At 72.5% G+C, this 56174-nt stretch carries 54 protein-coding genes, 1 tRNA gene, 1 rRNA gene and 1 other RNA gene (1 of these 57 running past the window's edge); 29 read left to right on the top strand and 28 right to left on the bottom strand.

Annotated elements, in window-relative coordinates; genetic code table 11:
• The 3 genes in view from cobT to cobU are tightly spaced (at most 37 nt apart) and all read left to right on the top strand, a layout consistent with a single transcriptional unit that may run on beyond the window.
• A protein-coding gene (gene cobT, locus EUA93_RS21010; RefSeq protein WP_129402304.1) for a nicotinate-nucleotide--dimethylbenzimidazole phosphoribosyltransferase crosses the window boundary here: on the top strand, positions 1-511 show its end. 542 nt of this gene lie to the left of the window's left edge; only the last 511 of its 1053 coding nucleotides appear in the window; its start codon lies beyond the left edge, outside the window; its stop codon occupies positions 509-511.
• Positions 511-1275: an adenosylcobinamide-GDP ribazoletransferase gene (locus EUA93_RS21005; RefSeq protein ID WP_129402303.1), complete on the top strand. Its 765-nt coding sequence runs from the start codon at positions 511-513 to the stop codon at positions 1273-1275. The genes cobT and EUA93_RS21005 overlap by 1 nt, the downstream gene beginning before the upstream one ends.
• Positions 1276-1312: 37 nt before the next feature.
• The gene (gene cobU / locus EUA93_RS21000; RefSeq protein WP_129402302.1) at positions 1313-1840 is read left to right on the top strand and encodes a bifunctional adenosylcobinamide kinase/adenosylcobinamide-phosphate guanylyltransferase; all 528 of its coding nucleotides are present in this window, start codon (positions 1313-1315) and stop codon (positions 1838-1840) included.
• A 3-nt stretch (positions 1841-1843) separates the two neighbouring features.
• On the opposite strand, the gene EUA93_RS20995 is transcribed toward cobU, so the two are convergent.
• The 5 genes from EUA93_RS20995 to EUA93_RS20975 are packed head-to-tail and all read right to left on the bottom strand — an operon-like array spanning position 1844 to position 8336.
• Positions 1844-2578 (bottom strand): hypothetical protein, encoded by a 735-nt coding sequence (locus EUA93_RS20995; RefSeq protein ID WP_129402301.1) that lies wholly within the window; start codon positions 2576-2578, stop codon positions 1844-1846.
• Positions 2575-3228, bottom strand: coding sequence for a SatD family protein (locus EUA93_RS20990; protein WP_242497563.1), 654 nt, complete (start codon positions 3226-3228; stop codon positions 2575-2577). Before EUA93_RS20990 ends, EUA93_RS20995 begins: the two co-directional genes overlap by 4 nt.
• A 43-nt stretch (positions 3229-3271) precedes the next feature.
• Positions 3272-6250 carry a bifunctional [glutamine synthetase] adenylyltransferase/[glutamine synthetase]-adenylyl-L-tyrosine phosphorylase gene (locus tag EUA93_RS20985; protein ID WP_129402300.1) on the bottom strand — a complete coding sequence of 993 codons (2979 nt, stop codon included), beginning with the start codon at positions 6248-6250 and terminating at the stop codon, positions 3272-3274.
• A complete protein-coding gene (locus EUA93_RS20980; RefSeq protein ID WP_165355256.1) occupies positions 6247-6993 on the bottom strand; it encodes a type 1 glutamine amidotransferase in 747 nt (248 codons plus the stop codon). Before EUA93_RS20980 ends, EUA93_RS20985 begins: the two co-directional genes overlap by 4 nt.
• Entirely contained in the window at positions 6990-8336 is a 1347-nt protein-coding gene (locus tag EUA93_RS20975) for a glutamine synthetase family protein (protein WP_129402298.1), read from the bottom strand. Before EUA93_RS20975 ends, EUA93_RS20980 begins: the two co-directional genes overlap by 4 nt.
• A gap of 155 nt (positions 8337-8491) precedes the next feature.
• Between EUA93_RS20975 and EUA93_RS20970 the strand changes: the two genes are divergently transcribed.
• Together EUA93_RS20970 and EUA93_RS20965 are read left to right on the top strand one after the other, a co-directional pair.
• On the top strand, positions 8492-9868 hold the full coding sequence (locus EUA93_RS20970; protein WP_242497562.1) for a M20 family metallopeptidase: 1377 nt from the start codon (positions 8492-8494) through the stop codon (positions 9866-9868).
• Positions 9869-9871: 3 nt separating this feature from the next.
• Positions 9872-11482 carry an AbgT family transporter gene (locus EUA93_RS20965; RefSeq protein WP_129402297.1) on the top strand — a complete coding sequence of 537 codons (1611 nt, stop codon included), beginning with the start codon at positions 9872-9874 and terminating at the stop codon, positions 11480-11482.
• Positions 11483-11545: 63 nt separating this feature from the next.
• On the opposite strand, the gene EUA93_RS20960 is transcribed toward EUA93_RS20965, so the two are convergent.
• The 3 genes from EUA93_RS20960 to EUA93_RS20950 all read right to left on the bottom strand — a co-directional run bounded on the left by EUA93_RS20960 (position 11546) and on the right by EUA93_RS20950 (position 13390).
• Positions 11546-12163: a hypothetical protein gene (locus EUA93_RS20960; protein WP_129402296.1), complete on the bottom strand. Its 618-nt coding sequence runs from the start codon at positions 12161-12163 to the stop codon at positions 11546-11548.
• 79 nt (positions 12164-12242) lie between these two features.
• Positions 12243-12848 carry a hypothetical protein gene (locus tag EUA93_RS20955; RefSeq protein WP_129402295.1) on the bottom strand — a complete coding sequence of 202 codons (606 nt, stop codon included), beginning with the start codon at positions 12846-12848 and terminating at the stop codon, positions 12243-12245.
• A 107-nt stretch (positions 12849-12955) separates the two neighbouring features.
• Positions 12956-13390: a hypothetical protein gene (locus EUA93_RS20950; protein ID WP_129402294.1), complete on the bottom strand. Its 435-nt coding sequence runs from the start codon at positions 13388-13390 to the stop codon at positions 12956-12958.
• Between the two features lie 101 nt (positions 13391-13491).
• On the opposite strand from EUA93_RS20950, the gene EUA93_RS20945 reads away from it, so the two are divergent.
• Both EUA93_RS20945 and EUA93_RS20940 read left to right on the top strand, forming a co-directional pair.
• Positions 13492-14199: a response regulator transcription factor gene (locus EUA93_RS20945; RefSeq protein WP_129402293.1), complete on the top strand. Its 708-nt coding sequence runs from the start codon at positions 13492-13494 to the stop codon at positions 14197-14199.
• 1 nt (position 14200) lies between these two features.
• Entirely contained in the window at positions 14201-15502 is a 1302-nt protein-coding gene (locus EUA93_RS20940) for a sensor histidine kinase (RefSeq protein WP_129402292.1), read from the top strand.
• A gap of 30 nt (positions 15503-15532) precedes the next feature.
• Here the strand turns inward: EUA93_RS20940 and EUA93_RS20935 are convergent, their stop codons facing one another.
• The 3 genes from EUA93_RS20935 to EUA93_RS20925 form a co-directional block, all read right to left on the bottom strand.
• Positions 15533-15910, bottom strand: coding sequence for a hypothetical protein (locus EUA93_RS20935; protein ID WP_129402291.1), 378 nt, complete (start codon positions 15908-15910; stop codon positions 15533-15535).
• Positions 15911-15977: 67 nt separating this feature from the next.
• A complete protein-coding gene (locus tag EUA93_RS20930) occupies positions 15978-16358 on the bottom strand; it encodes a hypothetical protein (RefSeq protein WP_129402290.1) in 381 nt (126 codons plus the stop codon).
• A 104-nt stretch (positions 16359-16462) separates the two neighbouring features.
• The gene (locus EUA93_RS20925; protein WP_129402289.1) at positions 16463-18505 is read right to left on the bottom strand and encodes an NAD(+) synthase; all 2043 of its coding nucleotides are present in this window, start codon (positions 18503-18505) and stop codon (positions 16463-16465) included.
• Between the two features lie 124 nt (positions 18506-18629).
• On the opposite strand from EUA93_RS20925, the gene EUA93_RS20920 reads away from it, so the two are divergent.
• From EUA93_RS20920 to panB, 3 genes are all read left to right on the top strand, one after another.
• The gene (locus EUA93_RS20920) at positions 18630-19532 is read left to right on the top strand and encodes a GNAT family N-acetyltransferase (RefSeq protein WP_129402288.1); all 903 of its coding nucleotides are present in this window, start codon (positions 18630-18632) and stop codon (positions 19530-19532) included.
• A gap of 10 nt (positions 19533-19542) precedes the next feature.
• A complete protein-coding gene (locus tag EUA93_RS20915; RefSeq protein ID WP_207208886.1) occupies positions 19543-20709 on the top strand; it encodes a PQQ-dependent sugar dehydrogenase in 1167 nt (388 codons plus the stop codon).
• A 101-nt stretch (positions 20710-20810) separates the two neighbouring features.
• Positions 20811-21680 carry a 3-methyl-2-oxobutanoate hydroxymethyltransferase gene (panB, locus tag EUA93_RS20910; protein ID WP_129402287.1) on the top strand — a complete coding sequence of 290 codons (870 nt, stop codon included), beginning with the start codon at positions 20811-20813 and terminating at the stop codon, positions 21678-21680.
• 8 nt (positions 21681-21688) lie between these two features.
• Here the strand turns inward: panB and EUA93_RS20905 are convergent, their stop codons facing one another.
• Positions 21689-21889, bottom strand: coding sequence for a hypothetical protein (locus EUA93_RS20905; protein ID WP_129402286.1), 201 nt, complete (start codon positions 21887-21889; stop codon positions 21689-21691).
• A 23-nt stretch (positions 21890-21912) separates the two neighbouring features.
• On the opposite strand from EUA93_RS20905, the gene map reads away from it, so the two are divergent.
• From map to rnpB, 7 genes are all read left to right on the top strand, one after another.
• Entirely contained in the window at positions 21913-22761 is an 849-nt protein-coding gene (gene map, locus EUA93_RS20900; protein WP_129402285.1) for a type I methionyl aminopeptidase, read from the top strand.
• Positions 22762-22839: 78 nt separating this feature from the next.
• A complete protein-coding gene (locus EUA93_RS20895; RefSeq protein WP_129402284.1) occupies positions 22840-24459 on the top strand; it encodes a circularly permuted type 2 ATP-grasp protein in 1620 nt (539 codons plus the stop codon).
• Complete coding sequence (locus EUA93_RS20890; RefSeq protein ID WP_129402283.1) at positions 24453-25379, top strand: alpha-E domain-containing protein; 927 nt, start codon at positions 24453-24455, stop codon at positions 25377-25379. The genes EUA93_RS20895 and EUA93_RS20890 overlap by 7 nt, the downstream gene beginning before the upstream one ends.
• Positions 25379-26218, top strand: coding sequence for a transglutaminase family protein (locus EUA93_RS20885; RefSeq protein ID WP_207208885.1), 840 nt, complete (start codon positions 25379-25381; stop codon positions 26216-26218). The genes EUA93_RS20890 and EUA93_RS20885 overlap by 1 nt, the downstream gene beginning before the upstream one ends.
• Before the next feature lie 74 nt (positions 26219-26292).
• Complete coding sequence (locus tag EUA93_RS20880) at positions 26293-26712, top strand: hypothetical protein (protein ID WP_129402282.1); 420 nt, start codon at positions 26293-26295, stop codon at positions 26710-26712.
• Positions 26709-27776 carry a hypothetical protein gene (locus tag EUA93_RS20875; RefSeq protein WP_129402281.1) on the top strand — a complete coding sequence of 356 codons (1068 nt, stop codon included), beginning with the start codon at positions 26709-26711 and terminating at the stop codon, positions 27774-27776. Before EUA93_RS20880 ends, EUA93_RS20875 begins: the two co-directional genes overlap by 4 nt.
• Before the next feature lie 30 nt (positions 27777-27806).
• Positions 27807-28199: RNase P RNA component class A (gene rnpB / locus EUA93_RS20870), an RNA gene on the top strand.
• 2 nt (positions 28200-28201) lie between these two features.
• Here rnpB and EUA93_RS20865 read toward each other — a convergent pair.
• Complete coding sequence (locus EUA93_RS20865; protein WP_129402280.1) at positions 28202-29068, bottom strand: serine/threonine-protein kinase; 867 nt, start codon at positions 29066-29068, stop codon at positions 28202-28204.
• Between the two features lie 166 nt (positions 29069-29234).
• Entirely contained in the window at positions 29235-30686 is a 1452-nt protein-coding gene (locus EUA93_RS20860) for an RNB domain-containing ribonuclease (RefSeq protein ID WP_129402279.1), read from the bottom strand.
• 52 nt (positions 30687-30738) lie between these two features.
• Here EUA93_RS20860 and yaaA point away from each other — a divergent pair, with 52 nt between their 5' ends.
• Positions 30739-31527 (top strand): peroxide stress protein YaaA, encoded by a 789-nt coding sequence (gene yaaA, locus EUA93_RS20855; RefSeq protein WP_129402278.1) that lies wholly within the window; start codon positions 30739-30741, stop codon positions 31525-31527.
• On the opposite strand, the gene EUA93_RS20850 is transcribed toward yaaA, so the two are convergent.
• The 4 genes from EUA93_RS20850 to EUA93_RS20835 are packed head-to-tail and all read right to left on the bottom strand — an operon-like array spanning position 31524 to position 36129.
• Positions 31524-32624 carry an FUSC family protein gene (locus EUA93_RS20850; protein ID WP_242497561.1) on the bottom strand — a complete coding sequence of 367 codons (1101 nt, stop codon included), beginning with the start codon at positions 32622-32624 and terminating at the stop codon, positions 31524-31526. The two genes, yaaA and EUA93_RS20850, sit on opposite strands and share 4 nt — an antisense overlap.
• 16 nt (positions 32625-32640) lie before the next feature.
• Positions 32641-33381, bottom strand: a complete 741-nt coding sequence (locus EUA93_RS20845; protein WP_129402277.1) for a zinc ribbon domain-containing protein — start codon at positions 33379-33381, stop codon at positions 32641-32643.
• Between the two features lie 40 nt (positions 33382-33421).
• Complete coding sequence (locus EUA93_RS20840; RefSeq protein WP_129402276.1) at positions 33422-34540, bottom strand: Nif3-like dinuclear metal center hexameric protein; 1119 nt, start codon at positions 34538-34540, stop codon at positions 33422-33424.
• A gap of 38 nt (positions 34541-34578) precedes the next feature.
• Positions 34579-36129 (bottom strand): AMP-binding protein, encoded by a 1551-nt coding sequence (locus tag EUA93_RS20835; RefSeq protein WP_129402275.1) that lies wholly within the window; start codon positions 36127-36129, stop codon positions 34579-34581.
• A 116-nt stretch (positions 36130-36245) separates the two neighbouring features.
• Between EUA93_RS20835 and EUA93_RS20830 the strand changes: the two genes are divergently transcribed.
• Genes EUA93_RS20830 through EUA93_RS20820 form a run of 3 tightly spaced genes read left to right on the top strand, consistent with a single transcriptional unit; the run spans position 36246 to position 38639 of the window.
• On the top strand, positions 36246-36560 hold the full coding sequence (locus EUA93_RS20830; RefSeq protein ID WP_129402274.1) for a hypothetical protein: 315 nt from the start codon (positions 36246-36248) through the stop codon (positions 36558-36560).
• A complete protein-coding gene (locus EUA93_RS20825; protein ID WP_165355255.1) occupies positions 36529-37986 on the top strand; it encodes a sensor histidine kinase in 1458 nt (485 codons plus the stop codon). Before EUA93_RS20830 ends, EUA93_RS20825 begins: the two co-directional genes overlap by 32 nt.
• Positions 37971-38639 carry a response regulator transcription factor gene (locus EUA93_RS20820; RefSeq protein WP_129402272.1) on the top strand — a complete coding sequence of 223 codons (669 nt, stop codon included), beginning with the start codon at positions 37971-37973 and terminating at the stop codon, positions 38637-38639. Before EUA93_RS20825 ends, EUA93_RS20820 begins: the two co-directional genes overlap by 16 nt.
• Before the next feature lie 6 nt (positions 38640-38645).
• On the opposite strand, the gene EUA93_RS20815 is transcribed toward EUA93_RS20820, so the two are convergent.
• The 6 genes from EUA93_RS20815 to EUA93_RS20790 form a co-directional block, all read right to left on the bottom strand.
• Positions 38646-39527: a serine/threonine-protein kinase gene (locus EUA93_RS20815; protein WP_129402271.1), complete on the bottom strand. Its 882-nt coding sequence runs from the start codon at positions 39525-39527 to the stop codon at positions 38646-38648.
• A 31-nt stretch (positions 39528-39558) separates the two neighbouring features.
• A complete protein-coding gene (locus EUA93_RS20810; RefSeq protein WP_129402270.1) occupies positions 39559-39960 on the bottom strand; it encodes a hypothetical protein in 402 nt (133 codons plus the stop codon).
• A 114-nt stretch (positions 39961-40074) separates the two neighbouring features.
• A tRNA-Val gene (locus EUA93_RS20805) sits at positions 40075-40149 on the bottom strand.
• A 191-nt stretch (positions 40150-40340) separates the two neighbouring features.
• Entirely contained in the window at positions 40341-40826 is a 486-nt protein-coding gene (locus EUA93_RS20800; protein WP_129402269.1) for a peroxiredoxin, read from the bottom strand.
• Positions 40823-42463, bottom strand: a complete 1641-nt coding sequence (locus EUA93_RS20795) for an AMP-binding protein (RefSeq protein WP_129402268.1) — start codon at positions 42461-42463, stop codon at positions 40823-40825. Before EUA93_RS20795 ends, EUA93_RS20800 begins: the two co-directional genes overlap by 4 nt.
• Positions 42460-42888, bottom strand: a complete 429-nt coding sequence (locus EUA93_RS20790; RefSeq protein ID WP_129402267.1) for a DUF3052 domain-containing protein — start codon at positions 42886-42888, stop codon at positions 42460-42462. The genes EUA93_RS20795 and EUA93_RS20790 overlap by 4 nt, the downstream gene beginning before the upstream one ends.
• Positions 42889-43093: 205 nt before the next feature.
• Here EUA93_RS20790 and aceE point away from each other — a divergent pair, with 205 nt between their 5' ends.
• Positions 43094-45874, top strand: a complete 2781-nt coding sequence (gene aceE / locus EUA93_RS20785) for a pyruvate dehydrogenase (acetyl-transferring), homodimeric type (RefSeq protein ID WP_207208884.1) — start codon at positions 43094-43096, stop codon at positions 45872-45874.
• A 63-nt stretch (positions 45875-45937) separates the two neighbouring features.
• Here aceE and EUA93_RS20780 read toward each other — a convergent pair whose 3' ends face one another.
• The gene (locus tag EUA93_RS20780) at positions 45938-46885 is read right to left on the bottom strand and encodes an alpha/beta fold hydrolase (protein WP_129402266.1); all 948 of its coding nucleotides are present in this window, start codon (positions 46883-46885) and stop codon (positions 45938-45940) included.
• A 250-nt stretch (positions 46886-47135) separates the two neighbouring features.
• On the opposite strand from EUA93_RS20780, the gene EUA93_RS20775 reads away from it, so the two are divergent.
• The 7 genes from EUA93_RS20775 (at position 47136) to EUA93_RS20745 (ending at position 54264) form a co-directional block, all read left to right on the top strand.
• Positions 47136-48308, top strand: a complete 1173-nt coding sequence (locus tag EUA93_RS20775; RefSeq protein WP_129402265.1) for a PucR family transcriptional regulator — start codon at positions 47136-47138, stop codon at positions 48306-48308.
• Positions 48309-48410: 102 nt separating this feature from the next.
• Positions 48411-49595 carry an acyltransferase domain-containing protein gene (locus EUA93_RS20770; protein WP_129402264.1) on the top strand — a complete coding sequence of 395 codons (1185 nt, stop codon included), beginning with the start codon at positions 48411-48413 and terminating at the stop codon, positions 49593-49595.
• Positions 49595-50608, top strand: coding sequence for a beta-ketoacyl-ACP synthase III (locus tag EUA93_RS20765; protein ID WP_090970052.1), 1014 nt, complete (start codon positions 49595-49597; stop codon positions 50606-50608). The genes EUA93_RS20770 and EUA93_RS20765 overlap by 1 nt, the downstream gene beginning before the upstream one ends.
• Before the next feature lie 75 nt (positions 50609-50683).
• Positions 50684-50929 carry an acyl carrier protein gene (locus EUA93_RS20760; protein ID WP_056599877.1) on the top strand — a complete coding sequence of 82 codons (246 nt, stop codon included), beginning with the start codon at positions 50684-50686 and terminating at the stop codon, positions 50927-50929.
• Positions 50930-51024: 95 nt separating this feature from the next.
• Positions 51025-52275, top strand: coding sequence for a beta-ketoacyl-ACP synthase II (fabF, locus tag EUA93_RS20755; protein ID WP_129402263.1), 1251 nt, complete (start codon positions 51025-51027; stop codon positions 52273-52275).
• Positions 52275-53705 (top strand): acyl-CoA carboxylase subunit beta, encoded by a 1431-nt coding sequence (locus EUA93_RS20750; protein WP_129402262.1) that lies wholly within the window; start codon positions 52275-52277, stop codon positions 53703-53705. The genes fabF and EUA93_RS20750 overlap by 1 nt, the downstream gene beginning before the upstream one ends.
• Before the next feature lie 94 nt (positions 53706-53799).
• Complete coding sequence (locus EUA93_RS20745; RefSeq protein WP_129402261.1) at positions 53800-54264, top strand: hypothetical protein; 465 nt, start codon at positions 53800-53802, stop codon at positions 54262-54264.
• A gap of 3 nt (positions 54265-54267) precedes the next feature.
• Here the strand turns inward: EUA93_RS20745 and EUA93_RS20740 are convergent, their stop codons facing one another.
• The 3 genes from EUA93_RS20740 to rrf all read right to left on the bottom strand — a co-directional run.
• Positions 54268-54795, bottom strand: coding sequence for a DUF3145 domain-containing protein (locus tag EUA93_RS20740; RefSeq protein WP_476703587.1), 528 nt, complete (start codon positions 54793-54795; stop codon positions 54268-54270).
• Between the two features lie 171 nt (positions 54796-54966).
• Complete coding sequence (locus tag EUA93_RS20735) at positions 54967-55968, bottom strand: tetratricopeptide repeat protein (RefSeq protein WP_129402260.1); 1002 nt, start codon at positions 55966-55968, stop codon at positions 54967-54969.
• 136 nt (positions 55969-56104) lie between these two features.
• A 5S ribosomal RNA gene (gene rrf, locus EUA93_RS22360) occupies positions 56105-56174 on the bottom strand; the annotation flags it as partial.

The following is a 56174-nucleotide window of genomic DNA, read 5'->3' as shown; positions in this document are numbered from 1 at the left end:
CAACACCACCCCCGCCGCCGCGCTGGTCGCGGCCGTGCTCGGCCTCCCGGCCGACGAGGTGACCGGCCGTGGCACCGGCATCGACGACGACGGGTGGAACCGCAAGCGCGACGTCATCGCCACCGCGCTCCAGCGCGTCGAGGGCCGCACCGACGACCCGGTCGACGTGCTGGCCGCGCTCGGCAGCGCCGACCTCGCGGCGGCAGTCGGCTTCCTCGTCGAGTCGTCGCGCCGTGGCGTGCCCGTCGTCCTCGACGGCCTCATGTCGCTCGCGTGCGCCGTCGTCGCGCAGGCCATCGCCCCGGGCGCGGCCGCCTGGTGGGTGGCCGGCCACCGGTCGACCGAGCCCGCCCAGGCCCATGCGCTGAAGTCGCTCGACCTCGAGCCGCTGCTCGACCTGGGCATGCGCCTCGGTGAGGGCTCCGGTGCCGTCGCGGCGCTCCCGGTGCTGCGCTCCGGCGTCGCCGTGCTCCGCGACGTGGCCCTGCTGTCGGAGATCATGCCGTCCTGATGCTCGTCCGCGACGCGTGGCTCCTGGCCACCGGCACCCTGACCGCGTTCCGGGTCCCGATGCCGTCGCGCGTCGACCGGTCGGTCGCCGGGCTGGCGATGGCGCTGGCACCGGTCGCCGCGCTGCCGCTCGGGGTGGTCGCGGCGCTGGTCGTGCTGGTCGGCGATCGGGTCGACCTTCCACCCCTCGCGACGGCGTACGTCGTGGTGCTCGCTCTCGCGCTCGGCACCCGTGCCTTCCACTGGGACGGCCTCGCCGACACCGCCGACGGGCTCACCGCGTCGTACACCCGCGAGCGCTCGCTCGAGGTGATGCGCACCGGGCCGGTCGGCCCCGCCGGGGTCGTCGCGGTCGTGCTCGTCGCGAGCCTGCAGGCAGCCGGGCTCACCGCTGTCGTCCGGCACGAGCACGCGTGGCTCGCCGTCGGGCTCCTGGCCTGCGCCTCGCGCGCCTGCCTCGCCGTCGCCTGTGTCCGGGGCGTGCCCGCGGCCCGGGCCGACGGGCTGGGCGCGACGCACATCGGCGCCGTGCCCGTCGCCGCGGCCCTCGCCTCCCTCCTCGTCGCCACCCTCGCCGCGGCGTTCGCCGGCGACGCGCTGGGCTCGGCCTGGTCGACGGTCGCGGGCCTCGTGCTGATGGTGGCTGCGGTCGTCGCGCTGCTCCTGCGGTGCGTGCGTCGACTCGGCGGGATCACCGGCGACGTGCTGGGCGCGGCGGTCGAGGTGTCGTTCGCCGTGCTCGTCCTGGCCGCGTCGACGGTCTGAGGCGTCAGGGAATCCCTGCTCTGGAAGGATGCCCGCCATGCGGATCCTGGTCACGGGCGGCGTTCGGTCCGGCAAGTCGAGCCATGCCGAGGCACTCCTCGGCGACGAGCCCGCGACCTACGTCGCGGCCGGACCGTCGCCCGACGTGGAGACCGATCCCGACTGGGCCGCCCGGATCGACGCGCACCGCTCGCGCCGGCCCGGCTCGTGGACGACGCTGGAGTCGCGCGACCTCGCCGGCGCGATCCGCTCGTCCGAGGTGCCCGTGCTGATCGACTGCCTCGGCACCTGGCTCACCGCCGTCGTCGACGAGGCCGGCGCCTGGGAGGCCGAGAACGACGCCGCGCTCGGACTCGTCGTCGCGCGCGCGGACGAGGTCGTCGACGCCCTGCAGGCCTGCGAGCAGGACGTCGTGCTGGTGACCAACGAGGTCGGTCTCGGCGTGGTGCCCGAGCACCGCTCCGGCCGGCTCTTCCGCGACCTCCTCGGCACCGTCAACCAGCGCGTCGCCGCAGCCTGCGACGAGGTGCACCTCGTGGTCGCCGGCCGCGTGCTCCGCCTCTGAGGCTCACACCAGCAGCACGAACGACCCGAGCGCGACGAGCCAGGAGACGAACGAGCCGAGCAGGAAGTACTCCGTCATCTCGTGGACCTGCTGCTGCTCGTGGCGCGAGGACAGCTCGGGGAAGCGCAGCAGGCCCTTGGCCGCGACGACCACGCTGGCCGCGGTGACCTGCCCGCCGAGGGCGAGCGCGAGGATGAAGACGCGCTCGAGCGGGCCGAGCAGGCGACCGCCCTTGAGCTGGGTGGGCGGGAGCGCGCCGTTGGCGAGCGGGTGGATCGTGCCGGTGGACTTGAGCACCAGCCGGACCAGGACGTTGCCGGTGGAGAGCTGGACGGCGAAGGCGCCCAGGAGCAGCAGGAACCGGTCGGGGTCCGTCCCGGCGAGCGCCGGCAGCGACACCGACCCCAACCAGCGTCCGAGGGGGCCGGACGCCTGACCGGCGAGCCCGGAGCACCCGACCGCGGCGACCAGCGAGACGACGAGGACGACCAGGGGCAGCCAGGCAGCCTTCTGGCCGGGGTGGCCGAAGCCCCAGGTCACTGTCCGGCCCCAGAGCAGGACCAGCGCGGCGATCACCAGCAGGGCCACGACGTCGCGACCGGACCCCAGCCCCGCCAGCAGGCCGACCAGGAGCACGACGAGGGCACCCACGCACTCGGGCAGGTACCGGGTGCGGCGCACCGAGTGGGTCAGGTCGGCGACCGCGAACCCGATCAGCAGGATCCCGATCCAGCTCATGCCACGCCTCCTCTCAGCAGCTCGTCGGCAGCCAGCAGCACCCCGAGCCCGTCGGCCCGGATCCGCTGCGACACCGCCGACGGGCTGATGCCCAGCTCGTCGGCGACCTCCTGCTGCTGGCGTCCCCCCAGCAGACCACCCAGCACCGACAGCGACCGCTCCGACAGGCCGCTGACGACCTGGTCCCGCGTCATCAGGGCCGCGTTGATCGTCGCGGCGTCCGGCCCCGGCTCGTCGTCGGCGGCGACGTACGCCGTGCGCACCGCCCGCAGCGCCGCCTTGCGCTCGTAGCCCTCGACCGCCTCGATCGCGGAGCGGGCCGCCCACCACCCGGGGCCGTCCTCGACGCGCGGCTCCTCGGCCAGCACCTGCACCTGCCCCCACCCGATGCCCTGGCGCACGTCGACCTCCGGCAGCAGCGCCAGCCGCAGCCGCAGGGTCGCCGCGATCGCCGAGCCCAGGCTCGCGAAGATGCCCTGGAACTCGTCGCCGACCCCGATGCGCAGCGGCACCAGCGGCGCGAACTCGGCGTTCACGTCGGCGACGGCCCGCGCGAAGCGGGCGTGGACCGCCGCGCGGTCCGCGCTGCGCCGTGAGCCGACCAGGTCGCCGATGACCGTCACTGAAGCGTCGGACTTCATGTCACTCATCTGAAGATGATAACTTCTTCTGACTCAGATGAATACATGATCTTCACTCCCAGAACACGCGCTCCACGATCGCATGGGCCCGCCGGGTGGTGCGCAGGTAGTCGTTGACCATCTGGTCCGAGGAGCCCTGCGGGTAGCCGAGCACCCCCGCCACCGCCGCGCGCTCCGTCGCGTCGCGGGGCAGCTGGTCGGACGGCTTGCCCCGCACCAGCGTGACCGCGTTGCGCACCCGGCTCACCAGGCGCCAGGCCTCGGCGAGCGTCGCGGCGTCGTCCGCGGCGATCAGGCCGGCCTCCGCCGCGGCGGACAGCGCGGGGAGCGTCTGCGGCGTGCGCAACTCCTCGACGGTGCCCGCGTGCCGCATCTGCAGCAGCTGGACGGTCCACTCCACGTCGGCCAGGCCGCCGCGCCCGAGCTTCAGGTGGGTGTGCCGGTCGGCGCCCCGCGGCAGCCGCTCGTCGTCGACGCGCGCCTTGATCCGGCGCACCTCGACCACGTCGGCCTCGGAGATGCCGTGCGTGGGGAACCGCAACGGGTCGATGAGCTCGGTGAAGCGTCGCCGGACCTGCTCGTCGCCGGCGACCGCGTCCGCACGCAGCAGCGCCTGGAACTCCCACACGTGCGACCACTTGGCGTAGTAGGCGGCGTAGGACTCGACGGTGCGCACCATCGGGCCGTTCCTGCCCTCGGGCCGCAGGTCCGCGTCGACCTCGAGCGGCGGATCACTGGCCGGCAGCGACAGCAGCCGCCGCAGCTCGGAGACGACGGCCTGCGCGAAGGACCCGGCCACCTGCGCCTCGGCGCCCTCGACCGGGTCGTGCACGAACATCACGTCGGCGTCGCTGCCGTAGGACAGCTCGAAGCCGCCGTAGCGACCCATCGCGATCACCGCGATCCGGGTGGGTACGACGTCGAGGTCCCGCTGGCGGCGCACGGCCTCCGTCGCGATGTCCAAGGTGGCCTGCAGCGTCGCGTCGGTGAGCCGGCTCAGGCCCTGCCCGACCACCGCGACGTCGGTGCCCGCCACCAGGTCGCCGCACGCGATCCGCAGCAGCTCGCGCCGGCGTACGGCACGCACGGCGACCACCGCAGCCTCCGCGCTCCCGGCGCGCTCGGCGAGCGCCTGCATCTCGGCGAGGGCGGCCTCGGCGCTGAGCGGCACCAGGGACTCCCCCAGCATCTTCACGCCCTGCGGCTCGCGCTCGAGGAGGTCGGTGGCGTAGCGCGAGGTGCCGAGCACGTGGGCCAGGCGCTGGGCGACCTCACCCTCGTCGCGGAGCATCGTGAGGTACCACGGTGAGCGGCCCAGGCTCTCGCTGATCCTCCGGAAGCCGAACAGCCCGGCGTCCGGGTCGGGCGAGTCGGCGAACCACTCGAGCAGCACCGGCAGCAGGGTCCGCTGGATGTCGGAGGTGCGCGACACCCCGCTCGTCAGCGCCTCGAGGTGGCGCAGCGCCGCCTTCGGGTCGGCGTACCCGAGGGCGGAGAGCCGCGCCTCGGCGGCCTTCAGCGAGAGGCGCGCCTCGGTGCCGGGCAGCCGCGCGACGGCGCCCAGGAGCGGGCGGTAGAACAGCTTCTCGTGCAGCCGGCGCACCTCGCGCCGGTGGTAGCGCCACTCCTTGTCGAGGGTGACCGCCGGCTCGGAGAGGTGGCCGATCGACCGACCCAGCCGTCGCAGCGACGCCTCGTCGTCGGGCAGCACGTGGGTCCGGCGGAGCTGGTAGAGCTGGATCCGGTGCTCGAGGGTGCGGAGGAAGGCGTAGGCCTCGTGCAGCCGCTCGCCGTCGTCGCGACCGACGTAGCCGCCGTCGGTGAGCCGGGCGAGGGCGCTCAGCGTGGCGCCGTCGCGCAGCGACGGGTCGGCCCGCCCGTGCACCAGCTGGAGCAGCTGGACGGCGAACTCGACGTCGCGCAGCCCGCCCGACCCGAGCTTGAGCTGGCGCTCGGCCTCGTGCGCGGGGATGTGCTCGACGACCCGACGACGCATCGCCTGGACCTCGGTGACGAACCCGTCGCGCTCCGCGGCGCTCCACACCATCGGCGCGATCATCTCGACGTAGTCGCGGCCCAGGGCCAGGTCGCCGGCGACCGGGCGCGCCTTGAGCAGCGCCTGGAACTCCCAGGTCTTGGCCCACTTCTCGTAGTAGCCCCGGTGGCTCGCGAGCGTGCGCACCAGTGGCCCCTGGCTGCCCTCGGGCCGCAGGTTGGCGTCGACCGGCCAGATCGTGCCCTCGCGCGTGTGGTCGGAGCAGATCCGCATCAGGTGCGAGGCGAGCTGGGTGGCGGCGCGCATCGCGACGCCGTCGTCCGCGCCGGGGGCGGTCTCGTAGACGTAGACGACGTCGACGTCGGAGATGTAGTTGAGCTCGTGCCCGCCGCACTTGCCCATCGCGATCACGGAGAGGCGTACGGCGTGCGCGTCCGCCCCGACGCGGGCGCGGGCGATCGCCAGCGCGCCCTCCAGGGTGGCGGCGGCGAGGTCGGAGATCTCCGCGGCCGCGTCGTCGAGACCGACGTGGTGGGCGAGGTCGCGCGCAGCCAGGCGCAGCAGGATGCGGCGGTACTCCACGCGCAGCGCGTCGACGGCCCCCGCGTCGGGCAACCCGGCGACCGGCTCGGCGGCGTGGGGGTCGGCACCCACGGCGGTCAGCACCGACTCGCGCACGGCGTAGGCCGCGGCCCGGGTGCTGCCCAGCGTCGGGTCGGTCAGCTCGCGCCAGTGGTCGGGGTGCCGGACCAGGTGGTGGGTCAGCGCGGCGCTCGCCCCCAGGACGCTGCACAGCCGCATCGCGGTGCCCTCGTCGTCGGCCACCTCGGCGAACATCGCCGCGCCGGATCCCGGGGCGCCCTCGTCGAGCGCCTCGCCCAGCCGGAGCAGTCCGTCGAGGGCCGCGTCGGGGTCAGCCGTCACGGCGAGCTTGTCGGTCAGCGGCCTGCCGGCCGTGCCGAGGCGCTCGATCCCGCGGGCGGCCGCCGCGCCGTCGACGAAGCCGAGACGCACGAAGGAGCCCGCCGAGGTCATGCGTGCGCCCCCTCGCGCGTGCCGGCCGCCACCACGGCGGCGAAGCGCACGGCCACCGGCTGCCACCACGACGTCAGGGCCGGCGCCGCCGCCCGGATCGCGGCGAGCACGGCGTCGGGGTCGTGGCCACGCCCACCCCCGGCCTCGGTGTCGCCCTCGGAGGAGAGCCAGCGCTCGATGATCGCGGTGTCGGCCTCGGGATGCGCCTGGATGCCCCACGCACGCGGACCGAAGCGGGCCGCCTGCACCTGGCCGTCGGGCGTGCGCGCCAGCACGACGGCGCCGTCGGGGAGCCGCACCGCGACGTCGTTGTTCCAGTGGATGGCCTGCTCGCCGCCCACGTGCTCGCCGACCAGGTCGTCTGTGGCGGCCGCTGCGGTCCAGCCGACCGGCTGCAGCCCGACCGTCTGCCCGCGCGGGTTGCGCGCGACCGCGCCGCCGAGGGCGACCGCGATCAGCTGGTGGCCCAGGCAGATCCCGAGGAGCGGGGTGCCGGCGGCGACCGCGTCGCGGATGCCCGAGCGGAGCGGGGGCAGCCAGGCGTGGGCGTCGTCGTCGTTCGCACCCATCTCACCGCCGAGGACCACCACGCCGTCGTACGACGTCAGGGCGGGCAGCGCGTCGCCGGCGTAGGGGCGGCACACCTCGATCGTGCAGCCGGCCCGGGTCAGCCACTCCCCGACCAGCGCCGGCGGGCACGAGTCCTCGTGCTCGACCGCGAGGAGGTGCGGGGCCGGCCTCACAGGACCGGCAGCATCCGGTCCCGCTCGAAGGCGGAGACCTGCCCGCGGTACTCCTCCCACTCGGCGCGCTTGTTGCGCAGGAAGAAGTCGAAGACGTGCTCGCCGAGCGTCTCGGCGAGGAGCTCGGAGTCCTCGGCGATGCCGATCGCGTCCCAGAGGCTCCTCGGGAGCGGGGTGATGCCCAGCGCCCGGCGCTCGCGCTCGGTGAGGGACCAGACGTCGTCCTCGGCCTCGCGCGGCAGCTCGTAGCCCTCCTCGATGCCCTTCATGCCGGCCGCGAGGACCACCGCGAAGGCGAGGTAGGGGTTGCAGGCGGCGTCGATCGTGCGCAGCTCGACGCGGGTGGACTGGCCCTTGTTGGGCTTGTACATCGGCACCCGGACCATCGCCGAGCGGTTGTTGTGGCCCCAGCACACGCCCGACGGGGCCTCGCCGCCGCCGAGGAGGCGCTTGTAGGAGTTGACCCACTGGTTGGTCACCACGCTGATCTCGCTGGCGTGGCGCAGGATGCCGGCGATGAACTGGCGTCCGGTCCTCGACAGCTGGTACTCGGCACCGGCCTCGAAGAAGGCGTTGCGATCACCCTCGAAGAGCGAGACGTGCGTGTGCATGCCGGAGCCCGGGTGGGTGGTGAACGGCTTCGGCATGAACGAGGCCCAGATGTCCTGGCCCAGCGCGACCTCGCGGATGACCGTGCGGAAGGTCATGATGTTGTCGGCGGTGGTGAGGGCGTCGGCGTAGCGGAGGTCGATCTCCTGCTGGCCGGGACCGCCCTCGTGGTGGCTGAACTCGACCGAGATGCCCATCGCCTCGAGCATCGTGATCGCCTCGCGCCGGAAGTCGGCGCCACGCGACTGGGCGGTGTGGTCGAAGAAGCCGCTGCGGTCGACCGGCTGCGGCTCGTCACCCTTCCCGGGCATGTCCTTGAAGAGGTAGAACTCGATCTCGGGGTGGGTGTAGAAGGTGAAGCCCTTGTCGGCGGCCGCACCCAGCGTGCGCTTGAGGACGTGGCGCGGGTCGGCGTAGGACGGGCTGCCGTCGGGCATCCCGATGTCGCAGAACATGCGCGCCGTCGCCGGTCCCCCGTCGTCGCCACCGCGCCACGGCAGGATCTGGAACGTCGAGGCGTCGGGGTGGGCGAGCATGTCGGCCTCGTAGACACGGGCGAAGCCCTCGATCGCCGAGCCGTCGAAGCCGATGCCCTCGTCGAAGGCGTTCTCCAGCTCCGCCGGCGCGACACTCACGCTCTTGAGGAAGCCGAGCACGTCGGTGAACCACAGCCGCACGAATCGGACGTCGCGCTCCTCGAGCGCCCGGATCACGAAGTCCTCTTGCTTGCCCATGGCACCAGCCTAGGGGTCGCTCCCGGCCGACCGCCGCCGCCTCCGCTGGTTGAGCAGCGAGCGCAGCGAGCGTGTCGAAACCCCGGGCGCTGCTAGCGTCGAACGACCAGCCGCCCGACTCGGGCCCGCCACAACGGGAAGAGGGAAGCTGCACGATGAACCACCCCCGGCACGACCACCAGCACGAGCACGAGCACGACCACCGGGACCTGTCCGCACCCGTCCCACCGGACGGGTTCCTGCTCGGCCACCTGGCCGAGGAGACCCGGCGCCTCGCCCGCACGGCTCGCGCGCCGGAGGCCACCACCGCCGGCGCCGACCCCGACGTCCTCGACGCGCTCCGTGCGGCCGTCGACGAGCTCGCACCGACGCTCCTCGCCGCCAGCCACGACCTGTCCGAGCACCCCGAGGTCTCCTTCGAGGAGCACCGCTCCGCGGCCGCGCTCGCCGACCTCGTCGAGGCGCGCGGGATCGACGTGGTCCGCGGTGCCCACGGGCTCGCGACCGGGCTGCGCGCCGAGGTCGGCGACCCCGACGGACCGACCATCGCCGTGCTCTCGGAGTACGACGCGCTGCCCGGCATCGGGCACGGCTGCGGCCACAACGTCATCGCCACCGCAGGGCTGGGCGCGTTCCTCGCGCTGGCCTCGCTCGGGGAGCGGCTGCCGGGTCGCGTCGTGTGGCTCGGTACGCCGGCGGAGGAGGGCGGTGGCGGCAAGGAACTGATGGCCGCGGAGGGCGCCTTCGACGGCGTCGACGCCGCCCTGATGGTCCACCCCTTCACCTACGACATCGCCGACCCGCTCTTCCTCGGCCGCCGCCAGCTGCGCGCGACCTTCACCGGGGTCACCTCCCACGCCTCGGCGCAGCCGTTCATGGGCCGCAACGCGCTTGACGCGGTCAACCTGATGTACACCGGCGTCGGGCTGCACCGCCAGCAGATGCCGTCCACCGACCGGGTGCACGGCGTCGTGACCGCCGGTGGCGAGCGGCCCAACGTCATCCCCGAGCACGCCGAGATGCTCTTCTACCTGCGCAGCGAGCTCCCCGAGAGCCTCGCCGTGCTCAGCACGCGGCTCGCCGACATCGCCCGGGGCGCCGCCCTGATGACCGGCTGCGGCGTGGAGCTCACCTGGGACGAGGCCCCGCCCTACCTGCCCGTGCGCGGCAACGGCCCGCTGGCGGCGGCCTGGACCTCCCGCTACGGCGAGCGCGGCCGCACGGTCCTGCCGCCCGACGTGGTGCCGCGGATGTTCGCCGGCTCCACCGACTTCGGCAACGTGTCCTACCGGATGCCCGGGGTGCACGCGATGGTCAAGATCACCGAGGACGACCTGTCGCTGCACACCCGGGAGTTCGCCGACGCCGCGGTCACCGAGGAGGCCGACCGGGTCGTCGTGGACTCGGCGTGGGCTCTCGCCGCGGTCAGCGCCGACTGGCTCAGCGACCCCGGGCTGCGCGAGGCCGCCGCGGCGGACTTCGAGGACGCCGGCGGTGCCGTCGACGTGCCGTCCTACTTCGGGGAGGGCTGAGGCATGGCCACCGACAACCCGACCCTCACCCGCACCGACCGCGTCCTCGCCACGGTCGAGCGGCTCGGCAACCGCCTGCCGGACCCGTTCCTGCTCTTCCTCGGGCTCTTCCTGCTCGTCGGGCTGGTCTCGACCGGTCTCCAGCTCCTCGGCACGTCCGTGACCATCCCCGGCTCCGACGAGGAGACCGCCGTGCGCGGGCTCTTCACCGGCGAGGGCCTGGCCTGGCTGACGGTCAATCTCGGGCCCAACTTCATCGGCTTCCCGCCGCTGGTCACCGTCGTGACGATCCTGCTGGCGGTCACGGTGGCCGAGCGCACCGGGCTGCTGGCCGCCGCCATCCGGGCGAGCCTCGGCGCGGCGCCGCGCTGGCTGCTGCCGTACGCCGTCGGGTTCGTCGGGGTGAACGCCTCGGTGATGGCCGACGCCGCCTTCATCGTCGTACCCCCGCTGGCGGCGATGGTGTTCAAGGCAGCCGGTCGGCACCCGCTCGCCGGTCTCGTCGGCGGGTTCGCCGCGGTCGGCGCCGGCTACTCGACCTCGATGCTGGTGACCAGCCTCGACGCGCTCTTCTCCGGCATCACCAACTCGGTCACCGGCGGCCTCCCCGACCCGGGCGCGACCGTGACCCCGGTGTCGAACCTGTGGTTCAACATCGCGTCCTCGATCGTGCTCGCACTGGTCGCCGGGCTGGTGATCGACAAGCTCGTCGAGCCGCGCCTGGTGCGCGAGGGCGCACCGGTCGACATGGTCGAGGCCGCCGACGACGTCTCGGCCGACGCCCCGGCCGGTGCCGACGAGGACGTCGCCCCCGCCCTGCGGGCCGCACCGACCGACCTCTCGCCGGAGCTCGAACCTGCCGAGCGTCGCGGGCTGCGGACGGCCGGCATCGTGTTCGTCGTGATGGCGGCCGTCATCCTCGCCGCCGTCCTGCCCGGCGGGTCACCGTGGCGCAACGAGGACGGCAACTTCCTGCCGGAGTCGGCGCTGCTCGACTCCACGGTGTTCATCGTCTTCGCGCTGTTCCTCGGCCCGGCGCTGGCCTACGGGTTCGTCAGCGGGTCGCTGCGCCAGGCCGCCGACGTACCCAAGGTGATGGGGCTCGGCATCAAGGACATGGCCGCCTTCATCGTGCTGGCGTTCATGCTCGGCCAGTTCATCGCGCTCTTCAACTGGAGCAACGTGGGCTCGGCGCTGGCCGTGGCCGGTGCCGACGGGCTGGAGTCGATCGGGCTGACCGGCTATCCCGCGATCATCGGCTTCATCCTGCTGGCGTCGGTGCTCAACCTGTTCATCGTGAGCGGGTCGTCGATGTGGACGCTGATGGGCGCGGTGTTCGTGCCGCTGTTCGCCCTGCTGGGCTACGAGCCCGGGTTCGTCCAGGCGGCCTTCCGGGTGGGCGACTCCGCGACCCAGGTCATCACGCCGATGAATCCCTACATCTGGATCTTCCTGGTGATGGTGAAGCGCTACGAGCCCGAGGCCGGGCTCGGCACCGTGATCTCGCGGATGCTGCCGTTCGTCGTGCCGTTCTGGATCTCGTGGGTCGCGGTGCTGACCGTCTTCTACCTCACCGGCGCAGACGTCGGCCCCGGCGTGGGGATCCGCCTCTAGCCGGGCTGGGGGGCCGAGCAGGAGGCGGCCACACCGGGGCCGGACGGTCGTGCGGGACGTGGCTCAGTAGCAGATGTTGACGTCCTGCGAGCCGAGGACGCCGTCCCACACCTCGCGCATCGGGTGGAGCCAGCTCTGGGTCTCCGGGACGAAGGCGATGCTGCCCGGCACCCGGCCGTGCACGCCGTCGACCTCGACCTCCTCGACGACGAGCGGGACCGTCACGTCGGGTCGGCGCACGCCCTCCCAGCAGGCCGATGCCTTCTTCCTGGTCACGGCCTCCTCGAGGGTCACCGGGTCGCCCTGCAGCTTGCCGTTGTAGCGCCACGCGACGGTCGTGAGGTAGCCGGTCTGGCCCTCCCACGGCGCGCGGACGGTGACCGAGAGGCCCCAGGTCTTGGGGGTGGCGACGGTGAAGCGGACCTGGCCGTCGCGGACCTTCTTGGTCTTCGACGACCAGAGCTTCACGTCGGTGTGGCGGGTCTGGAGCGCGTTGGCGAGCTGGATCTCGCAGCCCTCGCAGTCCTCGACGGTGAAGGTCAGCGTGGTCCGCTGGGCGCCGCCGGGCCGGTCGGCGGACCGGTCGGGCGACGCGGTGGCGGCGGCCGGCACGAGCGCGGCCGTGAGGACGGCGGCGGTCAGGACCGACCTGGCCAGGATGGTGGTGCTGCGGAAGTTCATGTCTCTCTCCCCGTAGGTGATCTGTCACTGTCTGGACGCACCTTCGTCCGGGAGGGTTGCATCTGCTTCCGGGGTGCCCTCATCCCTCGGCCGGCGGCTCGCAGAAGTCGATGTCCTGCTCGCCCATCACGCCGTTCCACACCCGACGCATCGGCGCCAGCCACGAGGGCGTCGTACGCGCCCAGGCGAGCGTGCCGGGCACCTTGCCGGGAGCCACCCCGTCGACCCGGACCTTGCGGGTGTGGATCGTCATGTCGAAGGACTGCTCGGTCGTGCCACCCCAGCAGGCGCTCGCCCGACGCTCGGCGCGCGCGTCGCGGTAGCCGACGGTGTCGCCGGGACGGGTCCCGGCGTAGCGCATCGCGACGGCCGTGACGTAGCCGAGACGGCGCTCCCACGGCGCCGTGAGGGTCAGCGACAGCCCGGCCGTGCGGTCGGTCGGCACCCGGAGCGTCGCCAGGCCGTCGACGACCTCGACCGCGTCCGACTCCCAGACGTCCTCGTAGTCGGAGGTCAGGGCCGAGTGCGCGGTGATCGCGCACCCCTCGCAGCCGGCGGCGTGGATCGTCAACGTGGTCGTCGCCGGGGCCCTGTCGACCGTAGGCGCCGGGGCGGCCGTCGCCGGTGCGGCGGTCGCGACGAGGAGGGTGGCGAGCAGTGCTCCCGAGAGCAGGCGTGAGGTCATCGTGTGGGTCTTCCTGTGAGGGTGTGTCCGTCCTACCACCCGTAGACGCACCGGACACCCTCACACGTTGCGCGAAGACCTTGGGTTCCTCGCCGTCTTCCTCGCGCTCAGTCGTCCCCACCGAGCGTGTTGCGCTCGAGCTCGGCCAGGGTCGGCCGACCCTGGTTGCAGAACACCTCGAGGTCCACCGAGTTGCGACCGTCGCTGAAGACCGCGTCGACGTCGTCGTCGGGACCCTTCTCCCAGCTCACCACGCGCCAGCCCGACGCCTTGTCGGGGCGGACGCCGACGCCGTAGGCCCAGGTGTCGCGGCACTCGACGTCGAAGGCGCCCCACTCACCGGTGATCGCGTCGGAGACGGCCGGGCCCTCGGGACTCGGCACCGAGGTGGAGCCGGCGGTCGTGTCGCGCGCGACCTCGTCACCGACCGGGCCGCGGTCCCGGATGGTGGCGCCGACCGTCGAGATCGCGAGGACGCCGAGCACCACGGCCACGGCCGTGGTGGCGACCCACAGGCCCACGAGCAGCATCCGACGTCTCACCGCACCATCGTGCCCTCCGCGAGGTCAGCACGAGGTGAGGCGATGGTTAAGGCCGCGCTAAGGAACGCCGTCCTCGTGCGGGCGGGCGGTACGGTCACCGCGTGGCCGAGGTACTGATCATCGAGGACGACGACCGGATCCGGCCGCTGCTGGTCCGTGGCCTGCGCGAGGCCGGGCACACCGTGACCTCGGCGCCCACCGGCATGGCCGGCCTCCAGCTCGCCGTCGACTCCTCCCCCGACCTGGTCGTGCTCGACCTCGGCCTGCCCGACGTCGACGGCACCCAGGTGCTGTCGATGCTGCGGGGCGTGAGCGCGGTGCCGGTGATCATCGCCAGCGCGCGCGCCGACGACCCCTCCCTGGTCGGCGCCCTCGACGCCGGCGCCGACGACTACGTGGTGAAGCCGTTCACCAGCGCCCAGCTCGACGCCCGGGTGCGCGCGGTGCTGCGCCGCACCGACGCCGGTCGCACCCGTCCCACGACGCTCACCGTCGGCGGGCTCTCCGTAGACCTGTCCGGGCGGCGCGTACACCTCGACGGCACCGAGGTCGAGCTGACGCCGCGCGAGTTCGACCTGCTGGCCCACCTGGCCGAGCGACCGGGCGAGGTGGTCACCAAGCGTGACCTGCTCGTCGAGGTCTGGCGCCAGCCGTGGGGCGGTTCGGACAAGACCGTCGACGTGCACCTGTCCTGGCTGCGCCGCAAGCTCGGCGAGACCGCCGCCGACCCGCGCTACCTGACGACCGTGCGCGGCGTCGGCGTACGTCTCGCGGCGCCGCCCGACCTCCCCTCGTCGCAGGCGGACTGAGGTGCGTCGCAGCCTCCTGGTCACGGCCGCGGCGGCGATCTCGATGGTGCTGCTGGCCATGCTCGTGCCGATGGCCGTCCTGGTCCGCAGCTATGCGCTGGAGGACCGGCTGGCCCGGGCCGCGCTCGAGGTGCAGGCGGTCGAGACGGTCGTCTCGCGCTCGGACGACAAGGGGTCGGTGGCGCAGTACGTCGACAAGCTCAACGACGAGGACGGCCACACCCAGGTCACCGTGCTCTTCCCCGACGGCATCGGGGTGGGCCCCGACGAGGGCGAGGACTGGCGGGTCCTCGATGCCCGCAACACGGGCCGCGCCCGCGTCGACGACGTGGGGGGCGGGTCGCAGATCCTCGTCCCGGTCTCCCGCGGCGGCAACTCCGGCCTGCCGTCGCAGACGCCGGTCATCCGGGTGGTCGTCGACGAGCCCGGCCTCGACTCGGTCGTGGGCGCCGCGTGGGGCCTGCTCGCCCTCCTCGCGCTCGCCCTGCTCGCCGGCTCGCTCGTGGTGGTCGACCGTCTCGGACGCTCGTTCGTGCAGCCGATCCGCCAGCTGGCCGAGCACACCCAGTCCCTGGGCAGCACCGGCACCATCGAGCCGGTCGCCGCGGTCCACGGCCCCGCCGAGGTGCAGGAGCTCGGCGGCGCCATCGACCGCCTCGTCGGTCGCATCCAGCTGCTCCTGGCCCGCGAGCGCGAGAGCGTGGCGGACCTCTCCCACCGCCTCCGGACCCCCGTGACCGCCCTGCGGCTGCGGGTCGAGACGGTCGAGGACGACGACCTGCGCGAGCGGCTCGCGGGCGACCTCGACCACCTCCAGGCGACCGTCGACGAGATCGTCCGCGAGGCGCGTCGCTCCGAGCGCGAGGGGCTCGACCCCCGCACCGACGCGGTGGCCGTCATCGCCGAGCGGGTACGCCACTGGGAGGCGCTCGCCGAGGACCAGGGACGGACCTACGAGGTCGACCTCGCGACCTCCGGGCCGCTGCTGCGGGCGAGCAGCGCCGACCTCGAGGCGATGGTGGACGTCCTCCTGGACAACGTCTTCTCGCACACGCCCGACGACGCCGCCGTGCGCATCACGCTGGGCGCGTCCGCGGACCGGGTGGACCTCGTCGTCGAGGACGCCGGCCCCGGCCTGCCCGCCGGGCTGGACGCGACCGGCCGCGGGGAGAGCGGTGCCGGCTCGACCGGCCTCGGGCTCTCGATCGCCGCACGCACCGCGCAGGACGCGGGCGGGGAGGTGACCACGGGTGCCTCGGACATGGGAGGAGCCCGGGTCGCCGTCACGTTGCGGACGGCCTGACCCGGGCTCCTGCCCGTGCGGAGGGGTGGCTCAGGCCACGGTGACCTTCACCGAGCACGCGCCGGCGCCGGCCGGGGTGACGGTGAGCTTGAAGGTGTCCTTGCCGCGGGCGTTCTTGCGGAAGGTGTCGAGGTCGAGCTCGCCCTCGTCGTCGGCGGTGATCGTGCGCGAGACGGCGACCTTGCCGTTGTGGCGCACGGCGACCGTCCACTCGCTGTAGGCGCGGGCGCCCTCGATGTCGGCGTCGACGTCGTAGCCGCCGCGCTCACGGTCGACGTTGAGCTCGAACGTCGCGCCGGCGCAGGTGCCGCGCTTCTCGACGTCCGCGCTGGCCGGCGCGGCCACCAGGACGGCGGTGCCGGCCGCGGCGGTGGCGACGAGGGTGGTGGTGGCGATGAGCTTCTTCATGGGGATCTCCTCTGTGGGTGCTGCTACGGGGATGGGGCAGGGATGGGGCGGGGATGGCGCGGGTGGTTCAGGAGCCGAGGGTGGCCGTGCAGGGCTCGCCGTCGGTGGGCGTGAAGGTGACGGCGTACGTCGCGTCGCCGGGGTTGCCGGAGCTGTAGGCGTCGACGTCGATCTCGCCGTCCTCGTCGGTCGTGCGGGCGCCGGTCAGCAGCGAGGTGTCGTCGCGGGTCAGCTCGACCTGCCACTCCTCGCCCGGGCCGCTCGACTGCAGCTCGGCGCTGACCTCGGTGCCGCCGTCCTCGCCCTCGGCGCTGAGCTCCCACGTCGCGCCGCCGCAGGTGCCGCGCTCCGTGGTCTGGGCCTCGACCTGGCTGTCGATCGCCCACCAGCTGCCTGCTCCGATGACGACCGCCGCCGCGGCGACTCCGCCGATGACTGCCTTCTTCACGATTCCTCCTCGGTGTCCGACGCCGGGTGCGGCGTCATGACCAGAAGGTTCGTCGGAGCGTGGCTAACCCCGCTCCAGCCCGTGGCTAAGGGCGCGTTAAGGCATCAGGCCTGCGGCACGTCCCGCTCGATCTCGGCGAGCCAGGCGGTGCCCCTGGCGTCGCTCGGCATCCGCCAGTCGCCGCGCGGGCTCATCGTCCCGCTCGCGCTCACCTTGGGGCCGTTGGGCAGGGCGGAGCGCTTGAACTGGTTGGCGAAGAACCGCTTGACGAAGACCTCGAGCCAGCTGCGGATGTCGGCGAGCGAGTACGCCACCCGCGCGTCGGCCGGGAAGCCGGGCGGCCACTCCCCTGCCTCGACGTCCTTCCACGCGTGCCACGCGAGGAAGGCGATCTTGCGCGGCCGGTAGCCGTGGCGCACGACGTGCGCGAGCGTGAAGTCCTGGAGGTTATAGGGGCCGACCGAGTCCTCGGTGGCCTGCGGCTTGACGCCCTCCTCGGTCGGGATGAGCTCGGGGGTGATCTCCTGCTGGAGGATCTCGCCGAGCACCTCGCCGACCTCCTCGGAGAACTCGCCGTGGCTGATCACCCAGCGGATGAGGTGCTGCACGAGCGTCTTCGGCACGCCCGCGTTGACGTTGTAGTGCGACATCTGGTCGCCGACGCCGTAGGTGCACCACCCGAGCGCGAGCTCGGACAGGTCGCCGGTGCCGACGACGATGCCGCCGCGCTGGTTGGCGAGCCGGAAGAGGTAGTCGTAGCGCAGGCCGGCCTGCACGTTCTCGAAGGTGACGTCGTAGACCTTCTCCCCCTGCGCGTAGGGGTGGCCCATGTCCTTCAGCATCTGCTCCGCGGCGGGGCGGATGTCGAGCTCGGCGAACGTGACCCCGAGCGCCTGCGAGAGGCGGGTGGCGTACGACTTCGAGGTCGCGCCGGTCGCGAAGCCGGGCATCGTGAACGCCAGCACGTCGCTGCGCGGGCGGCCCAGCCGGTCCATCGCCTTGCACGCGACGATCAGCGCGTGCGTGGAGTCGAGGCCGCCGCTGACGCCGATGACGGCCTTCGGCGAGCCGATCGAGGAGATCCGGCGCTCGAGGCCGGAGACCTGGATGTTGTAGGCCTCGTAGCAGTCGAGCTCGAGCCGCGCGGGGTCGTCGGGCACGAACGGGTAGCGGTCGACCTTGCGCAGCAGCCCGATGTCGCCGGCCGGCGGCTCGAGCTCCCACTCGACGGTGCGGAAGCGGTGCACCCGCTCGTGGTGGGTGCGGCGGTTGTCGTCGAACGAGCCCTGCCGGATCCGCTCCTGCCGCAGCCGGTCGAGGTCGACGTCGACGACCGTGCGCCGGGGCCCGTCGGGGAACCGCTCGCCCTCGCCGAGCAGGTCGCCGCACTCGTAGACCAGCGTCTGGCCGTCCCAGCTGAGGTCGGTGGTCGACTCGCCCTGGCCCGCGGCCGCATAGACGTACGCCGCCGCGCACCGCGCGCTGGCGCTGCGGACGAGCAGCCGACGGTCCTCGGCGCGCGCGACGGTGATCGGCGAGCCACTGAGGTTGGCGAGAACGGTCGCCCCGGCCAGGGCAGCCTCGGCGCTCGGCGGGACCGGCACCCACATGTCCTCGCAGACCTCGACGTGGAGGTCGAGGCCGGGGACGTCGAGGCAGCGGAAGATCAGGTCGGGCCCGAAGCGGACGTCCTGCCCGGCGACGGTCACCCACTCCAGCTCGCGGTCGTCGCCCGGCGCGAACCAGCGGCGCTCGTAGAACTCGCGGTAGTTGGGGAGGTACGACTTCGGCGCGACGCCGAGGATCGAGCCGCGGTGCACGACGACCGCGCAGTTGAAGACCCGGTTGCCCTGCACGACCGGCGCACCGACGACCAGCGCGGTCATCAGGTCGGCGCTCGCCGCCACGATCTCCGCGATCGCCTCCTCGACCGACGCCAGCAGCGTGTCCTGGAGGAACAGGTCGTCGACCGAGTAGCCGGTCAGCCCCAGCTCGGGGAACACCGCGACCGCGACGCCGTCGTCGTGGCAGGCGCGCGCCTGCTCGATGACGGCGGCGGCATTGGCCATCGGGTCGGCGATGTGCACCGGCAGCGTGACGGCCGCGATCCGGGCGAAGCCCTGCGCGTAGGCGGAGTAGAAGTCCACGCGCTCACTCTAGGGAACGGCCCGTCCCTCCCCGGCGTGGTCCAGCGCGAAGTGGCTGGGTCGGGCCCGCAATCACGACCGAAACCCACTGGACTACCCCGGCAGATGACGACACCGTGCCTCCATGCCCACTTCACCGGGAGTCGAGATCACGCCCTGCACCTCCGACGCGGACTACGAGGCCTGGCGCCAGGTCCGGATCGCTGTGCTCCCCTACGAGCGCTGCGACTCGGTCGAGGAGCTGAAGGAGCAGGACGCGAGCCCGACGCGGCTGCTGGTGCTGGCGCGCGAAGGGGGCGTCGTCGTCGGCCTGGGCTTCGCCGACCGCTCCGACGCCGCGGCGATGGGCTCGCTCGCGCCACGGGTGCTGCCCGAGCACCGCCGGCGGGGCGTCGGGACGGCCCTGCTCCACCACCTCGCCGATCATCTCGCGAGGCTCGACCTGCCGCGCGTCCGGGCCACCGTCGACGACGACGGGTCGCTCGCCTTCGCCCACGCCCACGGCTTCGAGGACACCGACCACGAAGTGGAGCAGACCTTCACCCTCACCACGCCCCCGACGGTCGGCGAGGCGCCCGACGGCGTCGAGGTGGTCCTCGAGTCCGACCGCCCGGGCCTGTGGGCGACGGCGTACGACGGCCTGGGCACGGAGGCGGTCAGCGACTTCGCCTTCTCGACCTCGATCGAGGTGACCCCGGACCGGTGGGCCACGAGCTGGCTCGGCGACCCGATGTTCCTCGCCGTGCACGACGGCGAGGTCGTCGGCTGCGCCGGCCTGATCCGCGACACCGACGTGCCGCACCGGGCCGAGAACGCGCTGACGGCCGTACGCCGGGACTGGCGCGGCCACGGGCTCGCGGTCCACCTCAAGCAGCACACCCTCGCGTGGGCGGCCGCGCACGGCGTCACCGAGATCTACACCTGGACCCAGGACGGCAACGACGCGATGCGCGGCCTCAACACGCGGCTGGGCTACGCCACCACCCGGCGCAGCACGATGGTGGCGCACGACCTGCCCCTCGGCTAGCGTCGCGAGCGTGCGCCCCCGCCTCCGCACCACCTCGCTGTCCCTGACCGCCTCCGTCGCGACGGCCGCCCTCGCCGGCAGCCTGCTCGCCGGGTTGCCGCCGTCCGTCGGCGCACCGGCCGAGCCGGCGCCCCGCGCCGAACGCGCTCCCGCACTGGAGGTGCGCACCGTCGCGAAGGGCCTCGCGAACCCGTGGGACGTCCAGCAGGCGCCGGGCGGCCGGTTGCTCGTCTCCGAGCGCGACCGCGCCCGCATCAGCGTCGTACGCAACGGCAGGCGCCGCACCCTCGCCGACCTGTCGAAGCTGGTCTGGGTCTCCGGCGAGACCGGCCTGATGTCGCTCGCCGTCGACGCGGCCCACCGCCGGGTGTACGCCTGCCACGGCAGCTCGAAGGGCGGGAACCACGTCCAGGTGACCCGCTGGCGCGTCGACCGGAAGTGGAAGAGGCTCTCGGGCCGCAGGACGATGATCACCGGACTGCCCTCGACCAGTGGCCGCCACGGCGGGTGCCGGCTTCTGCTCCAGCGGCAGGGACCCGGCCTGGTCATCGGCACCGGCGACGCGGCCGTCGGCACCAACCCCCGCGACCTCGACTCCCTCGGCGGGAAGACGCTCCGGATCGACCGGCGCACCGGCGCGCCGATGCCGGACAACCCGTTCGCCGGTGGCACCGGCAACCGCCGCTACGTCTGGACCTACGGCCACCGCAACGTCCAGGGCCTCGCCCAGCGCGCCGACGGCACGCTGTGGTCCGTGGAGCAGGGGAGCTACCGCGACGACGAGGTCAACCTGCTCGTCCCCGGCGGCGACTACGGCTGGAACCCCGTGCCGGGCTACGACGAGTCGGTCCCGATGACCGACCAGGCGCTCCCGGGCGAGCAGCAGGACGCGAGGTGGTCGTCCGGCGAGTCGACCCTCGCGACATCCGGCGGGGCCTGGGTCAGCGGCAGGCAGTGGGGCGACCTCGACGGCACGCTCGCCGTCGCGGCGCTCAAGGCCTCCGAGGTGATCTTCCTGGCGTTCACCGACGACGGCGCCCTCGCGCAGGTCACCCGGCCCGAGGAGCTGACCGGCTTCGGACGGCTGCGCTCGATCACCGCCGCGCGCAACGGCGACCTCCTCGTCACGACCGACAACGGCAGCGACGACCGGGTGCTCCGGGTCTCCCCGCGCTGAGGCGTGACGATCGACACAGGACGCCTACCCGTCGGTCAGCACTAGCCTGATCGTGGTCCGTGGACTCCATCAGGGAGCCGCGAGATGACGAGGAGTGACCCATGTCTGCACCCACCGAAGAGACTGCGCCCTACGGCTCCGGCCCGGGTTCGGCGGCCGCCGGGACGTCGGCGCCCGTGAAGCGGGTCCGCACCCATCACCTCCGGGAGATGAAGGAGCGCGGCGAGAAGATCACGATGCTCACGGCCTACGACATGTACACCGCGGCCACCTTCGACGAGGCCGGCATCGACCTTCTCCTCGTGGGCGACTCCGCCTCCAACAACGTCCTGGGCAACGAGACCTCGCTGCCGATCACGGTCGACGAGCTGCTCCCCCTCACCCGCGCCGTCAGCCGCTCGACCAGGCGCGCGATGGTCGTCGGCGACCTGCCCTTCGGCAGCTACCAGGCCTCCCCCGAGCAGGGCTACCTCACCGCCGTCCGCTTCATGAAGGAGGCCGGCGCGCACTGCGTGAAGCTCGAGGGCGGCGCCGAGATGGCGCCGGTCATCCGGAAGTGCACCCAGGGCGGCATCCCCGTGATGGCGCACATCGGGTTCACCCCGCAGTCCGAGCACACCCTCGGCGGCTACCGCGTGCAGGGCCGCGGCGACGCGAGCGACCGCGTCCTCGACGACGCCCGCGCGGTGCAGGAGGCGGGCGCGTTCGCCGTCGTGATGGAGATGGTGCCCGGCGACGTCGCCGAGCAGATCAGCAAGGAGCTGACCATCCCCACCATCGGCATCGGCGCCGGAGCCGGCTGCGACGGCCAGGTGCTGGTGTGGCAGGACGCCTTCGGGCTGCGCACCGGCAAGATGGCGCGCTTCGTCAAGCAGTACGCCGACGTGCACCAGATCCTGCTCGACGCGGCCCGGGCCTACGCCGACGACGTGCGCGGCGGCACGTTCCCCGGGCCGGAGCACACGTTCTGACCGACGGCTCAGTCCTCGAGCTTGTCGTCGTTCCAGTCCGGGTCGTTGTCCCAGGCCTCGTTGCGCTCGGCGACCTTGTCGAGGGCCCGCGCCGCCTCTTCCCTGGTGTCGTAGGGACCCAGCCGGTCGGCGTTCCTGGCCCCGTCGTCAGGCTCGACCTCGTGGGTCTTCAGGTTGAACCACCAGCGTTCGCTCTCGCCGTTGCTCATGGGGCGAAACTACACTTCCCGGCGTGTCTGCCGTAGCACCCGCAGAGGTGTCCGCCCGTCGTCCCGTCCCCGCCGCCATCGCGCGCCCCGAGTACGTCGACCAGCCGGCGCCGCAGCGCTTCACCGGCGAGGAGGTCAAGGACGCCGACACGATCGCCCGCATGCGGGTCGCCGGACGCCTGGCCGCCCAGGCCCGCGAGCTGGTCGGGCAGCACGTCGTGCCGGGCGTGACCACCGACGAGCTCGACCGGATCGGCCACGAGTTCCTCTGCGACCACGGCGCCTACCCCTCGACGCTCGGCTACCGCGGCTTCCCCAAGTCGCTGTGCTCCAGCGTCAACGAGGTGATCTGCCACGGCATCCCCGACTCGCGGGTCGTCGAGGACGGCGACATCGTCAACATCGACATCACCGCCTTCCTCGACGGGGTGCACGGCGACACCAACGCCACCTTCCTCGCCGGCGAGGTCGACGAGGAGTCGCGGCTGCTGGTGGAGCGGACGAAGGAGTCGCTCGACCGGGCGATCAAGGCCGTCCAGCCGGGGCGCCGGGTCAACATCATCGGCCGGGTGATCGAGGCCTACGCGAAGCGGTTCGACTACGGCGTCGTGCGCGACTTCACCGGGCACGGCATCGGCACCGCGTTCCACTCCGGGCTGATCATCCCCCACTACGACGACCCGAGGTACGACGACGAGATCCGCGTCGGGATGACCTTCACGATCGAGCCGATGCTCACCCTCGGCATGGCCGACTACGACATGTGGGACGACGGCTGGACCGTGGTCACCAAGGACCGTCGCCGCACGGCCCAGTTCGAGCACACGCTGCTGGTCACCGCGACCGGCGCCGAGGTGCTCACCCACCCCTGATCGCGGCCTGACACGTTCTTGAAACACACGTGACGCTCGTGCAACACGTCCGTCACGCGTTCCCACTAGGGTCGACGCATGCCGCGCCTGTTCGACGACTACGCCACGGGTCGGGCCTATGACGAGATGTTCGAGGCCGGTGCTCCCCGGGATCCCTACCTCACGTTGAGTCGCTCCTTCAACGACCTCGACCCCGACGACGTCGCCTCGCGCGTCGAGGCGCTGCGGACGGCGTACCTCGACCAGGGCGTCACCTTCGACATCGGCGGGGAGGAGCGGGCCTTCCCGCTCGACATCGTGCCGCGCGTGATCGAGATGGAGACCTGGCAGGAGGTCGACGCCGGCGTGCAGCAGCGCGTGAAGGCGCTCGAGGCCTTCCTGGCCGACGTCTACGACGCCGGCCAGGTGTTCGAGGACGGCGTGATCCCGCGCCGCGTCGTGGCCACCTCCTCCCACTTCCACCGCGAGGCCGGCGGCGTGCGCCCGCCCAACGGCGTACGCGTCCACGTCTCCGGCATCGACCTGATCCGCGACGACGAGGGCAACTTCCGCGTGCTCGAGGACAACGTCCGGGTGCCGTCGGGAGTGTCCTACGTGATGACCAACCGCCGCTCCATCGCGGCGGCGCTGCCCGAGGCGTTCTCCCACCACCGGATCCGTCCGGTCGCGAGCTATCCGCAGCGGCTGCTGGCCGCGCTGCGCGCCGCCGCGCCCGCCGGCGTCACCGACCCGACGGTGGTCGTGCTGACCCCGGGCGTCTACAACGGCGCCTACTTCGAGCACGCCCTGCTGGCCCGCACGATGGGCGTCGAGCTCGTCGAGGGCCGCGACCTGCAGTGCCGTCGCGGGCGCGTCATGATGCGTACGACGCACGGGCTCGAGCCGGTGCACGTGATCTACCGCCGCGTGGACGACGAGTTCCTCGACCCGGTGCACTTCCGCGGTGACTCGCTGCTCGGCTGCCCCGGCCTCATCGACGCCGCGCGCAGCGGTCAGGTGACGCTCGCCAACGCGGTCGGCAACGGCGTGGCCGACGACAAGCTCGTCTACACCTACCTCCCCGACATCATCCGCTACTACCTCGGCGAGGAGCCCCGGCTCCGCAACGTCGACACGTGGCGGCTCGGCGACGCCGATGCTCGCGAGGAGGTCATGGACCGCCTCGACGAGCTCGTGATCAAGCCCGTCGACGGCTCCGGCGGCAAGGGCATCGTGATCGGCCCCGCGGCCACCAGGACCGAGCTCGACGAGCTGCGGCAGCGGGTCATGCAGGACCCGCGCGCGTGGATCGCGCAGCCGGTCGTCCAGCTCTCCACGGTGCCGACCTACGTCGACGGCACGATGGCCGCACGCCACGTGGACCTGCGGCCCTTCGCCGTCAACGACGGCCAGCGCGTGTGGGTGCTGCCCGGCGGCCTCACCCGGGTCGCGCTCGAGGAGGGCCAGCTGATCGTGAACTCCTCCCGCGGCGGCGGCTCCAAGGACACGTGGGTGCTCGCCGGCACCGCGCCGACGCCCGTCCCGCGGGTGGAGGCGCCGGCACCGGTCCCGGTCGGCCCGACCCCGAGCCCCGGCCCCGCCATGGACGAGGCAGCCGCCACCGTGGAGGGCCAGCAGCAGCAACAGCAGCAGCACCAGGTCCGCCATCCGCACGCGTCCGACACGGACACCGCCGGGGAGGACGGTGCCGGATGCTGAGCCGCATCGCCGAGTCGATGTTCTGGATCGGCCGCTACGTCGAGCGCGCCGAGGACACCGCCCGCATCCTCGACGTGCAGACCACGCTCCTGCTGGAGGACTCCGGCGACGAGGAGACGACGTGCCGCAACCTGCTGTCGGTCATGGGTGTCGACCCGCCCACCGACAGCGAGGTCGGCCTCGACCTGGTCCTCGGCCTGCTGGCCTACGACCCCACCGCACCGGACTCGATCGCCGCCGTGCTGGCCGCCGCGCGCGAGAGCGCCCGGCGGGCGCGCGAGACCCTCTCGGTGAACATGTGGGAGGCGCTGAACACCACCTTCCGCACGGTCACGTCCGGGCAGTTCGGCCGGATGGGCCAGGGCGCGAGCTTCCGCTGGGTGCGTGACCGGGCCGCCCTGATCAACGGCGCCGCCGACGCGTCCATGACGCGCGACGAGGGGTGGCAGTTCCTCGTCCTCGGCCGGATGATCGAGCGCGCCGACATGACCTCGCGTCTCGTCGCCACCGCCTCGCTCGCGGGCGGGGTCGGCTCGCCGTGGTCCAACACGCTGCGCGCCTGCGGCGGGCACGAGGCGTTCCTCCGCACCTACAAGGGGCTCGAGACCGAGCGCGGCGCGGCGGAGTTCCTGCTGCTCGACCGGCTCTTCCCCCGCTCGGTCGTCTTCGCCCTCTCGCGCGCCGAGCAGTGCCTCGACAACCTCGAGTCCGGGCAGCGGGTCGGCTTCCAGAACGACGCGCACCGGCTCATCGGCCGCACCCGCGCCGAGCTGGAGTACCGCCCGCTCGCCGACGTGATCGCCGACCTGCCGGCGGAGATGGAGCGGCTGCAGGTCACCTGTGCGCGGGCCACCGAGGCCATCGCGCACCGCTACTTCGCCGGATCCGAAGGCACGCACTGGATGGGAGGTCGGACCTGATGCAGCTGCGCATCGTCCACACGACCGGCTTCGAGTACGACGGCCTCGCTCTGGCGTCGTACAACCAGGCACGGATGACGCCCCAGACCGGGCCGGGCCAGATCGTCGTGCACACACGGCTCGGCGTCTCCCCGACGCCGTGGACCTACGACTACCGCGACTACTTCGGCAACGACGTCACGTCCTTCGAGGTGCTCGACCCGCACGAGTCGATGACCGTGACGGCCGTGTCGACCGTCCACACCGACCGGCCACCCGCGTCGCTGCCGGCGCTGGCCTGGGAGGACCTCGCCGGGCCGGCCGTGGCCGACCGCTGGACGGAGTACCTCGACCTGCCGGTCCTCGTCGCCCCGCCCGACGACCTCGCCGCGAGGGCGCTCGAGATCGCGTCGACGGCCGGCACGCCCGGCGAGGCCGCACGCGAGATCTGCTCGCTGGTCCACGCCGAGGTGTCCTACGTCCCCGGCTCGACCGACGCCGCCTCCCCCGCCACCGAGGCGTGGACCCAGCGCGCCGGCGTGTGCCAGGACATGGCCCACCTCGTGCTCGGCTGCCTGCGCTCGATCGGCATCCCGGCCCGCTACGTCTCGGGCTACCTCCACCCGCAGGCCGATGCCAGGATCGGCGAGACCGTCCAGGGCGAGTCGCACGCCTGGGTCGAGTGGTGGGACGACGGCTGGCACGGCTTCGACCCGACCAACGACCTGGAGCCGGGCGACCGCTGGGTCGTGGTCGCGACCGGCCGCGACTACCTCGACGTACGCCCCCTGCACGGCATCTACTCCGGCGCCGAGACCTCCTCGATGTTCGTGCGGGTCGACGTCACGCGCATCGCCTGACCCCCGCTGCCCCCGGTTCCGGGGAGGTTCGACCGCGCGCGGCGCGGACATCGTGTCTGCATGGGGCACACACGATGAGCGACCCGGGGGACGTCGGTCAGGGCAGCGACTTCGGCGCCGACCTCTACGAGCTGCTGCGGACGGGGTGGGTCGACTTCCCCGCGCTGTCGCTCCGTTGGTGGGAGTTCGCGACCGACGCGGACGTGGCCGACGCGCAGGTCCGGGCGAACGCCGGCCGCCTCGGTGGCGCGGGTGACCGGCTCGTCTCCGACATGGTGGACCTGGGGGTCGACCTCCAGCGGGCACTCGGCGACACCACGACGAGCCTGCGCGACACCGGCACCGCCCTGGTCCAGATCGCCCAGGACTACGCCGCCACCGACGCGGCCGCGCAGGCCCAGTTCGACCACCTGCGGCTCGACGACGCCGACGAATTCGCCACGCCGCCCGTGGTCGTCCCCGATCCTCCGGTGCCGGGCGGTGACCGGTCGTGAGCCCCGCACGACGGATGAAGTCGGCCGACTGGGACGACCTGCCCCGACTGCTGCAGCGCGTCGGGGACCTGCTGGTGGAGCTGCACTTCGTCGATGCCGCGATCGAGCACTTCGGCCCGGACCTGGTCCTGGGGCAGGGCGACGCGACGGCGACGTACACCGTGACGCTCGGGTGGACCCACCCCTACGCGCACACGTTCGTCCGACCGGTCATCAGCCTCGGCGGGAGCGGTGACCGGGCCGCCGACGTCCGGCGCGAGCTCGACGACCTGGTCGCGACCTCCCGGGCGTGGGGGTCGGCGCAGGTCGCCGACTTCGTGCCCGGGCTGCAGTCCCTCGTCACGCCCGACCCCGACGCCCTCGCGGCCGCCGCGGTCACGCTGGGCAGCATCGGCGACCTGCTGGGCGGGTCCGTCGACACCGACCTCGCGAGCCTCAACGCCTCCCTGAGCCACTGGTACGGCGACGCCAAGGACGGCTTCGTCGAGCTCAGCGGGGGCCTCAGCACCTCGCGCGAGCTGCAGGCCGAGCTCGCCGCCACGATCGGGGTGGCATCGGCGGGCGCGGTCGTCGCCGTCTGCACCGCTCGCACCAGCGTCGTCCACCTGCTGGTCGAGACGGCCCGGCGACTCGACCTGCAGCTCCAGGAGCGGGCGAACCGGCAGACCCAGACCACGCTCGACGTCCTCCGCATCGCAGCGCCTGCGTCGTCGAGCATCTTCTCGCTCGTGTCGCTCGTGCCGGGCGGAGCCGTGCTGGGCGGCATCGCCGCAGGCATCTCCTCGATCCTCGGGCTGGTGGTCGACCAGCTGCCCGACACCGAGACCGTCGACCTGCCGATCTCATCTGCTCCCACGGCGGTCGGGCTGCTGCACAGCGTGCGGAGCCGGATCCTCGACAACCGCGACACGCAGCTGGACGAGGCGCGCGAGCAGACCACCGGGAGGATCCAGCGTGTGCTCGACGCGGGCGGCTACGCCACGCTCACACCGCCCCGCCCCGAGCTCGCCGACCACCCGGTCGACGCCGACTCCTTCCACCACTCCTCGTCGGAGTCGTACTGAGGAGTCCCCGGCCCTAGACTCACCCCCGAGTGGGTCGGCCGGGCGGCCGCGGCCCGGTGCTCCCGGTTCGTCCGGGACAGCGGGTCGAGGAAGGTCCGGGCTCCACAGGGCAGGGTGGTGGCCAACAGCCACCCGGGGAAACCCGCGGGATCAGTGCCACAGAGAACAGACCGCCAGCACCTCCGGGTGCTGGTAAGGGTGAAACGGTGGTGCAAGAGACCACCAGTGCGCCGGGCGACCGGCGCAGCTAGGCAAACCCCACCCGGAGCAAGATCAGACAGGATGTGCCTGAGGGCTGCCCGCCCGAGCATCCGGGTAGATCGCACCAGGCGGCCGGCAACGGTCGTCGCAGATGGATGGTCGCCCCTGCGCTGGACTCCGGTCCAGCCAGGACAGAACCCGGCCTACAGGCCGACCCACTCCCCTCAAGCCCGTCGACCTCGGCGCCTGAGCCCGTCGAGCCGGTCGAGGACGTCCCTCACGACCGGCCGGTCGGCGGGGTCCGGAGCCAGGCACGCCGTCACCAGGTCGGCGAACGGCGCGGGCACGTGCGTCCGCAGGCGGCTGACCTGCGGGGCAGGTCGCTGCAGCTGGAGGAAGGTGCCTGCGTCGAGTGCCACGCGCTCGGACTCGTCGAGGGGCGCGAACGGCGCCACCCCCGTCGCGACCTCGTAGAGCGTCGCGCCCAGCCCCCACACGTCGGTGGCGGCGGTGACCATCGCACCGCGGGCCTGCTCGGGAGCCAGGTAGGCCGGGGTGCCCAGTCCACGGTGCACCCGTCCTGGTGGCCGGGCGATGCTGAGGTCGACGAGGGTCACCCGGGTGCCGTGCACCATGACGTTGCCGGGGTGGATGTCGAGGTGGAGGTAGCCCTGTCCGTGGAGGTATCCGACCGCGGAGGCGAGCTGGCTCCCGAGATGGCCCAGGTCCTCGACCGGTCGCCGACGCTCGCTGACCAGCTCCGCGAGCGTCGGCCCGACGTCGGTCTCGAGGATGACGACCGGGCTCGCTCCCTCGACGGTCTCGAAGGCGCGCGGCAGGTGCGGGTGGGCGAGCACCTTGAGGAGCCACCCCTCCTGCAGCAGCCGGTAGCGCACGCGTGCGACGTCCACCCGGTCCGGGCGGATGGTCTTGGCCACGCAGCTGCACAGGCGCTCCTCCGACCACACCTCGTAGACGTCGACCGCACTGCCTCGCGAGAGGTGGCCGATCACCGTGTAGCCGGTCGCGATCTCCTCACCGGCCGCCAGGACAGGCGGCTCGTCCGGCATCGGGACCGCGAGCGCGCTCATGCCGCACCCTCCGGGAGGTCGCGCCTCGCACCGGTGGCGCGCGTCGACCTGGTCGTGGGTGGCATCCGGGCTCCTGGCGATCGGCGTCGTCCGTGGACCCGACGTTAGGGACGCTCGCGGGCGACGTGCCAGTTGTCCGTTGGTGCTAGCACCCCCGAGGCCCGGCTCAGGCCAGGCGGAAGACCACCTTGCGCGTGGTCGGGTCGGCGGAGACCAGCTCGACGGAGACCTCCTCGCCGAGCGGGAGGTCCGAGCTGCCGGTGACCGCGGCCTCGATGGCGGGGTCCTGGATGGTGATGTCGCCCTTGGTGGGATCCTTCTCCTCGATGTCCACGACCACGGCGTCGAAGGTCTCCCCCACGCGGTCATGGAGCAGCTCGGCCTCGCACAGGTCCACGATCGCGTTCTCGTACTGGTGGGCGCGCCTGCTCGAGCTCGACATGGTGTCGGGGAGCTCGGTCATCGCGGAGAGCACCCACTCGGGCACCTCGGTCCCGGCACACAGCGCGAGGCAGATCTCGCCGGCGTAGCGGTCGGCGAGGCGGCGGAGCGGGGCGGTGACGTGGGCGTACTCGGAGGCGAGCCCGGAGTGCTGGGAGTACGCCGGCAGCTCGCCGTTGAAGGTCACGTAGCCCGCGCCGCGGAGGAGCCGCGTGCACGCGACGATCATCGCCGCGTGGGTCGGCCTCGACGGGTCGAGCGTGCGGACGAAGTCGGGGTAGAGCTGCTCGGCGGGCCACTCGATCCCGAGCGCCCGCGCCGTGCGGTGCAGGCGCTGCACGTCGCGCGGGTCGGCCGGCGGGAGCGTGCGGAGGATGCCGGTGCGGGCGTAGACCATCAGCCCGGCCGCCGCCATCCCGGTGAGCAGCGAGATCTGCGCGTTCCAGGTCTCCGCGGGCAGCAGCTCGCGGAACTCCAGCTCCCAGTGGCCGTCGCCGGTCTCGACGAGCTCCTGCTCGGGCAGCGGGAGCGACACCCCGCCGCGCGCCGCCTCTCGCGCCAGTCGCAGCTCGCCCACCTCCTTGAGCAGCTCCATCAGGGGCGAGGCGGTGCCGGCGTCGATGTCGGCCTGCACCTGCTCGTAGGAGAGCTTGGCGCGCGACCGCACCAGCGCCCGCTCGACCTGTACGTCGACGCCCTCCCCGGTGTCGTCGACCTGGATCGTCCAGAGGAGGGCCGGGCGCACCTCGTCGGGCAGCAGCGACGCGGCGCCCTCGCTGAGCACCGTGGGGTGGAGCGGGATCTTCGAGCTCGCGCCGTAGAGGGTCTCGCCGCGGCGGTTGGCCTCCACGTCGACCGGGTCGCCGGGCGTCACGAACGCCGCCACGTCGGCGATCGCGTAGTGGACGACGTAGCCGTCGCCGTTGCGCTCGATGTGCATCGCCTGGTCGAGGTCGCGCGCGGACTCGGGGTCGATCGTGACCAGCTCGATGTCGGTGCGGTCCAGCTCGGGGAGTCGCGGGTGCTCCGCCGCCTCGGCGGCCGCACGCTCGACCGCGTCGGGGAAGGCCGCGGTCACCTTCATCTCCTGCTGGATCGCAGTGATGCCATCGCGCATCTCCTGCGCGGTGACGCTGTCACCCGTCGAACGGACCTTCACCACACGGTTGCTGGGCATGAGGCCGACCCTAGCCATATCGCCACACCGTCCGCTGCCTACGCTTGCGCGCGTGCTGATCCTGCTACCGCCCAGCGAGGGCAAGACCGCCGCCCGGCGGGGCAAGTCCCTCGACCTCGAGTCGCTCTCCTTCCCCGCCCTCACCCCGACGCGCGAGAGGCTCCTCGACGCGCTCACCACGCTCTGCCGCGACGACCCGGACCGGGCGGCGAGCGTCCTGGGCCTCGGCCCCGCCCAGCGCGACCTGGTCGACCGCAACGCCGTGCTCGGCACCGCACCCACCGCGCGCGCCGACGCGATCTACACCGGCGTGCTCTACGACGCCCTCGGCCTCGCGACCCTCTCCCCGGCGGCCCGCCGCCGCGCGACGTCGCGCCTCGCCGTGACCAGCTCGCTGTTCGGCATCGTGCGACCCGGCGACCGGATCCCCGCCTACCGCCTCTCCGGCGACGCGACCCTCCCCGGCGTCGGCTCGGTCGCCGGCGCCTGGCGCGAGGTCCTCGGCGAGGCGGTCACCGACGGCATGGGCACCGGGCTGCTCGTCGACCTGCGCTCCAGCACGTACGCCGCCTTCTGGCGCCCCACGAAGGACCTCGCGCGTCGCGTCGCGACGGTCCGCGTGCTCCACGAGTCGGGTGGCAGGCGGACCGTCGTGAGCCACTTCAACAAGGCGACCAAGGGCCGCATCGTCCGCGCCCTGCTCGAGGACGGCGCCGACCCGCGCACGCCCGCGGCGCTCGCGGATGCCCTCACCCGCCTCGGCTGGACCGTCGAGATCGGCGATCCGACGCCGAAGGGCACCCAGCTCGACGTGGTCGTGACCGAGGTCCACACCGGCTAGCGGAGCGGGATCACGTCCGTCGCCTCGAGGGGGTCCATCCCGCACAGCGCGAGCAGGTCGGCGATGATCGAGCGCACCTGGGCCAGGATCACCTCCGCCGAGAGGTCGGCGCTGTGCTCGACGGTGGCCGTGGCGCGGCCGAGGGCGATGAGGTCGTCGATGACCGCGCCCGCCATCCGGTCGGCGACGAGCTCGTCGGCGACGCGGTCGGAGAGGTCGGCGAGCTCGCGCATCAGGGCGGAGTACGACGACGGCACCGGCTCGCGGCGGTAGACCGCCACCGTCACCCGGCGCACGATCACGCGCGTGTTGCGCAGCGCCACGTCGAGCGGCTCCACGAGCTCGGCGAGCTGGCGCTGGTGCTCGCCGTGCCGTCTCCGAAAGGGTGAGGACTGCACCACCGAGATGCCCTCCTCCGAGGCCGCCCGGAGCTCGCCGATCAGCGCGTCGGTCGACCGGGCGTCGCGCAGCACGGCCAGCGACTGCTCGACGTCACCGTCGGCGAGCCGGTCGGCCGAGCACCGGAGCAGCTCGGCGATCTTGCGCACGACGACCGCGGCCTGGTCGCGTGGCTTGCGCAGCGGGGCGCGTGGCACCACGGTGGCCGCGACCAGCGCGACCGCACCGCCGATGAGCGCGTCGGTCCAGCGCAGGAAGGCCGCACCCGGGGCGGGAGCGAGCGCCGCGACGACGATGCCCTGCACCGCCGACTGGATGATCAGCAGCTGGCCGGCGTCGAGCAGCAACGCGATCGACATCCCGGCGGCCACGATCAGCATGATCTGGAAGCCGCCCGACCCGATCACGTGGGTGGTGGCGTCGCCCAGGAAGACGCCCAGCGCGACGCCGACAGTGACCTCCGCGACGCGACGCTGCCGCTGTCCGTAGGACATCCCGAGCGAGACCACGGCCGCGATCGGGGCGAAGAACGGCAGCCGGTGCTGGAACACGTCGGCCGCCAGCCACCACGCGACACCCGCGGCGATCGCGCACTGCCCGATGACCCAGCCCTTCGACCGCAGCCGGGCGACCCGGGCGCGCAGCGACGTACGGCCGCGTGCGGCCATCAGCTCCGCGTCGAGGAAGCGCCCGGCCATCAGGTCAGGGAGCCGCTCAGAGACCCGACTCGTCGGTGCGCACCAGGATGCGCTGGCACTCCTCGCACCGGACGACGTCGTCGGCCGGCGTCGACCGGATCCGCGAGATCTCCGACGGGTCGAGCGTCATGTTGCAGCCGCCGCACTGGCGACCCCTCAGCAGCGCGGCGCCGATGCCCTTCTGCTCGCGCAGCCGCTCGTAGAGCGCCATCAGGTCGTCGGGCACGCCCTCGACCGCCGGACCGCGGGCGGCGCCGACCTCGTCGAGCTGGGAGTCGAGGGTCACCCGCTTCTCGTCGCGCGCGGTGACCAGCTCACCGAGCCTCGCGTCGATGTCGTCGGCTCGGATCCCGAGGCCGTCGAGCACCTGCTGGGCCTCCTCCAGCGACTCCATCACCTCGAGCTCGGAGTCCTCCAGCGAGGCGATCCGCCGCTCGAGCGAGACCAGCTCGTGCTGCATCCGCTCGAGGTCCTTCGGGTTCGTGATCTGGCCGGTGTCCATGCGGTTGCGGTCGCGCTCGCGACGCGTCTTGACCTGCTCGACCTCGCGGTCGGCCTTCACCTGCTCCACCGTGAGGTCGTCGACGACGATGCGTGCGTCGCGGACCTTGTCGGTCAGCTCGGTGCGCTCGGCCTCGAGGGTGGCGATCTCGGCCAGCTCGGGCAGGTGCGCCCGCTGGTGGCGCAGCTGCGCGGCACGCGAGTCGAGCTCGGCGACGTCGAGGAGCTTGAGCTGGTGGGTGGGATCGGCCTTCAACGGCTCTCCTGCTTCGGGGCTGGCTGGATCAGGGGTGGGGCTAGTGGCGGAACGTCCACGGATCGGTGCACAGCGTGCTGACCCGGGTCTCGACCCTATCGCCCACCGCCGCGCGCAGCCGAGCCTCCACCGCCGGGAGCCAGGTCCACTCCGCCGCCCAGTGCGCGACGTCGACGAGCGCCGGGCCGTCGTGCTCGAGGAACTCCCCCGCCCGGTGATGGCGCAGGTCGCTGGTGACGTAGACGTCGACGTCGCTGCCGGCCAGCTCGTCGAGCAGGAAGTCGCCCGCACCGCCGCACACCGCGACCCTGCGCACCGGCCGTGTCGGGTCGCCCGCGACGCGGACGCCGTGGGCCGTGCTCGGCAGCGAACGTGCCACCTTCGCCGCGAACCGGTCCAGCGTCGTCGCCTCGACCGTCCCGACCCTGCCGGTGCCCGTGGCGGCCAGGCCGGGGTCGGCGAGCGGGATGACGTCGAAGGCCGGCTCCTCGTAGGGGTGGGCGGCCAGCAACGCCCGCACGAGTGCCGTACGACGACCACGCGGCGCCACCACCTCGATGCGCGTCTCGTCGACCACCTCCAGCTCCCCGACCGAGCCGACCGCCGGCGTGGCGCCGTCGAGCGGGCGGAAGCGACCCTCGCCGGCCGTCGACCAGGAGGCGGAGTCGTAGTCGCCGATGCGACCGGCGCCCGCCTCGTGCAGCGCGGTGCGCACCGCCTCGGCCGCGTCGACCGGGACGAGGACGACGACCTTGTCGAGCGGAGCCGCCGGTGCCGGCCGGATCGGTGACAGGTCGGTGAGCCCGAGTGCGAGCGCCAGTGACTCCGACACCCCGGAGACGGCCTGGTCGGCGTTGGTGTGCGCGGTGAGGAGTGCGCAGCCGTGGGACGTGAGGTGGTGCAGCGTGCGCCCCTTCGGCGTCGTCGCCGCCACCGAGCTCACCGGCGAGAGCAGGAGCGGGTGGTGGACGACGAGCAGGTCGGCGCCCCACTCCACGGCCTCGCGCGCGACGTCGATCGTCGGGTCGACGGCGAACAGCACCTTCGTCACCGCTGCGGTGGGGTCGCCCGCGACCAGCCCGACGGCGTCCCACGAGTCGGCGGTGGACGGTGGGTACCAGGAGTGCAGCAGGTCGACGACGTCGGCGAGCGAGGGCATGCGCGAAGGCTAGCCGGACCGTGGGGCGGGCTGACCGGCTAGTTGACCTGGCGCTCCTGCCCCTCCCAGTAGGGCTGGCGCAGCTTGAACTTCTGCAGCTTGCCGGTCGCGGTGCGGGCCAGCTCGTCGCGGAACTCGATCGACGTCGGCGCCTTGTAGCCGGCGGCCTTGTCCTTGCACCAGGCGATCAGCTCGGCCTCCATGTCCGTGGCGTCCGCGCCGTCCGCGAGCACGACGAGCGCCTTGATGGTCTCGCCCCACTTCTCGCTCGGCACCCCGATGACCGCGACCTCCGAGACCGCCGGATGCGAGAACAGCACGTCCTCGACCTCGATCGAGGACACGTTCTCGCCGCCGGTGATGATCACGTCCTTCTTGCGGTCGCTGATCGACAGGTAGCCGTCCTCGCCGATCACGCCGCCGTCGCCGGTGTGGAACCAGCCGTCGCGCAGCGCGGCACCGGTCTCGTCGGGACGCTCCCAGTAGCCCTCGAGGATCACGTTGGACCGCGCCAGGACCTCGCCCGCCCCCTCCTCCGAGTCGTCCACCCGGAGCCGTACGCCGATGGCCGGTGCGCCGGCCCGCACGAGCTTGTGCGCGCGCTCCTCGGCCGACAGGTCGTCCCACTCGGACCGCGACCGGTTGACCGTCAGCAGCGGCGAGGTCTCGGTGAGGCCGTAGATCTGGACGAACTCCCAGCCGAGCTCCTCCTCGACGCGCACCACCGTCTTCGTCGGCGGTGGGGCGCCAGCCATGATGATCCGCACCCGGTCGCGGCCGGGGATCTCGCCGTCCCAGTCCTGGGCCGCCTCCAGCACCGCCGCGGCGACGGCCGGGGCCGCACACATCACGGTGACGCCGTACTGCTCGACGCGGCGCAGGATCTCCGCGCCGTCGACCTTGCGGAGCACCACCTGCGGGACGCCGAGCCCGGTCATCGCGAACGGCATCCCCCAGCCGTTGGCGTGGAACATCGGCAAGGTGTGGAGGTAGACGTCGCGGTCGGTGACGCCGGCGTGGAGGCCGAAGGTCACCGCGTTGGTCCAGAGGTTGCGGTGCGTGAGCTGCACGCCCTTGGGACGCGCGGTCGTGCCCGAGGTGTAGTTGATCGTCGCCGTCGCGTTCTCGTCGGGCTCCCACGCACGCGGCTCGACGCCGGGTGCGGCGAACATCGAGTCGTCGTCGCCGATCACGAACCTGTGCTCGACGTCGATGTCCTTCAACGAGTCGACGAGCTCGGGATCGACGTAGAGCACCCGTGCTCCCGAGTGCGCGACGATGTAGGAGATCTCGTCGGGGCGCAGCCGGAAGTTGATCGGCACCAGCACCCGCCCCGAGCCGCTGACGCCGAAGAACGACGTGAGCAGGCGCGCCGAGTTGTGGCTGACGATCGCCACGCGGTCGCCGACCTCGATGCCGAGCTCGTCGAGCCTGGCCGACTGCCGGCGCGCGAGGGCGTGGGCCTCGGCGTAGGTGAGGGTGCCGAGCGAGTCGGCCGGCTGGTCCGGCTCGTCGACGATGCCGTCGCGCTCGCCGTAGACGACCGCTGCGCGCTCGATGAAGTCGGTGACGCTGAAGGGGACGATCATGGGGGCAACTGTGGCACGCGTCACGCGGCTGGACGAGAGGCCGGACGAGCGGGTCGATGAGAGGCCTCTCATCCGGGTCTCATGCCGGCGCCACGATCTGCTCCGAGCATCGGGGCATGGGACCGCTGACCAAGGGACTCCTCCTGGTGGCCGTCGTCGTCCCCGTGACGGCGTACGTCGCCACGACGGTGGCGAGCCCGACGGGACCCCGGCCCGCCGACCACAGCCCGGTCATCCTGCGCGACGCGCCCACCGGTACGCCGGACCCGACACCGGAGCCGGTCAGGCCCGAGCCGTCGAGGAACGAGCCCGCCGAGGTCGTGACGCCACAACCGACCCCCATCGGGGAGGATGACGACGACGAGTGGGACGACGACCCCGACGACGACCGCGAGGACGATGACACCGAGACGGAGCAGGACGACGACTGACCGTGCCGGCCGCCGTCTCGCCCAGGTCTCCGTCCGCACCCGGATCACCGTCGTCATCGCCGTGCTCACGGCGGCCGCGATGACCGGGGCCGGCGGGCTGGTCTACGCCCTCGAGTCCGCCCGCATCGAGCGCCAGGTCAACGCCCAGATCGCCCAGGAGATCGCGGAGTTCCGCGAGCTGCAGGGACAGATCGACCCCTACACCGGTCGTCGCTTCGACGACGTCGGGAGCCTGCTCAACGTCTTCCTCACCCGCAACGTCCCCGACGACGACGAGATGCTCGTCGGCTACGTCCGCGGCGAGATCCCCGAGCGCACCCGCAACCGCTACGGCCAGGAGGTGCTCGACGAGCCGGCCTTCGACGCGGCCGTCCGGGACCTTGCCCGCTCCGGCGGCACCCGGATCATCGAGTCCGCCTCGTTCGGGGAGACCTGGGTGACGGTGGTGCCGGTGCTGAACACCCAGGGCCGGGGCGCGCTGGTCATCGTGAACTTCCTCGCCGACGAGCACGACGAGCTCGACGGGACCCTGCGGACCTACGCCCTCGTCGCGCTCCTCTCGCTCGGTCTCATCACGACCATCGCCGCCTTCCAGTCCGGACGCCTGCTCGCGCCGCTGCGCACCCTGGAGTCGACGGCGCGCGAGATCACCGCGACCGACCTCTCGCGCCGCATCCCCGAGCAGGGCAACGACGACATCACCGCGCTCACCCGCACCCTCAACGGGATGCTCGAGCGGCTGGACTCCGGCTTCGCAGCGCAGCGACGGTTCCTCGACGACGCCGGCCACGAGCTCAAGACACCGCTGACGGTGCTGCGCGGCCACCTCGAGCTGCTCGACGCCGGCGACGCCGCCGAGCTCGCCGAGACCCGTGAGCTGCTGCTCGACGAGGTCGACCGGATGTCGCGCCTCGTGCAGGACCTCATCCTGCTCGCCAAGAGCCGCCGGCCGGACTTCCTCGTCGAGGGCGAGGTCGACCTCGACGTCCTCACCCAGTCGGTGCTCGCGAAGGCCAGGGCGCTCGGTGACCGCGACTGGCGGCTCGACTCCTCGGCCACCGGCGCGGCGGTGCTCGACGAGCAGCGCATCACCCAGGCTCTGCTCCAGCTGGCCGACAACGCCGTGAAGCACACCGACCCCGGCGCCGAGATCGCCATCGGCTCCGACCGCGACGGCGACGTCGTACGACTCTGGGTGCGCGACACCGGCGAAGGCATCGCCCCGGAGGACCGCGAGGCCGTGCTCGAGCGGTTCGGCCGCAGCCACGTGCGCGCGGGCGACGACGGCTTCGGGCTCGGCCTCAGCATCGTGCGCGCGATCGTCGACGCCCACGGCGGCGAGGTCCGCATCACCGACTCCCACCCCAGGGGCGCGCACGTCGAGATCACCCTCACCAGCAAGGAGTCCCCGTGGCCCAGATCCTGATCGTGGAGGACGAGCAGCGCATCGCCTCGTTCGTGGCCAAGGGCCTGCGCGCCGAGGGCCACCAGCCGACGGTCGCCGTCGACGGCCCGAGCGGCCTCGACGAGGCGCTCTCGGGTCGCTTCGACCTCATGGTGCTCGACATCGGCCTGCCCGGCATGGACGGCTTCGAGGTGCTCGACCAGCTCCGGTCGCAGGGCAGCCGGATGCCGGTCATCGTGCTCACCGCGCGTGACTCGGTCACCGACACGGTCGCCGCGCTCGACAACGGCGCCGACGACTACATGGCCAAGCCGTTCCGGTTCGCCGAGCTGATGGCGCGGGTCCGGCTCCGGCTCCGCGCCCTCGCGCCGGCCGACGGGCCGACCACCGGCGACGACCTCGTGGTGGGTGCGCTGCGCCTGGACCGTCGTACCCGCCGCGTCTCCGGACCTCAAGGCGAGCACGAGCTGTCCGCGCGCGAGTTCGCGCTCGCCGAGATCTTCCTGCTCAACCCCGGCCAGGTGCTCACCCGTGAGCAGCTGCTCGACCTGGTGTGGGGCTACGACTTCGACCCCGGGTCCAACGTCGTCGACGTCTACGTCGGCTACCTCCGCAAGAAGCTCGGTGGCACCGCGATCGCGACGGTGCGCGGGGTCGGCTACCGGCTCACCTGACCCGGCTCACCTGACCCGGAAGGCCGCCAGCGACCCGCGCGGCAGGCCGGCCAGCACGGGCTCGAGCGCGTCGGCGACCTCGTGCGGCAGGGGCCGACGGTCCGGGTCGCGCTGCAGGCAGGCGTCGAGCACGTCCGCGACCGGACCCGGTACGCCGTCGGGCAGCGGCCCGGGCGCCTGGACCAGCTGCGGGAAGCGGAGTCGTACGTCGTCCGCGTCGGGGTCGCCGTGCGCGAAGGGTCGCCGCCCCGCGACGGCGTGGAACAGCGTGGCGCCGAGGCCCCAGACGTCGGCGGCGTACGACGGTGCGTGCTCGCCCGTCGGGTCCGCCTGCTCGGGCGCCATGTAGGCGTCGGTGCCGATCGGGTGCCGCAGCCGGCGGGCGTCCTCCTCGAGCCGGGCGACCGACAGGTCGATCAGCCGGGCCGGGGCGCCCATGATCACGTTGCTGGGCTTGATGTCGAGGTGGGTCCAGCCGAGGTGGCGCAGGTAGTGCAGTGCCGACGCGACGTCGATCGCCAGCGGGAGGTACTGCTGCTCCTGCAGCCGGCCGTGGCGCCGGACCAGGCTGGAGAGCCGCGGCCCGTCGACGTGCTCGAGGACGACGTGCGGTCGCTCGCCGTCCTGGCCGTCGCGGAGGCTGCGGACCACGACGGGGTGGTTGACCGTGCGGAGGGCGAGCACCTCCCGGCGCAGCCCGCGCCGGGAGGACTCGTCGTCGACCTGCGAGGGACGGAGCACCTTGACCACCACCGCGGACCAGGTGACCTCGTCGAAGCACAGCCACGCCTCGTAGGCGGACCCGCCGCCGAGCCGGCGCAGCGCGCTCAGCCCGGGAGCCAGGTCCTCGCCCTCGGCGAGCTTCCAGCCGTCGTCGCGCGTGCCCATCTGCGTGCTCCTGCGTCCCGTCCGGCGTCCGTCAGCCGCGCGTGTCGTTGCGGCTGCGGTCGTTGGTGTTGTTGGCGGTCTTGTCGCGGGTCCTGTCGCCACCGTCGCGCGTCCAGTCGCGGGTCTTGTCGCCCCGGCTCTTGTCGCGGTCGCGGCTGACGTCGGTCACCCGGCTGTTGGTCTGGTCGTTGGTGTCGCGGCTCTGGCCGGTGTACGACGGGCTGTTGGTGCGGGTGTCGTCGTTGTCGTCGTCGTTGTCGTTGGTGTCGTCATCGTCGTCGTCGGCGACCAGCACCAGCTCGGCGGTGTCGTCCTCACGCTTGGCGGCCTCGTCCGAGGCGGTCGCCAGCGTCGGGGTCGACATCGCGACCAGGCCGGCGGCCGTCATGCCGGCGACGCCCAGGAGGGCGGTGGGAAGGAGCTTCCTCATCATGGTTCCTCTCGTCGGGGGCCTTCTGGCCCGGTGACGAGAACACTCACGGGGCGCCGTGAGCGAGGCGTGAGCCGCCGATGAGAGGCCTCTCACGAGGCCGACGAGCAGGGGTGCTGGTGCGTCGGGACGGTTTCGAACCGCCGACCGCTCGGGTGTAAACCGAGTGCTCTACCGCTGAGCTACCGACGCGGGAGTGGCACAGACTACGGGACCGCATGTGCCGGGAGAAAACACCGGATCGACAGGTCAGGACCGTGGCAGGAAATGAGTTGAGCCGCTGGCGTCTCGGGTCACCAGCGGCTCAACAAGAAGAAGGTTACACGCATCCCCAAGGCCGTCAGGCGAAACCCGGAAAACCCGTGGAAATGCTCCAGAACGGTCTAGACCGGAGCGTCGGCGACGGCTGCGTGGAGCTCGCGGAGGTGCTCGTCGAGGTCGCGACCGTCGGGGTTCGCGTTGTGCACCGACCAGGTGAGCCGGCCGTCGCGGTCGATGACGTAGGACGAGCGACGCGGGGCGCCGCGACCGGTGTCGAACACCTCGTAGGCCGTCGACACGGCGCCGTGCGGCCAGTAGTCGGAGAGCAGCGGGAAGTTGAGCCCCTCGCTCTCGGCGAAGGTGCGCAGCGAGTAGACCGAGTCGCACGAGACGCCGAGGACCTCGGTGTCGAAGGTGAGGAACTCGTCGAGCCGGTCGCGCACGCCCGACATCTCGCCGGTGCACACCCCGGTGAAGGCGAAGGGGAAGAACATCAGCACGACCGCCTTGCGGCCGCGGAAGTCGCCGAGGTGGACGTCCTGCCCGAACTGGTCGCGAAGGGTGAAGTCGGGTGCCTCGTCGCCGATGCACAGTCCCTTGCCGGTCACGCCTGCTCCTTGCCGTCCTGTTCCTTCTCCCAGCCGGCGAGCTCCCGCTTGAGGATCTTGCCGGTGGCGTTGCGTGGCAGCTCGTCGAGGAACACGATCTCGCGCGGCACCTTGAACCTGGCCAGGTGGGCCTTCACGTGGTCACGCAGCTCGTCCTCCGACACGTCGCCGGTGCGCACCACGAAGGCGCGCAGGCGCTGACCATAGTCCTCGTCGACGACACCGACGGCAGCGACCTCCTGCACGAGCGCGTGGGCGACCAGGCAGTCCTCGACCTCCTGCGGGAAGACGTTCTCGCCACCGGACACGATCATGTCGTCGTCGCGGCCCGCGACGTGGAGACGACCGGCGTCGTCGTAGTAGCCGACGTCGCCCGAGGCCATCAGCCCGTCGACGACCTCCTTGGACCCGCCGTTGGTGTAGCCCTCGAAGAGCAGGCCGTTGCCGACGAAGATCCGGCCGGTCTCGCCCTGCGGCAGCTCGGCGCCGGCCTCGTCGAGGATGCGGACGACGGTGCCGTGGGGCGGCCTGCCCGCCGAGGTCGGGTCGGCGCGCAGGTCCTCCGGCGTCGCGATCGAGGCGTAGGCCACCTCGGTGGAGCCGTAGATGTTGTAGAGGTTCTCGCCGAAGCGGTCCATCCAGGCCTCGGCGAGGGTCGCCGGCAGGGCCGATCCGGACGAGGCGACCACCTGCACGCGGCCCAGGTCGATGCCGTCGAGCTGCTCGGGCGGGAGCTGGAGCATCCGCTGCAGCATCACCGGGATCACCACCATCGACTGGCAGCGCTCCGCCTGCGCGGTGCGGAGCGCGGTGAGCGGGTCGAACGAGCGGCGCAGCACGACCGTCGAGCCCAGCAGCATCGCGAGCGCGAGGTGCGCGAAGCCCCACGTGTGGAACAGCGGTGCCGCGATGTGGGTGCGCCAGCCCGCCCGCAGGGGCATCCGCGACAGGAGCGACACGGCCGCGTCGATGCCGGCCTCCTTGCGCGGGGCGCCCTTCGGTGAGCCGGTCGTCCCGGAGGTGAGGATCACGATGCGCGCGTGCCGCTGCGGCGGCTGGAGGTCGCCCTCGTCGTACGCCGTCACCAGCCGCTCCAGGGTCTCCTGGCCGTCGGCGTCGCCGTCGGTCCAGGCGATGACCCGGCGCTCGACGTGGGCGCCGGCGAGCAGGCCGGTGAACTCCTCGTCGTGGACGACCATGCTGGGCGCCTCGCGCTGCAGCACGTCGACGAGCTGCGGTCCGGCGAACGCGGTGTTGAGGTAGAGGATGTCGGCGCCGAGCTTGGCGATCGCGACCGAGGCGTCGATGAAGCCGCGGTGGTTGCGGCACATGACCGCGACCGAGTCGCCCTCGCCGACACCTCGCTCGGCCAGCGCCCGCGCGAGGGAGTTCGAGCGCCGGTGCAGCTCGCCCCACGTCAGCTCGCCGAGCTCGTCCACGACGCCGACGTCGTGGGGAGCCCGCGCCGCGAGGGTCGCGAAGCCGCCGGCCGGGCCGGTGCCCCACCGCAGGACGACGCGTCCTACGTCGACGAGGGTGCGCGGGCCGTAGGGGCGGATCACGCCCGCGCCGCCGAGGACGCGCACGGTGGTGCCGACCCCGGCGAGCCGACCCGCGATGTTCCTGGCAGCCGTCACGCGGGGGTCTTCGGCGCGACCAGCCGGGTGGCCTGCCAGTCCTTGCTGACCGAGGCGGTGGTGGTCTGCGCGAGCCCGGCGATCGGGGCTGCCTCGGAGACGTCGGCGGCGTCGACGGTGCCGGGGCGGCCGACCTTCGGGGTAAGCAGCCAGATCGACCCGCCGCCGACGAGGTCGGTCAGGGCGTCCACGAGCCCGTCAACGAGGTCGCCGTCGTCGTCGCGCCACCAGAGCAGGACGGCGTCGACCACGTTGCCGTAGTCGCCGTCCACCATGTCGGCGTCGATCGTGTCCTCGACCGCGACGCGCAGCTCGTCATCGGTGTCGTTGTCCCAGCCGAGCTCCTGGACCACCATGCCGGGCTTGAGCCCCAGCCGGTCGCCGGTCCCGGTCGCCGGGGCAGAGTCGCCCACCGTCGAACTCACGCAGTGCCTCCAGTGCTCGAACAATCCTGACTGTGCGCGTGGCCCGCGCACGGTTGCCGCACAGTCCACAGGAACAGAGCAGGCGCCGCAACCCCGCCGCCCGGCGTACGGCCCGCGCGGGCGGCGACGTGGGCGCCGTCTCACGGGCGGGGGCGCTACCCGTGGGTAGATTTCGTGGTGGCTGGTCGCGTGACACGATGCACTCGTGAGTGACGCCGACAAGTCCAGCAAGAGCCCCGTCGCCTCGGTGATCCACGAAGGGCTCCCCACCCAGCTGCCCGACATCGATCCCGACGAGACCCAGGAGTGGCTCGCGTCGTTCGACGCGATGCTCGACGACCGGGGTCGCGACCGGGCCCGCTACGTGATGCTGCGCCTCCTCGAGCGCGCGCGCGAGAAGCAGGTCGGCGTCCCGGCCCTGCGCTCGACCGACTACATCAACACGATCCCGCCCGAGCGCGAGCCGTGGTTCCCCGGTGACGAGGACGTCGAGCGCCGCATCCGCGCCTTCATCCGTTGGAACGCCGCGGTCATGGTCTCCTCGGCCAACCGCAAGGGCCTCGAGGTCGGCGGCCACATCGCCACCTACCAGTCCTCGGCGAGCCTCTACGAGGTCGGCTTCAACCACTTCTTCCGCGGCAAGGACCACGAGGGCGGCGGCGACCAGCTCTACATCCAGGGCCACGGCTCGCCGGGCGTCTACGCCCGCGCGTTCCTCGAGGGCCGCCTCAGCGAGGAGCAGCTCTACCGCTTCCGCCAGGAGGTCCAGCACGGCCAGGGCGCCGGCCTGCCGTCGTACCCCCACCCGCGGCTCATGCCCGACTTCTGGGAGTTCCCGACGGTGTCGATGGGCCTCACGGCCATCAACTCCATCTACCAGGCCCGCTTCAACCGCTACCTCGACAACCGCGGCATCAAGGACACCTCGCAGCAGCACGTGTGGGCGTTCATGGGCGACGGCGAGATGGCCGAGCCCGAGTCGCTCGGCGCGATCCGAGTCGCGGCCCGCGAGGAGCTCGACAACCTCACCTGGGTGATCAACTGCAACCTGCAGCAGCTCGACGGCCCGGTCACGGGCAACGGCAAGATCATGCAGGAGCTCGAGGCCAACTTCCGCGGCGCCGGCTGGAACGTCATCAAGGTCGTCTGGGGCCGCGAGTGGGACGCCCTGCTCGCCAAGGACATGGACGGCGCCCTGGTCAACCGGATGAACTCCACGCCGGACGGGCAGTTCCAGACCTACTCCACCGAGGACGGCGCCTACGTCCGCGAGCACTTCTTCGGCAGCGACCCGCGCCTGCGCAAGATGGTCGAGCACATGAGCGACCAGCAGATCGAGAAGCTCCCTCGCGGCGGCCACGACTACCGCAAGGTCTATGCCGCGTTCGACGCCGCGACCAAGCACACCGGTCAGCCGACGGTGATCCTGGCGCACACCATCAAGGGCTGGACGATCGACGCCCTCGAGGGCAAGAACGCCACGCACCAGATGAAGAAGCTCACCCTCCCGGACCTCAAGAAGTTCCGCGACCGGCTCTACCTGCCGATCAGCGACCGTGACCTCGAGGAGTCCTACGAGAAGACCGGCGGCGCGCCGTTCTACCACCCGGGCGCCGACTCCACGGAGATCGAGTACATGCTCGAGCGCCGCAGGGCCCTCGGTGGCTCGATCCCGCGCCGGGTCAACCGGGCGACCGCGCTCAAGCTGCCCGGCGACGAGCTCTACGCCGAGCTGAAGCAGGGCTCGGGCAAGAACAAGTTCGCCACCACCATGGCGGCGGTCCGCCTGCTGCGCGACTGGATGAAGGACCCCGAGATCGGCGACCGCCTGGTCCCGATCGCGCCCGACGAGTACCGCACGTTCGGCATGGACTCGATGTTCCCGAGCGCCAAGGTCTACAACCCCGGCGGCCAGCAGTACGAGTCGGTCGACCGCAAGATGCTGCTCTCCTACAAGGAGTCCGCGCAGGGCCAGATGCTGCACGAGGGCATCTCCGAGGCGGGCGCGATGGCGTCGGCGACCGCGGCCGGGTCGTCGTACTCCACGCACGGCGAGCACATGATCCCGTTCTACATCTTCTACTCGATGTTCGGGTTCCAGCGCACCGGCGACTCGATCTGGGCGATGGCCGACCAGCTCTCGCGCGGCTTCCTCATCGGCGCCACCGCCGGTCGCACCACGCTGACCGGTGAGGGCCTGCAGCACGCCGACGGCCACTCGCCGCTCCTTGCGGCGACCAACCCCGCGGTCGTGCACTACGACCCCGCGTTCGCCTACGAGATCAGCCACATCATGCAGAACGGCCTCGAGCGGATGTACGGCACCGGTGGCCCGGCGGGCCAGGGCGAGGACCTGATCTACTACATCACCGTCTACAACGAGCCGGTCTCGCAGCCGGCCGAGCCGGAGGACGTCGACGTCGAGGGCATCCTCAAGGGCATCCACCGGGTCTCCACCGCCGACGGTGAGGGCCCGCGGGTCCAGCTGCTCGCCTCCGGCGTCGGCTACCCGTGGATCAACGACGCCGCGCGGATCCTGGCCGAGGACTGGGGCGTGCAGTCCGACCTGTGGTCGGTCACGTCCTGGAACGAGCTGGCCCGTGACGGTGCCGCCGCCGAGCAGTGGAACCTGCTCAACCCCGGCGAGCAGCGTCGCACCGCCTACGTCAGCGACAAGCTCGCTGGCGCCAGGGGACCGGTCGTCGCGGTGTCCGACTACATGCGGGCCGTCCCGCTGCAGATCGCGCGCTGGGTCCCCGGTGACTACCGGGTCCTCGGCGCCGACGGCTTCGGCTTCGCCGACACGCGTCCCGCTGCCCGCCGGTTCTTCCACATCGACGCCGTCAGCGTCGTCGTCCAGGCCCTCCAGGCCCTGGCCGACGCCGGCGAGCTCCCGGTGGAGAAGGTCGTCGAGGCAGCCGAGCGCTACAAGATCGACGACCCGACCGCGACCAAGGACATCAAGCAGGAGGGCGGCGACGCCTGAGGTCTCGCGCGAGGCGTGACGACACCAGCGTGACGACCGACGGAGCCCGTCTGAGGATCTTCCTCAGGCGGGCTTCGCGCGTCGCACGGCGTGCACGGGCGAGCGCGGCGACTCCCCGGCCCCGGCGTGGACAGGCGTGACCGGAGCCCCCTGGTCCAGCAGCTCACGCCAGCGCTCGGCGTCGTACCGGCTCGGCTCGGTGGACCGCATGAAGTCGCGCACGATCTTCACGAACCGCTGCGGGTGGTCCTTGTGCGGGAAGTGCCCCGCGTTGGGGATCACCTCGACGCGGGCGGTCGGCGCGAGCGCGCTGGCGTTGCTGGCGTGGGCGACCGGGATGACCAGGTCGTCGGCGCCCCAGATCACGCACATCGGCATCGCCTCGGTGAGGTAGGCGCGGTCGGCCATCGTGACGATCTGGCCGCGCCAGTCGACCACCGAGCGGACGACGTGCCTGATCGCGGCACGCGCCCGGGGGTCGGCGAAGGTCTCGTAGATCGAGGCGACCTCGTCGAGGTCGCGCAGCTGGCTCACACCCGTGCGCGCGAGCAGGCGCAGGGCGGCGGTCGTCGGCCGACGCACGAGGGGCGTGGTCAGTACCCCCATCGCCTGCTGGAAGCCCGGTGTCGTGATCACGCGGATCGCGGGCGAGACGTCGGGGCCCAGTCCGCCGGAGCTGACCAGCACGAGGCGCTCGGTGCGCTCGGGGAACTGGTAGGCGAACTGCATCGCCACTCCCCCGCCGAAGCTGTGCCCGACCACCGTCACGGTGTCGATCCCGAGGACGGTGAGCAGGTCGCGCATGCCGTTGGCGTAACCGCCGACGCTGTAGTCGGCCCGCGGCTTGTCGGACTCCCCGTGCCCGAGCAGGTCGGGCGCGATGACCGTGTGGGTCCGGGCCAACGAGGCGATCACGGGCTCCCAGGTGGTGTGGTCGCAGGCCAGCCCGTGCAGCAGCAGGACGGCCGTACCCGAGCCGGCGCGCACGAAGGCGCGTCGGTGGCCGTGCACGACGACGTGCTCGACCTGGGGTCTGGTGCGCCGGGCCAACGCGACCTCCGTGTCTTCGGGGGCAGACAGGACAGATCCCGGATTCAACCACGCGGGGTCCCGCCGCGTCCGGGGGACGTCGACGCCGTTCTGCCTCCCGTGACCCGACGGTTGCCGGGTCGTGGCCGTGCAGTGCCCGCGAGTGCCACGCACGGCTTCGTGGGAATCCCACTACCGGTGCCGACCGGTGCCGTCCGACTACAGTCGTCCCATGCCCCCGTCCAGACGCCGCGCCGCGGACGCGCTGCGCAACTCGACGGGCGCCCTCAGCACGGCCGCGACGGGCCGGATGTCGAGCGACCTGCCGTGGTTCGACGACCTCAGCGCGCAGGACCGGTCCTGGGTCGGGCTCATCGTGCAGGCCGGCATCCGCGGCTTCGTCGACTGGTACGACCGCGAGGTCACGGCCTCGGCGCACGACCCCCTCGACGTCGTCGTCTTCGGCGCCGCGCCCCGCGAGCTGACCGGTGTCATCTCGCTCCAGCAGACCGTCGAGCTGGTGCGGCTCAGCATCCGGGTCGTGGAGACCACGATCGACGACCTCCTCGACCCCGAGGACGCCGGCGAGGTCCACGGCGCGGTCCTCCTGTACGCCCGCGAGGTCGCCTTCGCCACGGCCGCCGTCTACGCCCGCGCAGCCGAGTCGCGCGGCGCCTGGGACGCCCGGCTCGAGGCGCTCGTCGTCGACGCCGTCGTCCGGGCCGAGACCGACGAGTCGGTGCTCTCCCGCGCCAGCGCGCTCGGCTGGGGCGCCCACGGCGACGTCGCCGTCGTGCTCGGGTCCGTGCCGCCCCACCGTGCGGAGCTCGACGTCTTCGAGTCCGTACGCCGTTCCGCGCGCACCGCCGACATGGACGCACTGTGTGCCACGCAGGGCGACCGGCTGGTCGTCGTGCTGGGCGGCGTGGCCGACCCGCTCAAGGCCGCCACGCACCTGATCGACCACTTCGGGGCCGGCCCGGTCGTCGTCGGCCCGGTGACCGCCGACCTCGCCCACGCCTACGCCTCCGCGCGCGACGCCCTGTCGGCGCACCGGGCCGCCAGCGGCTGGCCCGACGCGCCCCGCCCGGTCGCCAGCCGGGACCTGCTCCCCGAGCGTGCGCTCGCCGGCGACGGGCACGCGCGCCGCCACCTCGTCGACGAGGTCTACCTCCCGCTGGTGGCCGCCCGCGGCACCCTGCTCGAGACGCTGGCCGCCTGGTTCGAGCACGGCTCGTCGATCGAGGGCACAGCTCGCGCGCTCTTCGTCCACCCCAACACGGTCCGCTACCGGCTGCGACAAGTCGCCGACACCACCGGATGGTCGCCGACCCGGCCGCGGGAGGCGTTCGCGCTCCAGCTGGCCCTCATCCTGGGTCGCCAGTCAGGTCGTACGGAGCCCTAGGCGTGCCGCCGCGCGAACTGTAGGAACCCTACAAGGTTCGGGGGGTGACTTTCGTCGGCGTCGGACCCGCGCCGCGGGCGCCGGACCCGGCAGAGTGGACCTGTGCTCGTCATCGTCGCTCCCGGTCAAGGGGCCCAGACCCCCGGTTTCCTCACCCCCTGGCTGGAGGACCCCACCTTCGCCGCACGGTTCGACTGGCTGGCGACCGTCGCCGGCATCGACCTGGCCCACTACGGCACCGAGGCCGACGCCGACACCATCCGCGACACGAAGATCGCGCAGCCGCTGCTGGTCGCGACCGGCCTGGTCGCGGCCCTCGACCTCTTCCCCCACCCGGCCGACGCGTTCGCGCGGATCGGCGCGGTGGCCGGGCACAGCGTCGGCGAGCTGACCGCCGCCGCCGGCGCGCGCGTGATGACCGCCGAGCAGGCGATGGTGCTGGTGCGTGAGCGGGGCAACGCGATGGCCGGCGCTGCCGCGACCACCGCCACCGGCATGACCGCGGTGCTCGGCGGCGACCGCGAGGAGGTGCTCGCCACGATCGAGCGCCACGGACTGACCCCCGCCAACGACAACGGTCCCGGCCAGGTGGTCGCGGCCGGCACCCTGGACCAGCTCGCCGCCTTCGCCGAGGACGGGCCCGAGAAGGCGCGGCTGATGCCGCTGAGCGTCGCGGGCGCGTTCCACACGACCCACATGGCCCCCGCCGTCGACCGACTCGCCTCGCTGGCCCGCTCGGTGTCGACCCACGACCCGCGCACGCCGGTCATCTCCAACCGCGACGGCCAGGTCGTCCACGACGGGCGCGAGGTGCTGCGCCGCATCGTCGGCCAGATCGCCAACCCGGTCCGCTGGGACCTGTGCCTGGAGACGATGAGCGACCTCGGCGTCACCGGCATCCTCGAGATGCCGCCGGCCGGCACGCTCACCGGCATCGCCAAGCGCGCGCTCAAGGGTGTGGAGACCTTCGCCCTCAAGACGCCCGACCAGCTCGACGCCGCCCGCGACTTCTGCGACAAGCACGGCGAGGCCTCGATGATCGAGACCACCCCGACCTGGCGGATGGTGGTCTCACCGGCCAAGGGCACGTTCCACCTCGCCTCGGAGGCGGTCGAGCGTGACGTCCTGGCCCCCGGTACGACGATCGGCGCCGTCGCCAGCCTGCGCGACCGCACCGACATCACGGCGCCGCACGGCGGCTCGGTCGTCGAGTGGCTCGTCGAGGACGGTGACCTGGTCTCCCCGGGCCAGCCCCTCCTGCGGCTCCACCCCGAGGCGACGCACTGATGGCCGCCATCTCGGGCGCCGTCGGCGCCCCGCACGCACGCATCATGGGCATCGGCGCCTACCGCCCCTCGCGCCTGGTCCCCAACTCCGAGGTCGTCGACGCGATCGACTCCAGCGACGAGTGGATCCAGCAGCGCTCCGGCATCCGGACGCGCCGCTTCGCCACGCCCGAGGAGACCATCCAGGTGATGAGCGTGGCGTCCTCGCGCATCGCGATCGAGCGCGCCGGGATCAGCCCCGAGCAGATCGACTGCGTCGTGGTCGCCACCGTGAGCCACCTGCTCCAGACCCCGGCCATCGCGCCGGCGATCGCGCACGAGCTCGGCACCGGCAACGCGGCGGCCTTCGACATCTCCGCGGCCTGCGCAGGCTTCTGCCACGGCGTGTCGCTGGGCGCCGACATGGTGCGGGGCGGCAGCGCCCGCCACGTCCTCGTCATCGGCGTCGAGCGGCTCTCCGACATCACCGACATGACCGACCGTGGCACGGCGTTCATCTTCGCCGACGGCGCCGGCGCAGTGGTGATCGGACCCAGCGAGACCCCGGGCATCGGTCCTGTCGTGTGGGGCTCCGACGGCGAGGCCTACGACTACATCCGCCAGCGCGAGGACTGGCGCGACGTGGTGGGCTCCGAGGACTCCCCCGGCTCCGGCGTGATGCCGCACCTCACCATGCAGGGCAACCCGGTCTTCCGGTGGGCGTCGTTCACCATGTCCAAGGTCGCCGTCCAGGCCCTCGAGGCGGCCGGGGTCGCCCCCGAGGACCTCGACGTCTTCGTCCCCCACCAGGCCAACATGCGCATCATCGACGCGATGGCGCGCTCGATGAAGCTGCCCGCGTCCGTCCGCATCGGTCGCGACGTCGCCGACCAGGGCAACACCTCGGCCGCGTCGATCCCGCTCGCGCTCGACCGGATGATCGCCGAGGGAGACGCCCGCAGCGGCGACACCGCGCTCCTGATCGCCTTCGGAGCAGGGCTGGCCTACGCCGCCCAGGTCGTCACCGTCCCCTGATCTGCACCACCCGCACAGCCCGCACAGCCCACCCGGATCCACCCCGAGATCCACCCAAGAAGAAGGGAAGGCCCCATGGCCACCACCGAAGAAATCCGCGCCGACCTCGCTGACATCGTCAACGAGGTGGCCGGCGTCGACGCCGACGACGTCCAGCTGGACAAGTCCTTCGTGGACGACCTCGACGTCGACTCGCTCTCCATGGTCGAGGTCGTCGTGGCCGCCGAGGAGAAGTTCGGCGTGACCATCCCCGACGACGAGGTCAAGAACCTCAAGACCGTCGGCGACGCCGTCGCGTTCATCGAGCGCTCCCAGGGCTGAGAGCCCTCCCCACGTCACGGGTGGCCGGCGTCCAGCCCGGCCCCCGTGACCCAGGAACATCCCCACCCCGCGAACGAGAACGGAACCCCCATCAGATGCCCTCGACCCGCGTAGTCGTCACCGGCCTCGGCACCACCTCCCCCGTCGGAGGGGACGTCCCCTCCACGTGGCAGGCCCTGCTGTCCGGCACCTCCGGCATCGCGCGCCTGACCGACGAGTGGGTCGACCAGCTTCCGGTGAAGATCGGCGGGCGGGTCGCCGTCGAGCCGTCCGAGGTCCTCGAGCGGGTCAAGGCCCGCCGCCTCGACCGCTCCAGCCAGTTCGCGATGGTCGCCGCCGACCAGGCCTGGGCCGACGCCGGTCTCGAGGGCTCCGGGCTCGAGCCCGAGCGCCTCGCCGTGGCCCTCGCCTCCGGCATCGGTGGCGTCACCACGCTCCTCGCCAACTACGACACGCTCCTCGAGAAGGGCGCCCGCCGGGTCTCGCCGCTCGCGGTGCCGATGCTCATGCCCAACGCCCCCGCCGCCAACGTGAGCCTGAAGTACGGCGCCCGCGCCGCGGTCCACGCGCCCACGTCCGCCTGCGCCTCGGGCAACGAGGCCATCGCCATGGCGATCGACATGATCCGCCTCGGCCGCGCCGACGTCGTGCTCGCCGGCGGCACCGAGGCCGCGATCCACCCGCTCCCGATGGCTGCCTTCGCCAACATGATGGCGCTGTCGAAGACCGGCACCGACGACGACCGCGATCCCGCGACGGTCTCGCGTCCCTGGGACTCCGGTCGCGACGGGTTCGTCCTCGGCGAGGGCGGCGCCGTGCTGGTCCTCGAGTCCGAGGAGCACGCCCGCGCGCGCGGCGCGAAGATCTACGCCGAGGTCCGCGGCGCCGGCATCAGCAACGACGCCCACGACATCGCCCAGCCCGACCCCGAGGGTCGCGGCGGCACCCGTGCCATCAAGATGGCCCTGCGCGAGGGCGACGTCGACCCGGCCACGGTCGTCCACGTCAACGCCCACGCCACCTCGACGCCCAAGGGCGACATCGCCGAGGGCCTCATGCTCCACGCCGTGCTCGGCGAGCACGTCGACCGCTGCGTCGTCACGAGCACGAAGTCGATGACCGGTCACCTCCTCGGTGGCGCCGGCGCGCTCGAGGCCGTCGCGACCGTGATGGCACTGCACGACCGGGTCAGCCCACCCACGATCAACCTCGACGACAAGGACCCCGAGGTCGAGCTCGACATCCCGACCGAGAGGCGCGACCTCCCGGCGGGCGACATCGTGGCCCTCAACAACTCCTTCGGCTTCGGCGGCGCCAACGTCGCCGTCGCGTTCGGATCGATCTGATGACCACCACCGCCGCCAAGCCGGCCCGGCTCCCCCGCGAGGACGACCCGCGCAACCCGGTGCACCGGCTCACCGCGCTCCTCGACGAGGGCACGCTCGAGCTGATCACCCCCGACGACGAGTCCGGCATGCTCGCCGCCGTCGGCCGGGTCGACGGCACCCAGGTCGTCGCCTTCTGTAGCGACGCCACCGTGATGGGCGGCGCGATGGGCGACGTCGGCTGCCGCGTGGTCGTCGACGCCTACCACCGCGCGCTGACCGACGGCGTGCCGATCATCGGTCTCTGGCACTCCGGCGGCGCCCGTCTGGCCGAGGGGGTGCTCTCGCTGCACGCGGTCGGTCGCATCTTCCAGGTGATGACCCAGGCCTCCGGCGTGATCCCGCAGGTCTCCGTCGTGCTCGGCCCCGCCGCAGGTGGCGCCGCCTACGGTCCGGCGCTCACCGACGTCGTCATCCTCGGCCCCGAGGGACGCATCTTCGTGACCGGACCCGACGTGGTCCGCTCGGTCACCGGCGAGGACGTCGACATGCTGCGCCTGGGCGGTCCCGAGCCGCACGGCCGTCGCTCCGGCGTCGTCCACATCCTCACCGACTCCGAGCGCGAGGCGCTCGACAAGGCACGCACCGTGGCCTCGCTCCTCGGCGCCCAGGGCAGCCTCGCGGCCGACTCCGTCGAGGACCGCGACCTCGGCGCCCTCCTGCCCGAGTCCAAGAAGCGTGCCTACGACGTGCACCCGCTCGTCGACGGCCTGCTCGACGAGGGCACCATGCAGGAGCTCCACGCGCGCTGGGCGCCTAACATCGTCACCGCGCTGGGCCGCTTCGGCGGGCGCACGGTCGGCGTGGTCGCCAACAACCCGCTGCGCCTCGGTGGGTGCCTCGACTCCCTCTCGGCCGAGAAGGCCTCCCGCTTCGTGCGGATGTGCGACGCCTTCGGGGTCCCGCTGGTCGTCCTCGTGGACGTCCCGGGCTACCTCCCCGGCGTCGGCCAGGAGTGGGACGGAGTCGTACGCCGCGGGGCCAAGCTGCTGCACGCCTTCGGGGAGTGCGTGGTCCCGCGGGTCACGCTCGTGACGCGCAAGACCTACGGCGGCGCCTACATCGCGATGAACGCCCGCTCGCTCGGCGCCACCCGCGTCTTCGCGTGGCCGGGCGCCGAGGTGGCCGTCATGGGCGCCGTGGCCGCCATCCGGATCCTGCACCGCCGCAAGCTCGCCGAGGTCTCCCCCGAGATCCGCCCGCAGGTCGAGGCCGAGCTGGCCACCGAGCACGAGCGCATCGCCGGCGGCGTCGACAAGGCGGTCGAGATCGGGGTGGTCGACGAGGTCGTCGAGCCCACCCGCACCCGCAGCGCGATCGCGCAGGCCATGCGCCAGGAAATCGACACCGCGGGCGTACGCCGCGGACACCACGGCAACATCCCGCTCTGAGCATGACGACGCCCCGGCGCCCCTCAGGGGCACCGGGGCGTAACGCACGTCACACCACCTCGTTGGGCAGGTGAACCCCTCGGAGGTGTCTGCCGTGCCCCACCTGCTCGCTGCCGCTGCGCTGGTCGCCACCGGCCTGCTCCCGCTGCCGCCGCTGCCGATCCCCGGCCTGCCGACGACGGATCCCACCACCGAGCCGACGCCGCCTGCTCAAGAGGTCGTGCTCTCGGGCGCCCTGGACGCGCCCGACGGCCGGCTCAAGAGGGGGTGCAAGGACTACCGCTACGCCTACTCGGTCACCACGGAGACCGAGGACTGGACCTTCGACATCACGATGCAGGACAGCGCCGGCAAGGGAGTGAACTCCCAGTCCCTCATCGGGCCGAACGACGCGACCTCGGGGGTCCTGCAGTTCCGCCTGTGCCAGCGGGCGACCAGGCCGGGCACGTTCACCCTGGCCGGCGAGCTCACGGCCTACGAGGGTTACTCCGACGAGACGTCGGTCGCCGTGTCGGACGCCTTCACGCTGCGCAGGACGAAGAGCCGCAAGGACCGCTGAGGCTCACACCACCTGGTGCAGCCAGCGCACCGGTGCGCCCTCGCCTGCGTGGCGGAAGGTCTCGAGCTCGTCGTCCCACGGCTTGCCGAGGAGGTGGTCGATCTCGAGCAGCAACGTGGTGTCGCCGAGGGCGGCCTTGACCACGGCCGCCTTGAGGCGGTCCTCGGGGATCAGGATGTCGCCGTGCGGCCCGGTGATGGCGTGGAAGATCCCCAGGTCGGGCGTGCAGGAGAAGCGGGTGCCCTCCGTCGACGACGTGGGCTCCTCGGTGATCTCGAAGCGCAGGTGGTTCCACCCGCGCAGCGCCGACGCCACCGCAGCGGCAGTCCCCGCGGAGCCGCTCCAGGAGAGCTCGGCGCGGTAGGACCCCGGCTGGGCAGGCTGAGGCGTCCAGTCGAGCGAGACGGCAACTCCGAGGACTCCGCCCACGGCCCACTCGATGTGCGGGCAGAGTGCAGAGGGAGCAGAGTGCACGTAGAGAATGCCCCTCGTCGCCGGACCGTCCGGACGGGAAGCAATGCGTGTGGTCACTGAGACCTCCTTGAGTTCCGACGCTCCAGATGCGCCTTCCCCAGCGTTCTGTCGTCAGTGCTCAACAAGAGTCGAGTGACACGTATGTGATTAGTGGATCCATTGTGACCCATGTGGCGCCCGAACGCCAGCACAACGCCACGCACGCGGACGCGACGTCGCGGGCGAGGATCAGGACTGTCGACGCTCGATCAGGTCCGCGCGCTCGGCGGCGTCGGTGAGCTCGTCGGAGTCGATGGCGTGGGTGCGGTGGAACCAGGCCAGGGCGTCGGCCTCGCGCCCCGCCGCCTCGAGCGTGTCGGCGTACGCGTACCGCAGCCGCACCACCCAGGACTGCCTGCTCTTCGACGTCAGCGGAGCCAGCTCGAGCGTGCGCAGCGAGGCGTCCAGCTGGCCCATGTCGCGGCGGGCACCGGCCTCGACGAGCGTCATCTCGGCCTTGGCCTCGGAGCTGAAGTTCGCGACCGAGGGGCTCTTGGCAAGCTTGATCGCCTGCTCCGGGTTGCCCAGCGCACGGTGGCAGTCCGCCATGATCGGCAGGTAGTCGGTCGCGCCGTTCATCCGCTTCGCGGCGCGGAGCTCGGCGAGTGCCTCGGCGTAGTGGCCGGCGGCGTACGCCGTCTCCCCCGCCGCTTCGCGCACGACGGCGATCCGGGAGGCGCGTGCCCGCGCGGCCAGCGCGTGGCGGTAGGCCAGCTCCGGGTCGTCGTCGATGAAGGCACCAGCGGCGGCCAGGTGGCGGGCCACGCGTGCGGCGAGCTTCTCGGGCAGGCCCTTCAGCTGCGCGCGCACGCCCCGGTCGAGCTCGGCACCCGTGATGCCCTCGGGCAGGTCGGGGCCGTCGTACGCCGCCTGGTCGGCCGTGCGGGGCCTCTCCTCAGCGCGCGGCCGGAACGCCTTCTGCGACGAGCTGGACGGGCGCTTGCCGTCGGACTTGCCCTGGTAGCCGCCGCGGGAGGAGCCACCCTTGCCACGCGCCGCGTCGTCGCGTGGGCCGCGACCTCGGGAGTCACCTCGGGAGTCACCGCGGGAGTCGCCTCCGCGGGACGAACCGCCGCGCGAGGACTCACCACGGGAGGACGACGATCCGCCCCGGGCGCCACCGGACGAGCCTCCTCGTCCGCCGCCCTGTCCGCCTCGCGACGGACGCTGTCCACGACGGTCCTCGGCCACAGCCGATCACTCCCTCTTCAGATCTTCGACGCAGGTGCCTGCGTGCTCGGCCCCCGCCTTCGGGGCCACGGTACTCAACAGCACCGTGAAATGGAGCAGAGGCCACCAGGTGTCTGGTGGCCTCTGCCAAATGTTTGTCCGGCGGCGTCCTACTCTCCCACAACCTCTCGGTTGCAGTACCATCGGCGCTGAAAGGCTTAACTTCC

The organism is Nocardioides oleivorans (assembly GCF_004137255.1).
Lineage (GTDB): Bacteria > Actinomycetota > Actinomycetes > Propionibacteriales > Nocardioidaceae > Nocardioides > Nocardioides oleivorans.
Note: the sequence above shows the minus strand (reverse complement) of the source record. Positions and strands in the feature narration are given on the sequence as shown.

Bases quoted from the DNA above. Each gene is read 5' to 3' on its own strand.
- EUA93_RS21005 (WP_129402303.1), top strand. From the start codon at position 511: ATGCTCGTCCGCGACGCGTGGCTCCTGGCCACCGGCACCCTGACCGCG.
- cobU (WP_129402302.1), top strand. From the start codon at position 1,313: ATGCGGATCCTGGTCACGGGCGGCGTTCGGTCCGGCAAGTCGAGCCAT.
- EUA93_RS20995 (WP_129402301.1), bottom strand. From the start codon at position 2,578: ATGAGCTGGATCGGGATCCTGCTGATCGGGTTCGCGGTCGCCGACCTG.
- EUA93_RS20990 (WP_242497563.1), bottom strand. From the start codon at position 3,228: ATGAGTGACATGAAGTCCGACGCTTCAGTGACGGTCATCGGCGACCTG.
- EUA93_RS20985 (WP_129402300.1), bottom strand. From the start codon at position 6,250: ATGACCTCGGCGGGCTCCTTCGTGCGTCTCGGCTTCGTCGACGGCGCG.
- EUA93_RS20975 (WP_129402298.1), bottom strand. From the start codon at position 8,336: ATGGGCAAGCAAGAGGACTTCGTGATCCGGGCGCTCGAGGAGCGCGAC.
- EUA93_RS20970 (WP_242497562.1), top strand. From the start codon at position 8,492: ATGAACCACCCCCGGCACGACCACCAGCACGAGCACGAGCACGACCAC.
- EUA93_RS20965 (WP_129402297.1), top strand. From the start codon at position 9,872: ATGGCCACCGACAACCCGACCCTCACCCGCACCGACCGCGTCCTCGCC.
- EUA93_RS20960 (WP_129402296.1), bottom strand. From the start codon at position 12,163: ATGAACTTCCGCAGCACCACCATCCTGGCCAGGTCGGTCCTGACCGCC.
- EUA93_RS20955 (WP_129402295.1), bottom strand. From the start codon at position 12,848: ATGACCTCACGCCTGCTCTCGGGAGCACTGCTCGCCACCCTCCTCGTC.
- EUA93_RS20935 (WP_129402291.1), bottom strand. From the start codon at position 15,910: ATGAAGAAGCTCATCGCCACCACCACCCTCGTCGCCACCGCCGCGGCC.
- EUA93_RS20920 (WP_129402288.1), top strand. From the start codon at position 18,630: ATGCCCACTTCACCGGGAGTCGAGATCACGCCCTGCACCTCCGACGCG.
- panB (WP_129402287.1), top strand. From the start codon at position 20,811: ATGTCTGCACCCACCGAAGAGACTGCGCCCTACGGCTCCGGCCCGGGT.
- EUA93_RS20905 (WP_129402286.1), bottom strand. From the start codon at position 21,889: ATGAGCAACGGCGAGAGCGAACGCTGGTGGTTCAACCTGAAGACCCAC.
- EUA93_RS20895 (WP_129402284.1), top strand. From the start codon at position 22,840: ATGCCGCGCCTGTTCGACGACTACGCCACGGGTCGGGCCTATGACGAG.
- EUA93_RS20890 (WP_129402283.1), top strand. From the start codon at position 24,453: ATGCTGAGCCGCATCGCCGAGTCGATGTTCTGGATCGGCCGCTACGTC.
- EUA93_RS20885 (WP_207208885.1), top strand. From the start codon at position 25,379: ATGCAGCTGCGCATCGTCCACACGACCGGCTTCGAGTACGACGGCCTC.
- EUA93_RS20880 (WP_129402282.1), top strand. From the start codon at position 26,293: ATGAGCGACCCGGGGGACGTCGGTCAGGGCAGCGACTTCGGCGCCGAC.
- EUA93_RS20865 (WP_129402280.1), bottom strand. From the start codon at position 29,068: ATGAGCGCGCTCGCGGTCCCGATGCCGGACGAGCCGCCTGTCCTGGCG.
- EUA93_RS20860 (WP_129402279.1), bottom strand. From the start codon at position 30,686: ATGCCCAGCAACCGTGTGGTGAAGGTCCGTTCGACGGGTGACAGCGTC.
- EUA93_RS20850 (WP_242497561.1), bottom strand. From the start codon at position 32,624: ATGGCCGGGCGCTTCCTCGACGCGGAGCTGATGGCCGCACGCGGCCGT.
- EUA93_RS20840 (WP_129402276.1), bottom strand. From the start codon at position 34,540: ATGCCCTCGCTCGCCGACGTCGTCGACCTGCTGCACTCCTGGTACCCA.
- EUA93_RS20835 (WP_129402275.1), bottom strand. From the start codon at position 36,129: ATGATCGTCCCCTTCAGCGTCACCGACTTCATCGAGCGCGCAGCGGTC.
- EUA93_RS20830 (WP_129402274.1), top strand. From the start codon at position 36,246: ATGGGACCGCTGACCAAGGGACTCCTCCTGGTGGCCGTCGTCGTCCCC.
- EUA93_RS20825 (WP_165355255.1), top strand. From the start codon at position 36,529: ATGACACCGAGACGGAGCAGGACGACGACTGACCGTGCCGGCCGCCGT.
- EUA93_RS20815 (WP_129402271.1), bottom strand. From the start codon at position 39,527: ATGGGCACGCGCGACGACGGCTGGAAGCTCGCCGAGGGCGAGGACCTG.
- EUA93_RS20810 (WP_129402270.1), bottom strand. From the start codon at position 39,960: ATGATGAGGAAGCTCCTTCCCACCGCCCTCCTGGGCGTCGCCGGCATG.
- EUA93_RS20775 (WP_129402265.1), top strand. From the start codon at position 47,136: ATGCCCCCGTCCAGACGCCGCGCCGCGGACGCGCTGCGCAACTCGACG.
- EUA93_RS20765 (WP_090970052.1), top strand. From the start codon at position 49,595: ATGGCCGCCATCTCGGGCGCCGTCGGCGCCCCGCACGCACGCATCATG.
- EUA93_RS20760 (WP_056599877.1), top strand. From the start codon at position 50,684: ATGGCCACCACCGAAGAAATCCGCGCCGACCTCGCTGACATCGTCAAC.
- fabF (WP_129402263.1), top strand. From the start codon at position 51,025: ATGCCCTCGACCCGCGTAGTCGTCACCGGCCTCGGCACCACCTCCCCC.
- EUA93_RS20750 (WP_129402262.1), top strand. From the start codon at position 52,275: ATGACCACCACCGCCGCCAAGCCGGCCCGGCTCCCCCGCGAGGACGAC.